General features: G+C 66.6%; 42 protein-coding genes (1 of these 42 running past the window's edge). 20 read left to right on the top strand and 22 right to left on the bottom strand.

What is annotated here, in order from left to right; genetic code table 11:
* Window positions 1-88 precede the first annotated feature (88 nt).
* Complete coding sequence (locus FZ025_RS12700; RefSeq protein ID WP_046977941.1) at window positions 89-1426, bottom strand: dicarboxylate/amino acid:cation symporter; 1338 nt, start codon at window positions 1424-1426, stop codon at window positions 89-91.
* Between the two features lie 475 nt (window positions 1427-1901).
* Here FZ025_RS12700 and FZ025_RS12695 point away from each other — a divergent pair, with 475 nt between their 5' ends.
* The 3 genes from FZ025_RS12695 (at window position 1902) to FZ025_RS12685 (ending at window position 7767) form a co-directional block, all read left to right on the top strand.
* The gene (locus FZ025_RS12695) at window positions 1902-3071 is read left to right on the top strand and encodes an OprO/OprP family phosphate-selective porin (protein ID WP_046977940.1); all 1170 of its coding nucleotides are present in this window, start codon (window positions 1902-1904) and stop codon (window positions 3069-3071) included.
* 320 nt (window positions 3072-3391) lie between these two features.
* Window positions 3392-4663 (top strand): hypothetical protein, encoded by a 1272-nt coding sequence (locus tag FZ025_RS12690; protein WP_146093509.1) that lies wholly within the window; start codon window positions 3392-3394, stop codon window positions 4661-4663.
* Between the two features lie 455 nt (window positions 4664-5118).
* Complete coding sequence (locus FZ025_RS12685) at window positions 5119-7767, top strand: PAS-domain containing protein (protein ID WP_046977938.1); 2649 nt, start codon at window positions 5119-5121, stop codon at window positions 7765-7767.
* 209 nt (window positions 7768-7976) lie between these two features.
* Here the strand turns inward: FZ025_RS12685 and FZ025_RS12680 are convergent, their stop codons facing one another.
* Entirely contained in the window at window positions 7977-8318 is a 342-nt protein-coding gene (locus FZ025_RS12680; RefSeq protein ID WP_046977937.1) for a DUF5713 family protein, read from the bottom strand.
* 94 nt (window positions 8319-8412) lie between these two features.
* Window positions 8413-9051, bottom strand: coding sequence for a LuxR C-terminal-related transcriptional regulator (locus tag FZ025_RS12675; RefSeq protein ID WP_046977955.1), 639 nt, complete (start codon window positions 9049-9051; stop codon window positions 8413-8415).
* A gap of 111 nt (window positions 9052-9162) precedes the next feature.
* Between FZ025_RS12675 and FZ025_RS12670 the strand changes: the two genes are divergently transcribed.
* Window positions 9163-12336 (top strand): ligand-binding sensor domain-containing diguanylate cyclase, encoded by a 3174-nt coding sequence (locus tag FZ025_RS12670; protein ID WP_046977936.1) that lies wholly within the window; start codon window positions 9163-9165, stop codon window positions 12334-12336.
* A gap of 24 nt (window positions 12337-12360) precedes the next feature.
* Here FZ025_RS12670 and FZ025_RS12665 read toward each other — a convergent pair whose 3' ends face one another.
* The 3 genes from FZ025_RS12665 to FZ025_RS12655 are packed head-to-tail and all read right to left on the bottom strand — an operon-like array spanning window position 12361 to window position 15534.
* Complete coding sequence (locus FZ025_RS12665; protein WP_046977935.1) at window positions 12361-13443, bottom strand: ABC transporter substrate-binding protein; 1083 nt, start codon at window positions 13441-13443, stop codon at window positions 12361-12363.
* On the bottom strand, window positions 13440-14828 hold the full coding sequence (locus FZ025_RS12660) for a sensor histidine kinase (RefSeq protein WP_046977934.1): 1389 nt from the start codon (window positions 14826-14828) through the stop codon (window positions 13440-13442). The genes FZ025_RS12665 and FZ025_RS12660 overlap by 4 nt, the downstream gene beginning before the upstream one ends.
* Complete coding sequence (locus FZ025_RS12655; RefSeq protein WP_046977933.1) at window positions 14821-15534, bottom strand: response regulator transcription factor; 714 nt, start codon at window positions 15532-15534, stop codon at window positions 14821-14823. The genes FZ025_RS12660 and FZ025_RS12655 overlap by 8 nt, the downstream gene beginning before the upstream one ends.
* A gap of 229 nt (window positions 15535-15763) precedes the next feature.
* Here FZ025_RS12655 and FZ025_RS12650 point away from each other — a divergent pair, with 229 nt between their 5' ends.
* The 4 genes from FZ025_RS12650 to FZ025_RS12635 all read left to right on the top strand — a co-directional run bounded on the left by FZ025_RS12650 (window position 15764) and on the right by FZ025_RS12635 (window position 20427).
* Window positions 15764-16963 carry an OprO/OprP family phosphate-selective porin gene (locus FZ025_RS12650; protein WP_104558142.1) on the top strand — a complete coding sequence of 400 codons (1200 nt, stop codon included), beginning with the start codon at window positions 15764-15766 and terminating at the stop codon, window positions 16961-16963.
* A gap of 140 nt (window positions 16964-17103) precedes the next feature.
* Entirely contained in the window at window positions 17104-18429 is a 1326-nt protein-coding gene (locus FZ025_RS12645; RefSeq protein ID WP_104558140.1) for a CitMHS family transporter, read from the top strand.
* A gap of 113 nt (window positions 18430-18542) precedes the next feature.
* Window positions 18543-19283, top strand: coding sequence for an acetoacetyl-CoA reductase (gene phbB, locus FZ025_RS12640; protein ID WP_104558138.1), 741 nt, complete (start codon window positions 18543-18545; stop codon window positions 19281-19283).
* A gap of 109 nt (window positions 19284-19392) precedes the next feature.
* A complete protein-coding gene (locus tag FZ025_RS12635; protein ID WP_104558127.1) occupies window positions 19393-20427 on the top strand; it encodes a LacI family DNA-binding transcriptional regulator in 1035 nt (344 codons plus the stop codon).
* A gap of 63 nt (window positions 20428-20490) precedes the next feature.
* On the opposite strand, the gene FZ025_RS12630 is transcribed toward FZ025_RS12635, so the two are convergent.
* Complete coding sequence (locus FZ025_RS12630; protein ID WP_104558125.1) at window positions 20491-21831, bottom strand: MFS transporter; 1341 nt, start codon at window positions 21829-21831, stop codon at window positions 20491-20493.
* Here FZ025_RS12630 and FZ025_RS22720 point away from each other — a divergent pair.
* The 3 genes from FZ025_RS22720 (at window position 21830) to FZ025_RS12620 (ending at window position 26553) form a co-directional block, all read left to right on the top strand.
* A complete protein-coding gene (locus FZ025_RS22720; RefSeq protein WP_280117170.1) occupies window positions 21830-21964 on the top strand; it encodes a hypothetical protein in 135 nt (44 codons plus the stop codon). The genes FZ025_RS12630 and FZ025_RS22720 overlap by 2 nt on opposite strands.
* Window positions 21965-22133: 169 nt before the next feature.
* Complete coding sequence (locus FZ025_RS12625; protein ID WP_104558123.1) at window positions 22134-24587, top strand: TonB-dependent receptor domain-containing protein; 2454 nt, start codon at window positions 22134-22136, stop codon at window positions 24585-24587.
* Between the two features lie 46 nt (window positions 24588-24633).
* Complete coding sequence (locus tag FZ025_RS12620) at window positions 24634-26553, top strand: alpha-amylase family glycosyl hydrolase (protein WP_104558121.1); 1920 nt, start codon at window positions 24634-24636, stop codon at window positions 26551-26553.
* Between the two features lie 489 nt (window positions 26554-27042).
* Here the strand turns inward: FZ025_RS12620 and FZ025_RS12615 are convergent, their stop codons facing one another.
* The 11 genes from FZ025_RS12615 to FZ025_RS12565 all read right to left on the bottom strand — a co-directional run bounded on the left by FZ025_RS12615 (window position 27043) and on the right by FZ025_RS12565 (window position 44664).
* Window positions 27043-27723, bottom strand: a complete 681-nt coding sequence (locus FZ025_RS12615; protein WP_046980191.1) for a type 1 glutamine amidotransferase domain-containing protein — start codon at window positions 27721-27723, stop codon at window positions 27043-27045.
* Window positions 27724-27826: 103 nt separating this feature from the next.
* Window positions 27827-29080 carry a flavohemoglobin expression-modulating QEGLA motif protein gene (locus tag FZ025_RS12610; RefSeq protein ID WP_046980190.1) on the bottom strand — a complete coding sequence of 418 codons (1254 nt, stop codon included), beginning with the start codon at window positions 29078-29080 and terminating at the stop codon, window positions 27827-27829.
* Between the two features lie 28 nt (window positions 29081-29108).
* A complete protein-coding gene (gene rsgA / locus FZ025_RS12605; RefSeq protein WP_046980189.1) occupies window positions 29109-30224 on the bottom strand; it encodes a ribosome small subunit-dependent GTPase A in 1116 nt (371 codons plus the stop codon).
* Between the two features lie 167 nt (window positions 30225-30391).
* On the bottom strand, window positions 30392-38206 hold the full coding sequence (locus FZ025_RS12600) for a Tle-like phospholipase domain-containing protein (protein WP_104558119.1): 7815 nt from the start codon (window positions 38204-38206) through the stop codon (window positions 30392-30394).
* Window positions 38207-38235: 29 nt separating this feature from the next.
* On the bottom strand, window positions 38236-38838 hold the full coding sequence (locus FZ025_RS12595) for a hypothetical protein (RefSeq protein ID WP_158185565.1): 603 nt from the start codon (window positions 38836-38838) through the stop codon (window positions 38236-38238).
* A 63-nt stretch (window positions 38839-38901) separates the two neighbouring features.
* A complete protein-coding gene (locus FZ025_RS12590; protein ID WP_158185564.1) occupies window positions 38902-39252 on the bottom strand; it encodes a hypothetical protein in 351 nt (116 codons plus the stop codon).
* 29 nt (window positions 39253-39281) lie between these two features.
* Window positions 39282-39884 carry a hypothetical protein gene (locus tag FZ025_RS12585; RefSeq protein WP_158185563.1) on the bottom strand — a complete coding sequence of 201 codons (603 nt, stop codon included), beginning with the start codon at window positions 39882-39884 and terminating at the stop codon, window positions 39282-39284.
* A 63-nt stretch (window positions 39885-39947) separates the two neighbouring features.
* Window positions 39948-40298 (bottom strand): hypothetical protein, encoded by a 351-nt coding sequence (locus FZ025_RS12580; protein ID WP_158185562.1) that lies wholly within the window; start codon window positions 40296-40298, stop codon window positions 39948-39950.
* Window positions 40299-40327: 29 nt separating this feature from the next.
* Window positions 40328-40933, bottom strand: a complete 606-nt coding sequence (locus FZ025_RS12575; RefSeq protein WP_046978425.1) for a hypothetical protein — start codon at window positions 40931-40933, stop codon at window positions 40328-40330.
* Between the two features lie 138 nt (window positions 40934-41071).
* On the bottom strand, window positions 41072-42493 hold the full coding sequence (locus FZ025_RS12570; RefSeq protein ID WP_046978424.1) for an HlyD family type I secretion periplasmic adaptor subunit: 1422 nt from the start codon (window positions 42491-42493) through the stop codon (window positions 41072-41074).
* Complete coding sequence (locus FZ025_RS12565) at window positions 42490-44664, bottom strand: type I secretion system permease/ATPase (protein WP_046978423.1); 2175 nt, start codon at window positions 44662-44664, stop codon at window positions 42490-42492. The genes FZ025_RS12570 and FZ025_RS12565 overlap by 4 nt, the downstream gene beginning before the upstream one ends.
* A 395-nt stretch (window positions 44665-45059) precedes the next feature.
* On the opposite strand from FZ025_RS12565, the gene FZ025_RS12560 reads away from it, so the two are divergent.
* From FZ025_RS12560 to FZ025_RS12550, 3 genes are all read left to right on the top strand, one after another.
* Window positions 45060-46343 carry a pyridoxal phosphate-dependent aminotransferase gene (locus FZ025_RS12560; protein WP_046978422.1) on the top strand — a complete coding sequence of 428 codons (1284 nt, stop codon included), beginning with the start codon at window positions 45060-45062 and terminating at the stop codon, window positions 46341-46343.
* Window positions 46344-46426: 83 nt separating this feature from the next.
* Window positions 46427-47068 (top strand): SGNH/GDSL hydrolase family protein, encoded by a 642-nt coding sequence (locus FZ025_RS12555; RefSeq protein WP_046978427.1) that lies wholly within the window; start codon window positions 46427-46429, stop codon window positions 47066-47068.
* A 60-nt stretch (window positions 47069-47128) separates the two neighbouring features.
* Window positions 47129-47800 (top strand): methyltransferase domain-containing protein, encoded by a 672-nt coding sequence (locus FZ025_RS12550; RefSeq protein ID WP_046978426.1) that lies wholly within the window; start codon window positions 47129-47131, stop codon window positions 47798-47800.
* 248 nt (window positions 47801-48048) lie between these two features.
* On the opposite strand, the gene FZ025_RS12545 is transcribed toward FZ025_RS12550, so the two are convergent.
* Window positions 48049-48840 (bottom strand): polysaccharide deacetylase family protein, encoded by a 792-nt coding sequence (locus FZ025_RS12545; protein ID WP_208803640.1) that lies wholly within the window; start codon window positions 48838-48840, stop codon window positions 48049-48051.
* A gap of 45 nt (window positions 48841-48885) precedes the next feature.
* On the opposite strand from FZ025_RS12545, the gene grxD reads away from it, so the two are divergent.
* Both grxD and FZ025_RS12535 read left to right on the top strand, forming a co-directional pair.
* Entirely contained in the window at window positions 48886-49812 is a 927-nt protein-coding gene (grxD, locus tag FZ025_RS12540; protein WP_046978420.1) for a Grx4 family monothiol glutaredoxin, read from the top strand.
* Window positions 49769-50350, top strand: coding sequence for a hypothetical protein (locus FZ025_RS12535; RefSeq protein ID WP_244292373.1), 582 nt, complete (start codon window positions 49769-49771; stop codon window positions 50348-50350). Before grxD ends, FZ025_RS12535 begins: the two co-directional genes overlap by 44 nt.
* A 136-nt stretch (window positions 50351-50486) precedes the next feature.
* Here the strand turns inward: FZ025_RS12535 and FZ025_RS12530 are convergent, their stop codons facing one another.
* Window positions 50487-51032, bottom strand: coding sequence for a DUF924 family protein (locus FZ025_RS12530; protein ID WP_046981748.1), 546 nt, complete (start codon window positions 51030-51032; stop codon window positions 50487-50489).
* Between the two features lie 174 nt (window positions 51033-51206).
* Here FZ025_RS12530 and FZ025_RS12525 point away from each other — a divergent pair, with 174 nt between their 5' ends.
* The 4 genes from FZ025_RS12525 (at window position 51207) to FZ025_RS22030 (ending at window position 54767) form a co-directional block, all read left to right on the top strand.
* Window positions 51207-52607 (top strand): amidohydrolase, encoded by a 1401-nt coding sequence (locus FZ025_RS12525; protein WP_046981749.1) that lies wholly within the window; start codon window positions 51207-51209, stop codon window positions 52605-52607.
* Window positions 52604-53908 carry an amidohydrolase family protein gene (locus FZ025_RS12520; protein WP_046981750.1) on the top strand — a complete coding sequence of 435 codons (1305 nt, stop codon included), beginning with the start codon at window positions 52604-52606 and terminating at the stop codon, window positions 53906-53908. Before FZ025_RS12525 ends, FZ025_RS12520 begins: the two co-directional genes overlap by 4 nt.
* A gap of 69 nt (window positions 53909-53977) precedes the next feature.
* On the top strand, window positions 53978-54433 hold the full coding sequence (locus FZ025_RS12515; RefSeq protein WP_146093641.1) for an SMI1/KNR4 family protein: 456 nt from the start codon (window positions 53978-53980) through the stop codon (window positions 54431-54433).
* Complete coding sequence (locus tag FZ025_RS22030; RefSeq protein ID WP_158255570.1) at window positions 54423-54767, top strand: hypothetical protein; 345 nt, start codon at window positions 54423-54425, stop codon at window positions 54765-54767. The genes FZ025_RS12515 and FZ025_RS22030 overlap by 11 nt, the downstream gene beginning before the upstream one ends.
* A 201-nt stretch (window positions 54768-54968) precedes the next feature.
* Here FZ025_RS22030 and FZ025_RS12510 read toward each other — a convergent pair whose 3' ends face one another.
* Together FZ025_RS12510 and FZ025_RS12505 are read right to left on the bottom strand one after the other, a co-directional pair.
* Window positions 54969-57014 carry a glucoamylase family protein gene (locus FZ025_RS12510; RefSeq protein ID WP_208803638.1) on the bottom strand — a complete coding sequence of 682 codons (2046 nt, stop codon included), beginning with the start codon at window positions 57012-57014 and terminating at the stop codon, window positions 54969-54971.
* A gap of 81 nt (window positions 57015-57095) precedes the next feature.
* Window positions 57096-57671: the 3' portion of an IS30 family transposase gene (locus FZ025_RS12505; protein WP_158185509.1), read on the bottom strand. Its footprint extends 441 nt past the window's final position; the window shows 576 of its 1017 coding nt (coding positions 442-1017); its start codon lies off the right edge, out of view; it ends in the stop codon at window positions 57096-57098.

The raw sequence follows: 57671 nt of genomic DNA, 5'->3' as shown, positions 1-57671 counted from the left end.
CTGAGGTCTGTCTTGCGGCCATCGCCGCGCAGGCGGCCGCCGCGGCCGCGACGCACCGGCCAGGGCCGGCGCGCGCGGCGCTGCGGACTCAGCGGGTCGCGACGGATGCGATCGCCGCCGCCGGCAGCGCATCCCCGCCGCCGTCCAGCGCCAGCCGCAGGCGCTCGCGGTCGAGCGCGTTCTCCCAGCGCGACACCACCACGGTGGCCACCGCATTGCCGATGAAGTTGGTCAGCGAGCGGCATTCGCTCATGAAGCGGTCCACCCCCAGGATCAGCGCCATACCCGCCACCGGCACTTCCGGCACCACCGCCAGCGTCGCCGCCAGGGTGATGAAACCGGCACCGGTGACGCCGGCGGCGCCCTTGGAGCTGAGCATCGCCACCAGCAGCAGCGCGATCTGGTGGCCCAGGGTCAGTTCGGTATTGGTCGCCTGGGCGATGAACAGCGCGGCCAGGGTCATATAGATGTTGGTGCCATCCAGGTTGAACGAATAGCCGGTCGGAATCACCAAGCCGACCACCGACTTCTCGCAGCCGGCCTGCTCCATCTTCTCCATCAGCGAGGGCAGCGCCGATTCGGACGAGGAGGTGCCCAGCACCAGCAGCAGTTCCGCCTTCAGGTAGCGGATCAGCTTGAAGATCGAGAAGCCGCACAGACGCGCCACCGCGCCCAGGATCACCAGCACGAACAGCAGCGCGGTCGCGTAGAACGACCCCACCAGCCAGGCCAGGTTGACCAGCGACTCCACCCCGTACTTGCCGATGGTGAAGGCGATCGCGCCGAACGCACCGATCGGCGCGGCCTTCATCAGGATGTGCACCAGCTTGAACAGCGGCGCGACCAGCGCCTCGAGCAGGTTCAGCACCGGCCTGCCGCGCTCGCCGACCAGCGCCAGCGACACGCCGAACAGCACCGCCACGAACAGTACCTGCAGGATGTTGTCGCCGACGAACGGGCTGAGCAGCGTCTTCGGGATGATGTCCATCAGGAAGCCGACCAGGGTCAGCTCGTGCGACTTCTCCACGTAGCTGTGCACCGCGCTCTGGTCCAGGTCGGCCGCATTGATGTTCATGCCGGCGCCCGGCTGCACCACGTGGGCGACGATCATGCCGATCACCAGCGCCAGCGTGGAGAAGAACAGGAAATACACCATCGCCTTGACGAACACCCGGCCCACCGTCTTCAGCTGGGTCATGCCGGCGATGCCGGTGACGATGGTCAGGAAGATCACCGGCGCGATGATCATCTTCACCAGCTTGATGAACGCGTCGCCCAGGGGCTTGAGCTGCTCGGCGAAGGCCGGTGCGAGGTGGCCGAGCAGCGCACCGAGCACGATGGCGACCACCACCTGGAAATACAGCTGCCGGTAGAACGGCAGGTGCCGATGCACGACGCCGCCGGCCGGGGAAGTTGGGATATGCATGGGTGCGCTCCGGAGCAGAGGTAGACCGGCAACCCGACGCAGGTCGCGGAATGCTGCCTTTGTACGCGGCACCGGCTTCTAAGCAGATAACCTATTGGTACTAGTCCCCTGTTCGCGACGCCGCCGACGCAGTTACAGTGTCCTGGCTCGCTCGCGGGAGGGAAGGTGCGACGCGCAGCCGGTCATGGGGATGCCCCGCCGCCGCTGCGTCGCATACCGATCCGCCGCCGGCGCTGCCGGCGCCGTATGCGTATTCAGGGGCAATGCGCCGTCGCAGGATTGCAACACCGCTGTAAAGAACCGCCGGATGCGTCCGCTATTGCATGCGGGCGGCTCGTTGTTCCGACGATGCACCCACACCACGGCCGGGGGACGGTCGCGATCGACACCACCGCTACACCGCCCGCGCAAGCCTTGCCGCCCCGTCAGTCGAGTGCCGGCGCGCTTTTTCCCTCATCAAGAAGACATCACAACCATGCGCCATACCCTTCTCTTCGCTGCGCTGTGCCTGACCGCCGCCGCTCCCGCCGCCGCCAGCAGCTTCGACGACTGGCCGACCAAGGTCGCCTTCAACGACGGCACTGAACTGGCGCTGACCGGCAACTACGGCTACGATTGGAACAACTTCTCCGACGACGATGCGCGCCTGGAGGACGACAACGCGTTCCGGCGCAAGGAATTCGGCGCCACGCTGAAAAAGAAGGGCGTGTACGACGCGATGGTGTACTTCGACTTCCAGTCCAAGCTGTGGCTGGACGTGTTCTTCCGCTTCGAGACCAAGGCGCTGTTCGGCAGCGACTACGGCAAGGTGCGGCTGGGCTACATCAAGGTGCCGGTCGGCCTGGAAGGCGTGACCAGCTCGCGCGCCGACAGCTTCCTGGAAACCGCGCTGCCGATCCAGGCGATCTACCAGGGCCGCCGCACCGGTGTGGAGTGGACCTTCGAGCGCCAGCAGTACCTGCTGCAGGCCGGCGCGTACGGCGGCAAGGACCTGCAGGGCGACAACCCCGGCACCACCCAGGCGGTGCGCGGCGTGTGGACCCCGTTCAAGGCCGAGGGCGACGTGCTGCACCTGGGCCTGGCCTACTCGCAGGAAAACCCGCGCGGCTACCACAACGGCCTGGACGTGAGCTTCAGCCCGCGCGTGCGCCTGCGTGCGCGCCCGGAAGCCGGCCTGACCGATGTGCGCCTGGTCGACTCGGGCACCCTGGTCGATGCCGATCAGGTGCGCCGTACCGGCCTGGAGGGGATCTGGATCAAGGGACCGTTCTCGCTGCAGGGCGAGGCGCTGCGTGCAGAGGTGACCCGCGACAACGGCCGCCCCGACTACAGCGCCGACGGCCAGTACGTGTTCGCCAGCTACCTGCTGACCGGCGAGTCGCGCCCGTACAGCGCCGGCAACGTGGGCAACGTCAAGCCGGCCAATGCCTACGGCGCGGTCGAGCTGCTGCTGCGCTACAGCCGCCTGGATCTGGACGACGGCAGCGTGCTCGGCGGCCGCCAGCACGACTGGACCCTGGGCGCCAACTGGTACCTGACCAGCCACTTCAAGTTCCAGGCCAACTACGTGCGCGCCGACGCCGCGCGCGCCGGCGTGCACACCAAGCCGGACTCGATCGACCTGCGCGCGCAGATCCAGTTCTGACCGGCAGCGCCCAGGCGGCATGCGCCACACGGCGTATCGCCGCGCAGGCATGCCCGCGCATGCCTTGCCCGGCCCATGGCGGTGCGCTATCGGTCGGCATGCGCGGCGATGCCACAAGCCGTGCGCGGCTTTTCCGATGCAGGCGGGATGCCTTTCCCTCCCGCATCGCAGCGGCGCGGGTGCGCCGCATGCCCGGCTCCGGACCCGCCCGCTTCTGTTGACGACAACGAACTTCGCGTGCGCGCAGTTGCGCGAAAAGCGACTGCCTATATTGGCAGCCAAGTACGTCCCTGCAATTCGTCGCGACGAGGAATGCCACCATGCGCCCCATGATTCCCAAGACGCTCAGCAATCTCATTGCAGCGAGTGCTGGCGTGTTCAAGCACTCCACATCCAAGCACTCCGCATCGGCGAAACCCAATGTCTGCGCGGACCGGGCAAGCATGCCGCAAGGCAGTACGGGCTTGTTGGGCGGGCTCTCGTCGCTGGGCGGGCTGCGTTCGAAAAAACCGCAAGTGCATCCGCAACCGATGGCTACGCCTGCGCCAGCCCAGCCACGCCAGCAGGTGCCCCAGCGCAATACCGCATTCCCAAGCAATCAGCCGCAACCCTTCGCCAGAACGTCGGCGCCGATGCCGATGCCGACGCGCGCGCCGCCGGCAGCGCCTGCGCGAAGGGGCGGGCAACCGCCAGTCAGCGCTCAGCCGTTGTCGTCCAGGGCCTATGCGCCCAGCCGTGAATCCGCACCGCCGCCGTCCCTGCAGCAGCGCAATCCAGCCGGCAGGTCGGGGGATGGCAGCAGGCCGGTGGGCGCGCCGCCGCTCAGACAGAACGTTGGCATGGCCAGCGCATTCGACCAGCAGAAAGCCGGCACGACGGCGCCGCTCCATCGGTCGCAGCGGCCCGGCGGGCCAAAGCCTGCGGTCAATTCCGAGATCAACGGACTGCGCTCCATGATGGACACGCTGAGGAACGATCATGCCGCATTGAGCAAGCGCAAATCCCAGTTCGACAAGGAGATTTTCTTAAATAGCCCAATGCCCGATCACCTGCAATCGGAATACAGGAAAGTCGTAGCCGAGCGCAACGAAGTCGGTTCGCTGCTCGCCGCGATGCAGCGGCGGCTCGACTTCATCAGCGACCCGAAGGCCAACAGCGAGGTCCAGCAGCTCATGCGGCTGGCCAAGGTACGGCCTGCCGAGCGGCCCGACAGCGGGCCAGGCCTTGCGCAAGGCAATGCGATCCGCAAGAACATCGCGGCGCTCGAGGGTTATAGAGATCTGCTGGGGAATGCCGACGAAATGCGCGCAGTGCACAAACAGCTGGGCGAGATGCTCAAGAGCGGCACGCTCGACACGTTGCCGGCAGCCGATCTCAAGCAGCTGCACGCCTTGGCCGGGATGGACATCGAGCAGAAATTCGATCACTTGCAAAAGCTCGAGCAGGTGGTCGACCAGACCCGGACGTCCCTCTCCAAGACGGGTGGCGCAGGACTGTTCGAGGGTATTCCCTACAATGCCAAGGAGCACGCCCGCGCCCAGGAACAGCAACGCCAGAACCATCAGGACTCGCTGGACATGGGCTACCTGTGACATTTCCCGCGCCTGCCCGGCCACGCCGGCAGCGCATCCGGGCCGCTAGCGAACCCTCGCACCGCACTGCCCGCCCGGGCAGCTGACGCAGGCAGCGGCGTGGCTGCGCGGGCGGGCGCAGATCGCCGCGCGGCCGCGGTCCGCGCTTGCTTCGCCTTCTGCAGCATGGTGCGCGCGACCGCACACGACCCGCCCGCAGCACTGCCGGCGGCGGCGGCCCGCGCGAGGCAGGCCGGCCAAGCGCGGCGTGCGCGGTTCCCGTGCGGCCGGCGACCACCTCCCGTATCGGGAGATGGCGAGTGACTGGCGCGGCGGCCGCTGTCTTGCGCGCACGCCCCCATGGATCGCCCCATTCCCGACAATCGCCGATTGCTGGCGGGCGGAATGGCGCCGAGCGCAGCTGCGGCGCAGACTGCCGCTAAGCTGGTGCGCCAGCGTACTGACCGCGGCCCCGCATGCATCCCGCCTCGCGCTATCGCCGCCTCGCCCTGCTGTTGATCGCCGTCGGCGGCGGCATGGCGCTGGCGATGCTGTCGGCCGGGCATTTCGCCGAACAGCGCGCGCGGCGCGCCGAGAGCCGGCAACTGCGCCAGCAGCTGGAGCTGTACGCGCAGACCCTGCAGCAGCGCATCGACCGCTACCGCACCCTGCCGCAGGTGCTGGCGCTGGATCCGGAACTGCGCAACGCACTGACCCAGCCGCTGGACGCGGCCGCGCACCAGCGGCTGAACCTGAAGCTGGAACGCGCCAACGACGTCACCCGCTCCTCGACGCTGACCCTGATCGACGCCAGCGGCATCGCCGTGGCCGCCAGCAACTGGCGCCTGGCCAGCAGCAACGTCGGCGCCGACTACAGCTTCCGCCCCTACGTGAAGCAGGCGCTGGCGCAGGGCAGCGGCCGTTTCTACGGCATCGGCATGACCACCGGCGTGCCCGGCTATTTCCTGTCGCAGGCGATCCGCAACGACGCCGGCCGCACCCTCGGCGTGATCGTGATCAAGATCGAGCTGGCCGCATTGGAACGCGAATGGCTGCGCGTGCCCGACGTGGTACTGGTCAGCGACCGCCACGGGGTGGTGTTCCTGTCCAGCCGCGACGCCTGGCGCTATCGCCAGTTGCAGCCGCTGAGCGCGCGCGAACGCGAGGAACTGCTCGCCACCCGCCAATACGCCCGGCAGACCTTGCTGCCGGCGCAGCGGCGCAGCCTGGCCACGCTGGACGACGGCGGCCAGGTGATGCGCATCGACGCACCGGCGCAGCGCGCGCCGCTGCTGTGGCAGAGCATGGCGCTGCCGGAGCGCGGCTGGCGCCTGCACCTGCTGCACGACATCGGCGGCAGCCGCGCCGCCGGCCGCGCCGCCGCGCTGGCCGCGGCCGGGATCTGGCTGGCGCTGGTGTTCCTGGGCCTGCTGTTCCAGCAGCGCCAGCGCCTGGCGCGGCTGCGCCAGCGCAGCCGGCGCGAACTGGAATCGCTGCTGCAACAGCACGCGCAGGAACTGCGTACCGCGCAGGACGGCGTGGTGCAGGCCGCGCAGCAGGCCGATACCGGCCTCAGCCGCAGCCTGGAGCATCTGCCGCAGGGCGTGGTGATCATCGATGCGCAGCTGCGCCTGGTGGCGTGGAATTCGCGCTACCTGGAGATCTTCCGCTTCCCGCCGGAGCTGATCCGCATCGGCCGCCCGATCGAGGAGGTGTTCCGCTACAACGCGCGCCGCGGCCTGCTCGGTCCCGGCCCGGTGGAGGCGGCGATCCAGCGCCGCCTGGACCACCTGCGCAGCGGCCGCCCGCACATGCGCGAGAGCGAGAAGGACGACGGCACGGTGCTGGAGATCCGCGGCAATCCGCTGCCCGACGGCGGCTTCGTCACCAGCTATGCCGACATCACCAGCTACAAGAACGCCGCGCGCGAACTGCGCTCGCTGGCCGACGCGCTGGAGCACCGCGTCGCCGAGCGCACTCGCGACCTGGCCGCTGCCAAGCGCGAGGCCGAGAACGCCAACCGCTACAAGACCCGTTTCGTCGCCTCGGCGGTGCACGATCTGCTGCAGCCGCTCAACGCCGCGCGCATGTTCGTCTCCGCGCTGCGCGGCAAGCTGCACGACGCCGACGCGCGGCAGATCGCCGACCACGTCGACAACGCGCTGGTCGCGCAGGACGCGATCCTCAACAGCCTGCTGGACATCTCGCGGCTGGAGGCAGGCACGCTGAAGACGCAGCTGCGCGACTTCGCGCTGGGCCCGCTGCTGCAGACCCTGGCGCACGAATTCGGCATCGTCGCGCAGGACCGCGGCCTGCGCCTGGACTACCTGCCCACCCGCGCCGCGGTGCGCAGCGACGAGACCCTGCTGCGGCGCATCCTGCAGAACTTCCTGTCCAACGCGGTGCGCTACACCCCGCGCGGACGCGTGCTGCTGGGCTGCCGCCGCGACGGCGACAGTCTGCGCATCGAGGTCCACGACCAGGGTCCGGGCATCCCCGAGGCGCTGCAGCAGGAGATCTTCGAGGAGTTCCGCCGCCTCGGCGACGGCGTCGCCCACGACCGCGGCGCCGGCCTGGGCCTGGCGATCGTGGAGCGGATCGGGCGCCTGCTCGGCCACCGCATCGGCCTGCGCTCGCAGCTCGGCCGCGGCAGCGTGTTCGCGGTCACCGTGGCGCTGGGCGACGCCGCCGCCGCGGCGCAGGCGCAGGCGCCGACCGCGGTGGCCAGCGACAACGGCGACGACCCGATCCTGCACGGCTGCCGGGTGTGGTGCATCGACGACGACCCGCGCGTGTGCGAGGCCAGCCGCGCGCTGCTGGAACGCTGGGCGTGCCGGGTGGAACTGGCGGCCGGCCCCGACGCGGCGCTGGCTGCGGCGCAGCCGGCGCAGGCGCCGGAGCTGCTGCTGCTGGACGTGCGCATGGGCGAGCACGAAGGGCCGTCGCTGTTCGTGCAGTTGTGCGCGCGCTGGAACGCCGAGCCGCGGGTGATCCTGGTCACCGCCGAGCCGGACCCGGCGCTGCGCGCGCTGGCCCGGGCACACGACTGGGGCTTCCTGTCCAAGCCGGTGCGCGCGCCGGCACTGCGCGCCCTGATGACGCAGATGCTGCTGCGCCGGGGTTGAGCCCTGCTCCCACCGGACCATTCACCCCTCTCCCGTCGGGAGAGGGGTTGGGGTGAGGGTCCGGCGCGAAGCGGCTCGCGGAGTTGGGTGTGCGAGGCGCGCCCGTACCCTCATCCGCCCCTGCGGGGCACCTTCCCCCGAAAAGGGGCCATGGTCCCGGAGGGAGAAGGAACAGCCGAGCTTGCATAGCCCCACCGACGCCTGTCCCTTCACCACTCGTGCGGCGCGATCAGCTCCTCGGCGTCGGCGGCGTCGAAGCCGTAGGTCTTGGCGATGTACAGGAAGTCCACGCCGATGTTGTCGCGCGCGGCGGTCTCGATCTCGCTGTCGTGCGCCTCGAACTCCAGCGCCAGGGCGTTGAATTCCTCGGTGGCGGCGTGGGTCAGCCGGTACAGCGCCGGCAGGTCGGCCGGGGCCTGCGCCTCGATCGCCTCGCACAGCCGCAACAGGATCTTCTGGCCCTTGCCGACCAGGAAGGAAGGGAAATAGTCGTCGTCCAGCATTTCCTGCAGGAACGGGTAGTAGGCGATCTGCTGGTTGCGGATGGGCATGGTCGGGGGTCCCTTTCGGCCCGCAGGAAGCGCGGGCGCCAGTGCATAGCATCGCGTATCCGGGCGCGGCGGAAAATGCTCGCGGCGCGGCGGTTCAGACCTCGCCTTCCGGCTCCAGCGCCTTGACCAGCACCGCGGCCTGGGTGCGGCTGTGGCATTCGAGCTTTTTCAGGATCGCGGTCACATGCACCTTCACCGTGTTCTCGGCCAGGCCCAGTTCGTAGGCGATCTGCTTGTTGAGCAGGCCGTCGGCCAGGCACAGCAGCACCCGGAACTGCTGCGGGGTCAGCTGCGCCAGGCGTACGGCCAGTTGCGCGTCGGCCTCCGAGCGCACCGCGGTCAGCGGCGGGAACCAGGTGCCGCCGTCGAGCACCGCCGCCACCGCGATGCCGATGGTCTCGGCCGGCGAGGACTTGGGGATGAAGCCGGCCGCGCCGAATTGCTGCGCGCGCCGGATCACCCGTGGGTGGTCGTTGGAGGAGATCACCACCACCGGCACGTCCGGGCGTTCGCCGCGCACGTGCAGCAGCGCCGAGAAACCGCGCGCGCCGGGCATCGCCAGATCCAGCAGGACCAGGTCGGCGGCGGCGTGCGCGGCCAGCGCGGCATCCAGCGTGGCGGCGCTGGCCGCCTCGGTCACCCGCGCGCGCGGCAAGGCCTGGCGCAGCGCATGCAGCACCGCGGCGCGGAACAGGGGATGGTCGTCGGCGACCAGGATCGTGGGCGCATCCATGCCGACAGTCTGGCATGCGCGGCCGCCCGCGTGCCGCTGTTGCGCCGGCATCGGCGCGACCCCGCGCAACGGCGGCATTCAAGCCGCAGCGCCCGCAGCCGATAGCGTGGCGTGATCCATACCCTTTCGACCCTGCTGCGAGGCCTGCGCCCGGCCGCGTGCCGTTGCGCGCTGCTGGCGGCGCTGCTGGCGCCGGGCACGGCCGTGGCCGTGCCGGTCGCCAGCGCCAGCGCCAGCGCCAGCGACGATGCCGAGTTGCCCGGCAGCCTGGAACATTTCGGCCTGGACGACGGCCTGTCGCAGCTCACCATCACCGCGCTGCAGAACGACGACCAGGGATTCCTGTGGATCGCCACGCAGGAGGGCCTGAATCGCTTCGACGGCCACCGTTTCCGGGTCTATCGGCACGAACTCGGCGCCAGCGACCGGCAGAGCCTGCTCAGCAGCAGCCTCGACAGCCTCGCCTTCGAGGCGCGCGCTACCCGGCTGTGGCTGGGCAGCAACGACGCCGGCCTGGAAGTGATCGAACTGACCACCTGGCGGCGGCATCGGCTGGGCGTGGCCCAAGGCCTGTCGCACAACCGGGTGATGAACATCCTGATCGATCCGCAGGGCGGCGCCTGGCTCGGCACCGAGCACGGCATCGATCACGTCGATGCGGCGCTGAGCCGGGTGCTGCCGCTGGGCGGCGATGCACCGGTGGTCGGGCTGGCCTGGATGCCCGACGGCCAGCGCGCGGTGGCGCTGGACCGGCACTGCCGGCTATGGCTGCTCAGCGCGGCCGCGCGCCAGGCGCTGCCCGCGCCGCCGGGCATCGACGAATGCGTGGGCCTGCAATCCGGAGCGGAAGGGCTGTGGCTGGCCTCGGCCAACGCCGGACTGTTCAAGCTCGATGCGCAAGGCGCGGTGCTGGCGCACTGGAGCACGCAGCAGTTGCTGACCGACGGCAGCGACGTCAGCGCGTTGATCCGGCTCGCCGACGGGCGGGTCCTGGTCGGTTCCAGCAACGCGACGGTGACGCAATTGGACAAGAAGGATGCGGCCGCGCCGCGGCGGCTGAGCTTCGATGTGCCGCCACACAGCAGCATCACCCGCTTCTACCAGGACGGCAGCGGCACCTGGTGGATCGGCACCTACACCGGCGGGCTGTACCGGGTGCGGCCACTGTCCGCGGTGATCCGCAACGACGAAGAAGGCCTCAGCGACGTCCGCGACTGGCCCAATGCCAGCGTGCGCAGCATCTGGCGCGACGGCGCGCGCATGCTGATCGGCACCGACCAGGGGCTGCTGATGCGCGACCACGGGCGCGCACCCTGGCGCGTGCCGCCGGCGCTGGCGACACGCGCGATGCGCGCCATCGCCGCCGACCGCGACGGCTGGTGGCTGGGAACCCACCACGGCCTCTGGCGCCTCCGCCGCCACGGTGCGCTGGCGCGCCTGGACGGGTTGGCCGACGCCCACGTCAACGACCTGCTGCTGGAAGGCGACACACTGTGGATCGCCACCCGCCGCGGCCTGACCCGGGTGGTCGGCGGGCGCGTGCAGGACGACCCGCGCTGGGCGCCGCTGGCCGGGCGCGCACTGACCCGGCTGTACCGCGACGAGGAAGGTACGCTGTGGATCGGCTGCAACGACTGCGGCCTGTGGCGCATGCGCGGCGATCGCGCGGCCGAACCCTACCGGCCGGGCGGTGCCGGCGTGTACGCATCAGTGTGGTCGCTGTACGAGAAGGACGGCGTGCTGTGGGTGGGCACGTTCTCCGGCGGGCTGTACCGGGTGGACCTGAAGCACGACCTCGCCGAGCGCTACACCGACCGCGAAGGCCTGAGCAGCAACGTCGTCTACACCATCCTGCCGGATCCGCGGGGACGGCTGTGGCTGAGCACCAACAACGGCCTGAGCGTGCTCGATCCGGCCACCCGCATCGTGCAGAACCTGGGCAGCCGCGACGGCCTGCAGAACCAGGAATACAACAGCGGCCAAGGCTACCGCGACAGCCGCGGCCTGCTGTATTTCGGCGGCACGCAAGGCGTCGACGTGATCGACCCGCGCAAGCTGCCGCTGCGCAGCACGCCGGCGCGCGCGGTGCTGACCGACCTGCGCGTGCTCGACGCCGGCGAAGGCGGCCACGGCGGCCACGGCGGCAAGCGCCAGACCGAGACCGACGTGGTGTATGCGCAGGACATCGCGCTGGACTATCGCGACAACGTGTTCGCCCTGGGCATGACCGCGATCGACTTCACCGCGCCGGGCACGGCGCGCCTGCGCTACCGGGTCGACGGCCTGCACAAGGGCTGGATCTATCCGCAGACGGCGCACAGCGAGTTCTCGGTCAGCCATCTGCCGCCGGACCGCTACACGCTGCATGTGCAGGCGGCCGGACGCGACGGCCAATTCGGCGCCGCGCGCACGCTGCGGATCCAGGTGCGGCCGCCGCCATGGCGGCATCCGCTGGCCTATGCCGGCTATGTGCTGCTGGGCCTGCTGCTGCTCGGCCTGATCGCGCAGCGCGTGCGCCGCACGGTCAATCGCGAGCGCGACATGGTGGAACTGCTGAACCTCACCGTCGCCGAGCGCACGCGGCAGCTGGAGCGCGCCAACCAGCAGCTGCTGCAGAGCAATGCGCGGCTGGAGGCGGCCACCCGCCTGGATCCGCTGACCCTGGTCCCCAACCGCCGCGAACTGCAGGACTGGCTGGCCCGCGAATGCCCGGCGCTGCGCGCCCAGCTCGACGCCGGCAGCAGCGCCGACGCACTGTATTTTTTCATGATCGACATCGACAACTTCAAGCGCATCAACGACGGCTATGGCCACCAGGCCGGCGACGTCGCGCTGGTGCACTGCGCCGACAGCCTGCGCGCACTGTGCGGCGAACGCGACCTGCTGGTGCGCTGGGGTGGCGAGGAATTCCTGCTGGTCGCCCGCCTGCATCGCGATGGCGCGGCCGAGGCCCTGGCCGAGCGCCTGCGCACGGCGGTGGCCGCGCACCGGTTCGCCCTGGAACAGCGCGAACTGCTACTGACCTGCTCGATCGGCTTCGCGCCGTGGCCGCTGCTGGCGGCGTGGCCGGCGCTGGGCGATTGGGAGCAGAGCGTGGGCCTGGCCGATCGTTGCCTGTACGCGGCCAAGGGCGCCGGCAAGAACGCCTGGGTCGGGCTGGGCGCCGGCGCGGCGCCGGACCGGCCGCGGGTGCAGGCCTTGCTGGCCGGCGGCGCACCCGAACACCTCGGCGACAGCGTGCGCATCCTGCACTCCACCGCGCGGCCGCCGCGCTTCGTGCGCTGAGCGCCGGCCCTCGCCTCAGCGCGTTCAGCGCGGCGGATGGCGGCGCATGCTGCTGCGCCAGGCGTCCAGGAACTGGCGGCGCTTGAGCGCGTCCAGGTACACCAGCAAGCCCGGCCCCAGCGCGATCGGACGCAGCGCCGGCGCCGGCGCCGGCGCTGCGGCGCCCGTGCCGCCGGCCCCCGGCAGGATCGGCTTGAGCCGCGCCTCGCGCGACAGCACCTGCTGGCCGCGCGGCGACAGCAGGTAATCGAGAAAACGGCGCGCCTCGGCCGCGTGCGGCGTATCGCGCGGAATCACCGCGGTGCGCAGCGCGACCAGGGTGTAGTCCTCCGGCTGCACGATCGCCAGCGGCGCGCCGGCGTCGATCCGCGCCTGCGCGTAGGAACCGAGCACGTTGTAGGCCAATAGCAATTCGCCGCGGCTGACCCGGTCCAGCAGCACCCCGGTGCGTTCCTCCAGCAGCACCTGGTTGTCGCCCATCGCCGCCAGCAACGCGCCGGCCATGCTGCCGATCTGCCCGTCCTGGGTCGCGAACAGATAGCCCACGCCACTGCGCTCCACATCGTAGGTGCCGATCCTGCCGCGCAGCGGCAGGCCCGGCGCGCGCAGCAGTTCCAGCAACTGGCGGCGCGTGCGCGGCACCTGCGCCGCCGGCAGCCGCGCCTTGTTGTAGACGATCGCCACCGGCTCGTAGCTGATCGCGAACGCTTCGTGCCGCCATTGCGCCCACGCCGGCAGCGCCTCGGTCTGCGGCGAACGGTGCGCGAGCGCGTGGCCGTCGTTCACCAGCTTGGTCTGCAGGTCCATGCTGACGCTGATCAGCAGGTCGGCACAGCGCGCGCCGGGCCGCGGATGCAGGTAGCGCTGGTACATGTCCCAGGCGATCACGTCCTGGTACACCACCTCGGTGCGCGGGTGCAGCCGCTGGTAGTCGCCGATCAGCGCGGCGAACACCTCGATGTCGGTCGAGCCCTGGATGCACAGCTGCGCTTCGGCGCCGCCCTGCGCAGGAAAGCGGCGGATGTCGCCGGGCGCGGCCACCGCGTGATGGGCCAAGACGCAGCCCAGCACCAGGACGGCGGCGCGAAACCAGGGGAGCCGAATCATGGATGCAACCTGGGCAGGCGCAGGCTGGCGATCAGGCCACCGCCGACGCGGTTGGACAGATCGATGCGCCCGCCGTGGCTGTCGACCACGCGCTTGACGATCGCCAGACCGAGTCCGGCGCCGCCGGCGGCCGCGCCCTCGCCGCGCGCGAAGCGCTCGAACACGCGCTCGGCATCGGCGGCGGCGATGCCGGGGCCGTGGTCGGCCACGGTCACCACGCAATCGCGCGCCGCGCAGGTCAGCGCCACCTGCAGCGCGCCGTCGCCGCCGTACTTGCAGGCGTTGTCGATCAGGTTCTTGATCGCCTCGCGCAGCAGCAGCGCATCGCCGCGCACCAGCGCCGGCGCGCTGGCGATGGCCAGCTGCACGCGCGGACGCGGGTGCGAGTGCGGCAGCGCCTCGTGCAGCGCCTGATGCACGACTTCGGCCAGATCCACGCTGGCGTAGCGCTGCAGGTTGGCGCGGTGGATCACGCTGGCATCGCTGAGCAACTGGTTGAGCAGCCGGCTCATGTGCGTGGCGTTGCGCTCGATCGCCTCCAGGCTGCGGCGCATCTCGCGCGGATCGTCGTCGTCCAGCGCCAGCTGCGCCTGCGCGCGCAACGCGGCCAGCGGCGTGCGCATCTGGTGCGCGGCCTCGGCCATGAACGCGCGCAAGGTCTCGTTGCTGCCGGCCAGGCGCGCCATGAAGCGGTTCAACGCCGCCACCATCTGGTGCATTTCCTGCGGCGCGGCCACCGCCAGCGGCTTCAGCTCCGACGGCTCGCGCCGCGACAGGTCGCGCTCGATCCGCTGCAGCGGGCGCAACGCGCGATACACCCCCAGCCACACCAGCGCCAGCGCCAGCAGCGACAGCACCGCGATCGCGACCAGCGCGTGCAGCACCACATCCTGCGCCAGCGCTTCGCGCGCGCGCCGGGTCTGCCCGACCTGCACCCACACCTCGTCCTGCGCCGCCGCCGAGGACACCCGCCGCGCCACCACCGCAAAGCGCACCCGCTCGCCGCTGTAGTGCGCATCGAACAGCCGCGGCGGCGCGCTGGCGCGCGGCAGCGACGGCGCCTTCGGCAGGTCGCCATAGCCGGTGATGGTGCGCCCGTGCACATCGAACACGCGGTAGAACACCCGGTCTTCCGGCGCCATCGCCAGCAGGTCCAGCGCCGCGTACGGCAGGTCCACCTGCCACTGCCCGCCGGCCAGCGCCACCGAATCGACGATCGACAGCGCCGAGGACACCAGCAGGTGATCGTAGGAACGGTTGGCCGCGCGCTGGCCGTAGCCGCGCGCGGCGAAGAACAGCGCCACCGCGCCGAGCAGCGACAGCGCGCCCAGGTACAGCAGCAGCGTGCGCCGGATCGACGGCGCCGGTAGCGCGGCCTCAGCCATCGCCGCCCGTCTGCTGCGACGCCGGCGCCGGCGTTTCGGGCTCGGCCGCTTCCAGCTTGTAGCCGACCCCGCGCACGGTGACGATGCGCAGCGGCGCGCCGGCCAGTTTCTTGCGCAGGCGCCCGACGTACAGCTCGATCGCGTTCGGCCCGGCCTCGTCGTCGAAGCCGAACAGGCCGTTGCCGATCTCGTCCTTGCCCAGCACCTGGCCGAGCCGCCCGATCAGGATCTCCAGCAGGCGGTATTCGCGATTGGGCAGCTCGATCGGCGCCCCGTCCAGGCTGACGGTGTGCGCGGCGTTGTCGAAGGCGAAACCGCCCAACTGCAGCACCTCGCTGGCGTTGCCGCGGTTGCGCCGCAGCAGCACCCGGCAGCGCGCCTCGAACTCGCGGAAATCGAACGGCTTGCCCAGGTAATCGTCCGCGCCCACGTCCAGCGCCTGCACGCGGTCCTCGATGCCGTCGCGCGCGGTCAGCATCAGCACCGGCGTGGTGTCGCCGCGTGCGCGCAAGCCGGCCAGCACACGCAAGCCATCCAGCCCGGGCAGGCCGATGTCCAGCACCACCAGATCGAAGCTCTGGTAGCGCAGCACGCTGGCCGCGCCCAACCCATCGCTCTGCCAGTCCACCGCATGCCCGCTGCGGCGCATGCGCCGCACGATCGCATCGGCCAGATCGGCGTTGTCCTCGACCAGTAAAAGGCGCATTGGTGCCGGGAATCGGGAATGGAGAATCGGGAATGGTAAGAGCAATTGCCGAAGCCTAGCGCATCCGGAGAGCAACGCTCTTCCTATTCCCCATTCCCGATTCTCCATTCCCGCCTCCCCCACCGACAGGTCGATGACAGCTCCGCCGCACTAGGCTGCCGCCACGCTGGCCTGCGCCTTCCACTGCGGGCTACCGACTCATCGACGCTGCGCACACCTGGGAGGGGCCGTGGACCTGAAGAAATCGAGCCTGTGCGGCGCCTGCGCCTGCGCCCTGCTGTCCCTGCCCGCGCTGGCGCACGCCGCCGACGGCGACGACGCAGGCCCGGTCACCGCCGAGATCGGCGGCCGCCTGCACTGGGACTTCGCCCGGTTCGACAACGACCACCGCGGCACGCCCAATCCCGACGACACCGAGATCCGCCGGCTGTGGATCGACGTGTCCGGCAAGTTCTTCGGCTTCGGCTACAAGGTCGAAGGCGATTTCGCCGGCTTACAGGACGCGTTCAACGGCAAGGGCATCGAGGCCAAGGACGTCTACCTGACCCGCACCTTCGAGGCCGGCACGCTGGGCGTCGGCCAGTTCAAACAGTATTTCTCGCTGGACGACCGCACCGGCTCCAACTTCGGCCAGTTCCTGGAGCGCAGCGGCGCGGCCAGCACGCTGGCGCCGCTGTACCGCAAGGCGGTGGCGTGGCAGGCGGCCGGCAAGGACACCACCTGGGCCGCCAGCGTCTACAGCCTGGAAAGCATCGACGTGTCCAACATCAAGGGCGATGCGTTCGGCGGCCGCGGCACCTGGGCGCCGGGCGCGCGCGATGGCGACGTGCTGCACCTGGGCCTGTCGCTGGCGCACGAGCGCTACGACCATCCCGGCGCCAACGGCGCGCCGGCCTTGAGCATCCGCCCGCGCCCGGCCGGGCATCTGTCCGACGACAGCCGCATCACCCTGGCGCGCTTCGCCGACGGCCGCGATACCGACGTGGACAAGTGGTCGCTGGAATACGCGCAGGTGCGCGGCCCGCTATCGTGGCAGGGCGAGTTCAGCGGCGGCCTGTTCGACGACGGCGCGCAGCGTGCGCAGGTGCTGTCCGCGTACGGCTTCGTCAGCTGGTTCGCGACCGGTGAATCGCGCCGCTACGACAGCAAGAGCGGGCGCTTCACCCGCATCAAGCAGGTCAACACCCCGCGCGGCGCGTTCGAACTGGCGCTGCGCTACGACCGCATGTGGGGCACGCAGCACCTGGACGGGCAAGCGGATTTCCTCGACGCCTCCACCGCGTCGTGGACGCTGGCCGGCAACTGGTACCTCAAGCCGAACCTGCGCTTGATGCTGAACCTGATCGACAGCCGCAACCGCGACCACCTGACCGGCACCACCCTCGACCACACCCGCGCGATCACCGGCCGCTTCCAGTACGACTTTTGAAAGCCGGGATTCGGGAATCGGGATTCGGGAATCGCAAAAGCGGGATTACGCGATTTGATGCGTTGTCGGCTTGCGGTCTACGGCTGCCCTGTCCTGCTGTCGGGTTCGATTTTTTCCACGTACCACCCTGAGGAACTCCCATGCTGACCGCGCTCGGTTTCGGAATGGTCATCACCTTCATGTACCTGATCATGAGCAAGCGGCTGTCGCCGCTGGTCGCGCTGATCATCGTGCCGATCGGGTTCGCGCTGGCCGGCGGCTTCGGCACCGGCATCAACGAGATGATGCTGGAAGGGATCAAGAAGATCGCGCCCACCGGGGTGATGCTGATGTTCGCGATCCTGTACTTCGGGGTGATGATCGATGCCGGCCTGTTCGATCCGCTGGTGCGGCGCATCCTGCGCCTGGTCAAGGGCGACCCGATGAAGATCGTGGTCGGCACCGCGGTGCTGGCGCTGCTGATCTCGCTCGACGGCGACGGCTCCACCACCTACATGATCACCGTGTCGGCGATGCTGCCGCTGTACCGGCGCATCGGCATGAACGCGCTGAACCTGACCTGCGTGACCATCCTCGCCGGCGGGGTGATGAACCTGAGCCCGTGGGGCGGGCCGACCGCGCGCGCGGCCACCGCGCTGCACCTGGATCCGACCGTGGTGTTCGTACCGCTGGTACCGGCGATGGCGCTGGCGATCGCCGGCATCCTGGCCCTGGCCTGGTACCTGGGCATGCGCGAGCGGCGCCGCCTCGGCGTCGCCACGCTGCCCGGCAACGCCTGGCTGGACAGCAGCCTGGCCGACGATGGCGACGCATTGCCGACCGTGGAAGACGCCGAAGACACCAAGCGGCCGAAACTGCTGTGGGTGAACCTGGCGTTGACCCTGGCGCTGATGGCGGCGCTGGTGATCGACGTGCTGCCGATGCCGGTGCTGTTCATGATCGGCTTCGCGCTGGCGCTGCTGATCAACTATCCGGACCTGGCCGAGCAGCGCCGGCGCCTGGTCAACCATGCCGGCAACGTGCTGTCGGTGGTGTCGCTGATCTTCGCCGCCGGCGTATTCACCGGCATCCTCTCCAACACCGGCATGGTCGAAGCGATGTCGCGCAGCTTCCTGGCGGTGATTCCCGATGCCTGGGGTCCGCACCTGGCGGCGATCACCGCGATCGCCAGCATGCCGTTCACCTTCTTCATGTCCAACGACGCGTTCTATTTCGGCGTGCTGCCGATCCTGTCCGAGGCCGCCAGCCACTACGGCATCACCCCGGTGGAAATGGCCCGCGCCTCGCTGGCCGGACAGCCGGTGCACCTGCTCAGCCCGCTGGTGCCATCGACCTACCTGCTGGTCGGCCTGGCCAAGGTCGATTTCGCCGACCACCAGCGCTTCACGTTGAAGTGGGCGGTGCTGGTGTCGTTGCTATTGATGGGCGGCGGATTGTTGTTCGGCCTCTTTCCGCTGGCGAGTTGACCGCCGCCCGGGATTGGAAATTCGGGATTCGGGATTCGTAACAGCCCAGGCCCGCTCCGCTTGTCCAATCCCGAATCCCTATTCCCGAATCCCAACTCCGAAGGAGTTCTTCCATGACCCTAAGAATCGCCTACGTCACCAGCGGCATGGGCAGCATCGGTACCGCGATCTGCCAGAAGCTGGCCCGCAACGGGCATACCGTGGTCGCCGGCTGCGGCCCCAATTCGCCGCGCAAGTCGGCGTGGCTGCGCGAGCAGCGCGAGCTGGGTTTCGACTTCGTCGCTTCCGAAGGCAATGCCACCGACTGGGATTCCACCGTCGCCGCGTTCGCCAAGGTCAAGGCCGAAGTCGGCGAGATCGACGTGCTGGTCAACAACGCCGGCGGCAGCCGCGACACGCTGTTCCGGCAGATGAGCCGCCAGGACTGGCAGGCGGTGATCGCCAGCAACCTCGACTCGCTGTTCAACATCACCAAGCAGGTGGTGGACGGCATGACCGCGCGCGGCTGGGGACGCATCGTCAACATCGGCGCGGTCAGCGCGCAGAAGGGCCAGATCGGGCAGATCAACTACGCCACCGCCAAGGCGGCGATGCAGGGCTTCAGCCGCGCGCTGGCGCAGGAAGTGGCCGCGCGCGGGGTCACCGTCAACACCGTCTCGCCCGGCTACATCGCCAGCGCCGCGATCAGCAGTTTCCCGCCGGACGTGCTCGACCGCCTGGCGACCGCGGTGCCGCTGCGCCGGCTCGGCAAGCCCGAGGAAGTGGCCGCGCTGTGCGGCTGGCTGAGCTCCGATGAAGCGGCCTACGTCACCGGCGCCGACTACGCGGTCAACGGCGGCCTGCACATGGGGTAGCCGAAGCGGCGCGCGATGCGGCGCGCCTGCACGGCAGTGCGTGGACGCTGCCATCGCCTGGGCTGGCATACACTGCCGGTTCCGTTCCACGCGCCGCCACGGATCCCGCATGCCCGACAAACCCGACCGCAGCGCGCCAGGCGCGCGCCTGCAGATGGCCGATATCGCGCGCATGGCCGGCGTGTCCGAGTCCACCGTCTCGCGTGCGCTGGCCGACAGCCCGGTGGTCGCCGAACGCACCCGCGCCTACATCAAGCAGCTGGCCAGCGAGTCCGGCTACCGCGTCGATCCGGTCGCGCGCAGCCTGCGCTCGCGGCGCTCCAACATCGTCTGCGTCGCGGTGCCGCTGATGCACGCGCACGAACAGCCGCTGTCGGACCCGTTCATGATGACCATGCTGGCGCTGCTCGCCGACGCGCTGACCGCGCGCGGCTACAGCATGCTGCTGTCCAAGCTGGACCGGCACCAGGACCACTGGGTCGAGGACCTGGCGCGCGGCAGCCGCGCCGACGGCGTGATCATGCTCGGGCAGAGTTCCGAGCACGCCGCACTGGACGCCGCCGCGCGCGGCGGCCTGCCGATGGTGGTGTGGGGCAGCCGCATCGACGGCCAGGCCTACGCCAGCATCGGCAGCGACAACCTGCGCGGCGGCGAACTGGCCACCGCGCACCTGATCGAGATCGGCCGCCGCCGCATCGCCTTCCTCGGCGACGAGCAGCTGCCGGAGGTGGCGCCGCGCTTCACCGGCTATCGGCGCATGCTCGAGCGCCACGGCCTGGAGTTCGATCCGCGGCTGCACGCGCGCAGCCACTTCCTCAGCGAGGACGCCTATCGGCTGACGCGGGCGATGCTGAAGAAAGCCGATCCGCCGGATGCGGTGTTCGCCGCCTCCGACGTGATCGCGCTGGGTGCGATCCGCGCGCTGACCGAAGCCGGCCACCGCGTGCCGCAGGACATCGCGCTGGTGGGCTTCGACGACATCCCGCTGCTGGCCGCCTACAGCCAGCCGCCGCTGACCACGGTGCGCCAGGACCTGGCGCAGGCAGCCACGCTGCTGGTGGATGGCGTGCTCGGCCTGATCGCCGGGGCGCCGCTGCACTCGGTGGAGCTGGCGGTGAGTCTGGTGGTGCGCGATTCGGCGTGAAAAGCCGGGAATGGGGAATCGGGAGTAGGGAATCGGAAAAACGCGGCGGCGCGAACTGAAGCCTTATCGACTTCCCTTCTTCGATTCCCCATTCCCTATTCCCGATTCCCGGCCTTTGACCAACAGCATCGCCCCCGCCGCCATCAGCATCAGCACGCCGGCCAGGCGGATCACGTTGCGCGGGTCGCCGTGCAGCAATGACGCGAAGTACAGCGGCAGGGTCACGATCTGGATCAGCATCGGCAGCACGATGAACAGGTTGAACAGGCCCATGTACACGCCGGTGCGCTCGGGCGGGATGCTGTCGGCCAGCATCAGGTACGGATTGCCCATCATGCTCGCCCAGGCCAGGCCGATGCCGAGCATCGGCAACAGCAGCAGCCAGCGGTCGTGGATCGCCGGCAGCAGGCACATGCCGATGCCGGCGGCCAGCAGGCACGCCGCGTGCGTGGCCTTGGGGCCGACCCGGCGCGCCACCGGCACCATCGCGAACGCGGCGATGAAGGCGACGAAGTTGTAGAAACCGCCGATCTGGCCGTTGACCAGCCCGGCTTCGCGGAAGCCGTGCGAATCCGGCTCGGTGGTGCCGAACAGCGTGGTCGACAGCGACAGCACGATGTACTGCCAGTAGCAGAACATCGCATACCACTGGAACAGCATCACCGGCGCCATCTGCTTCATCGTCGGCGGCATCTGCCGCACCGCATCGGCGATCTCGCGCAGCGTGGCCAACGGCCCGGCCGGCGCGCCACGCAAGCGCTCCAGTTCCAGCGGCGGCAGCACCGGCTCGCGCACGCTGCGCGCGGTGAGCAGGATCGAGGCCGCGGAGAATCCCGCGCCGATCGCGAACGCGGCGATGGTGACGTAGGGGATGCGGTGCGCATTGGCCGCGTCCTGGTTCATGCCGAACCACACCAGCAGCGGCGGGGTCACGTAGGCCAGGGTCTGGCCCAGGCCGGTGAAGGCGCTCTGGGTGAGGTAGCCCAGCGGCCGCTGGCGCGGCGCCAGCACGTCGCTGACCAGGGCGCGATACGGCTCCATCGCGATGTTGTTGGCGGCGTCCAGCATCCACAGCAGGCTCACCGCCATCCACAGCGCCACGCTGAAGGGCATCAGCAGCAGGCACAGGCTGCACAGCAGTGCGCCGACCACGATGTATGGCATGCGCCGGCCCCAGCGGGTGACCGTGCGATCGCTCAGCACGCCGATGATCGGCTGCAGCACCAGCCCGGTGATCGGTCCGGCCAGCCACAGGTACGGCAGGCTGGCGTGATCGGCGCCCAGGTAGTTGTAGATCGGACTCATGTTGCTCTGCTGCAGGCCGAAGCTGTATTGCACGCCGAAAAAACCGGCGTTGAGCGCCAACACGCGCGAGAGCGGAAGCAAGGGGCGATCGAAGCGCATGGACATCAGCCTGACAGGAAGCCAAGAGCGCCGCAGACGGCGCGCCACGGCGGCGGCGCGGATGATGCAGTTTATGCAATCGTTTGTAACGCTGCAATGCACCATGTCTTCACTGATCCAAGTGCAGATTTAGACCACGGGTTCGGCTTCCGCCCAGTCATGCTGCACTGCAAATTGCAATCGATTGCAGAAACCCGTATCACTGCACCGCCCCACCGTCCTGTGGCATGCGCGTGGCGCCGATCCCGGCCTACGCCGCATGCCACTCAACCCGCACCACCTTCGCTTCGGGAGAGACAGCGATGCACCACCCTTCGATCCGCCTGCATGCCCTGGCCTGGGCCGTCGCCGCCGCGCTGGCCGCCCCGGCCGCATTCGCGCAACAGGCGGCCGCGCCCGCAGCCGAACCCGCGCAGGGCGATGTGGTCAGCCTGGACTCGGTGTTCGTCACCGGTACCGCCACCGCCAAGAGCAAGCTCAAATCCAGCGTCTCGGTCAGCACCGTCGGTGCCGAAGCGATCGAGCAATCGGCGCCGCGCACGACTGCCGAGATCTTCCGCAACATCCCCGGCATCCGCTCCGAGTCCAGCGGCGGCGAAGGCAACGCCAACATCGCGGTGCGCGGCCTGCCGGTGGCCTCCGGCGGCGCCAAGTTCCTGCAGCTGCAGGAAGACGGGCTGCCGGTGCTGGAATTCGGCGACATCGCCTTCGGCAATGCCGACATCTTCCTGCGCGCCGACGACAGCCTGGAGCGCATCGAGGCGATCCGCGGCGGCTCGGCCTCGACCTTCGCCAGCAATTCGCCCGGCGGCATCATCAACTTCATCAGCAAGACCGGCGAGATCGCCGGCGGCAGCGTCGGCCTGAGCCGGGGCGTGGGCGGCTACGACAACACCCGCCTGGACTTCGACTACGGCGCGCCGTTCGCCGAGCACTGGCAGTTCAACGTCGGCGGCTACTACCGCCGCGGCGACGGCGTGCGCGACGCCGGCTACGCCACCGACAAGGGCGGCCAGCTCAAGGCCAACCTGACCCGGCTGTTCGACAACGGCTACGTGCGCGTCTACGCCAAGTACCTCAACGACCGCGCCGCGGGTTACCTGCCGGCGCCCACGCGCGTCAGCGGGCGCGACGGCTCGCCCGATTTCGGCAGCGTCAATGGCTTCGACCCCGCTACCGACACCCTGTACAGCCGCTACTTCCGCAGCAGCGCCAGCCTCGATGGCGACAACCGGCCGTCGCGGGTGAACCTCGGCGACGGCATGCATCCGCTCTCGCGCGCGATCGGCGCCGAAGCGCAGTTCGACATCGGCGGCGGCTGGACGCTGAGCGACAAGTTCCGCATCGCCGACACCTCCGGCCGCTTCGTCTCGCCGTTTCCTGCCGAGATCGCCGATGCCGCCGCGCTGGCCGGCTCGATCGGCGGCAACGGCGCGGGCCTGCGCTATGCCGACGGCCCCGCCGCCGGCCAGGCCTACACCGGGCTGGCGGTGCGCACGCATCTGTTCAACGTCCACCTCAACGACCTCGGCAACGCGGTCAACGACCTCAGCCTGGCGCGCGACTTCGGCAATGGCGACGGCGGCAACTTCAACCTGAAGGCGGGCTGGTACACCTCGCGGCAGAAGATCGACGCGGACTGGACCTGGAATTCGTACGTGCAATCGCTGTCGCAGCGGTCGCGGCTACTGGACGTGATCGCCGCCGATGGCAGCGCGCTCTCGCAGAACGGCCTGTACGCCTATGGCGTGCCTTACTGGGGTGGCGACAACACCCGCCACTACGACGTGCGCTACGACATCAATGCGCCGTACTTGGCGCTGGGCTGGGACCAGGGCGCGCTGAACGTGGACGCCAGCCTGCGCTACGACATGGGCAAGGCGCGCGGCAACTACGCCGGCACCGCGCTGGTGCAAAATCTCGATGTCGATGGCGACGGCGCGATCGAGGCGCCGGAGCGCAGCGTGGCGACGATCGACTATTCCAATCCGCGGCCGGTGCACTACGACTGGAACTACCTGTCCTACTCGTTCGGCGGCAACTACATGCTCAGCGACGACCTGGCCGCCTTCGCCCGCTACAGCCGCGGCGCGCGCGCCAACGCCGACCGCCTGCTGTTCGGCGTGGTCCGCGACGACGGCTCGGTGTCCTCCAGCGAGGCGGTCAATTTCGTCAAGCAGGCCGAAGCCGGCCTGAAGTGGCGCCACGAGGGCCTGAGCCTGTTCGCCACCGCCTTCTCCGCGCGCACCGAGGAGCAGAACTACGAGGCCACCAGCCAGCGCTTCCTCAACCGCAGCTACAAGGCGCACGGCATCGAGCTGGAAGCAGGCTACCGCTATGCCGGCTTCTCGCTCAACGGCGGCGTGACCTGGACCGATGCGGAAATCGCCAAGGACCAGATCACACCCGCGAACGCGGGCAACCGGCCGCGCCGGCAGGCCGATTTCGTCTGGCAGCTGACCCCGTCCTACCGCGGTGAGCGCTACACCGCCGGACTCAACCTGATCGGCACCAGCGACGCCTACACGCAGGATACGAACCAGCTGAAGATGCCGGGCTACACCCAGGTGAACCTGTTCGCCGACTACCGTCTCAGCGATGCGCTGACCGTCTCGCTCAACATCAACAACCTGTTCGATACCTTCGGCCTGACCGAGGTCGAGGAAGCCTCGATCGCCGACGCCGCCTCCGGCGTCATCCGCGCGCGCTCGATCCCGGGCCGCACCTCGAGCATCAGCCTGCGCTACGACTTCTGACAAGGAACGCCACGTCCGCGCCCCCCGGGGCGCGGCCATTGCCGCCATGACCGCCCCCGCCTCCCCTCTCGATCTTTCCGCCCACGCGCACGCGCAGCTGCAGGCGCTGCTGCACGCGGACGCCGCCGCCGCGGTGCTGCCGCGCCTGCAGCAGCACGGCACGCGCCTGCTGGCGCCGCTGCAGCAGCTGTACGGCACCCATCCCGACTTCGCGCAGTGGCTGCCGCAATGGCTGCCGCAGCTCGCCGCCGCCGCCAACGCACGCCCGGCCGAGCTGCGTCGGCTGGATGCGGAGCGCGCCCCGGACTGGTTCGCCGCGCCGGCCATGCTCGGCTACAGCGCCTACGCCGACCGCTTCGCCGGCACCCTGGCCGGGGTCGGCGAGCGCGTGCCCTACCTGCAGGAACTGGGCGTGCGCTACCTGCACCTGCTGCCGTTCCTGCGCGCGCGTGCCGGCGACAACGATGGCGGCTTCGCGGTCAGCGACTACGGCCAGGTCGAGCCGCGGCTCGGCGACAACGCCGACCTGGTCGCCCTGACCGCGCGCCTGCGCGGCGCCGGCATCAGCCTGTGCGCCGACTTCGTGCTCAACCACACCGCCGACGATCACCCGTGGGCGCTGGCCGCCAGGCAGGGCGACGCGCGCTACCTGGGCTACTACCACCACTTCGCCGACCGGCGCCTGCCCGATCGCTATGCGCGCACGCTGGGCGAAGTGTTCCCGCACACCGCGCCGGGCAACTTCACCTGGGTCGAGGACGCCCAGGCCTGGCTATGGACCACGTTCTACCCCTATCAATGGGACCTGGACTGGAGCAACCCGGCGGTGTTCGGCGAGATGGCATTGGCGCTGCTGCACCTGGCCAACCTGGGCGTGGAAGTGTTCCGGCTGGATTCCACCGCCTACCTGTGGAAGCGCGAAGGCAGCGACTGCATGAACCAGCCCGAGGCGCACACGATCCTGCAGGCGCTGCGCGCGCTCACCGACATCCTCGCGCCGGCGGTGCTGCTGAAGGCCGAGGCGATCGTGCCGATGGCGCAGCTGCCGCCCTACTTCGGCAGCGGCGACGCACGCGGCCACGAATGCCATCTGGCCTACCACAGCACGCTGATGGCGGCCGCCTGGGTGGCGCTGGCCGAACAGCGCGGCGACATCGTGCAGGGCGTGATCGCGCAGACGCCCGCGTTGCCGCCGGCCTGCGCGTGGCTGAGCTACGTGCGCTGCCACGACGACATCGGCTGGAACGTGCTGCAGCGCGAAGCGGCCGGCGGCGACGGCGCCGCGCCGTTCTCGCTGGCGCACGCAGCGCAGTTCTACGCCGGCCGCGTGCCCGGCAGCTACGCGCGCGGCGAAGCGTTCCAGAGCAGCGGCGACGGCGTGCACGGCAGCAACGGCATGAGCGCCGCCCTGGTCGGCATCGAAGCGGCGCTGGCCGCGGGCGATGCCGCCGCCCTGGAGCTGGCGATCCGGCGCCTGCTGCTGCTGTATGCGGTGGCGCTGGCGATGCCCGGCATCCCGCTGCTGTACATGGGCGACGAACTGGCGCTGGGCAACGACGAGGGCTATCGCAGCGACCCGCTGCGCCGCCACGAAGGCCGTTGGCTGCACCGCCCGGCGATGGACTGGGAACGCGCGGCGCGGCGCGGCGAGGGCGACAGCCTTCCCGGCCAGGTCTACGCCCGCCTGCGGACGCTCATCGCCGCGCGCGCGGCGACTGCCGCGTTGGCCGCCGAGCAACCGCTGCGCGCGTTGCCGCTGGGCGATCCGGCCTTGCTCGGGATCGCCCGCGGCGCAGACTTCGTCGCGGCCTACAATTTCAGCGCGCACCCGGTGGCGGTGGATCGCGCCGCATTGGGCGCTGGCCACTGGCAGGCCATCGCCGACGGCGGAATCGACGCGGCCACGCTGCAGGAATGGGATGGCATATTGCCGGCCTACGGCCTGCGCTGGTGGCGGCGCGGCTGAGCACAGAGCCTGCCATGCCGACGCAGCGGGCTGGCGAAAGATCCGTATAGGAGCGACGCGCGAGGATCAAGCCGCGGCTCACAAGGCCACAGGCTTGATCCAGCTCCGCTGCAGTCGGGACTGAAGTCCCTCCCACAGAAAGCAGCGATGCCTGCACGGCTAAAGTCTCCCTGTGGGAGTGGCTTCAGCCGCGACAAACGAAGCGACAGACTCTCCGGACCCGGACACAGTCGGGACTGCCCCCCCACAGAAAAAACAGCGATGCCTGCACACCAAAGTCCCCCTGTGGAAGCGACTTCAGTCGCGACGAACGAAGCGGCAGACTCTCCGAACCCGGACACGGTCGGGACTGAAGTCCCTCCTACAGCAAGCCCTTCCTACCGAAGGCATGCTGACTCTCGTTGCTTCGCCAGGCGCCGGTAGAAGGCCCTCAAGCCAACATCGCGACGCGCGTCCAGCATCGGCCGACAAACGCGCGCCGCCAACCGCTCACTCGCCCAGCAACCCCAACAAGGCCTTGGCTGCCGCCTCCGACGAGGCCGGGTTCTGGCCGGTGACCAGGCGGCCGTCCACCACCACGTGCACGCTCCAATCGGCGCCCTTTTCGTACAGGCCGCCGAGCCGCTGGAATTCGTCCTCGATCAGGAACGGCACCACCTCGGTGAGCCCGACCGCGGCTTCCTCGCCGTTGGTGAAGCCGGTGACGCGGCGGCCCTCGACCAGCGGCGCGCCATCGGCGGCAGTGACCCGGCGCAGCGCGCCCGGCGCATGGCAGACGAAGCCGATCGGCTTGCCGGCACGCTCGAACGCCTCGATCAGCGCGATGGAATCGCGGTCCTCGGCCAGATCCCACAGCGGGCCGTGGCCGCCGGGATAGAACACGCTGTCGTAGTCGGCCATCTGCACTTCGGCCAGCGGCCGCGTGCTCGCCAGTTGCTGCTGCGCCGCCGGATCGGCCTTGAAGCGCTGCGTGGCGGCGGTCTGCGCGTCGGCCGCGTCGCTGTTCGGGTCCAGCGGCGGTTGCCCGCCCTTGGGCGAGGCCAGGGTGACCTCGGCGCCGGCATCCTTGAACACGTAGTACGGCGCGGCGAATTCCTCCAGCCAGAAACCGGTCTTGTGGCCGCTGTCGCCGAGGCGGTCGTGCGAGGTCAGCACCATCAGGATCTTCATGCGGGTGTCCTTTTGCGTGGGAACGGTGGCCATGCGCATGCAGGCCGGGCGCGCAGTATCGGCACGCGCACATTCGCGGCGGGTGAGCGCGCCGCGGCAGCGTTCAGGCGCCTTCGGCGCTGTCCAGTTGATCCATGCGGATGCGGTTGGCGAACAGCGAGAACGCCAGCATTCCGGCCAAACCGCTCGCGCGCGCGACCCAGTTCGGCAGCCAGCGCGGCGGCGCCAGCACCCCGCTCTCGAACAGCGGCGCGAACGCGGCCACATCCTCCAGCGCCATCTTGCCGGCGAACAGCCAGCGGCACAGCGGCAGGCGATCGCGCTGCAAGGCCTGGCGGAAGAAGGTGTGCACCGATACCAGCCCGCGCAGATACACCGTGTCCTTGGTGAACGCGGCGCCGCCGCTGGTCGGCACGCCGCGGAACACGCGCTGCGCCGAGGAAAAACTCTCCGCCGGCGATTGCCCCGCCGCATCGAAATAGCGGAACACCTCGATGAAATCGGCGCCGCCGCGTGCCAGCGCGATCGCCTCGATGCGCAGGCTGATCCGCTTCATCCGCTCGATGTCGATGCTGCCGGTGATCTGTTCGGCGAAGGTGGCCAGTCCTTCCTGGGTCGCGGTGACCCGCGGCGAGGACAGCGCCAGGCTCGGCAGCTGTACCTGCTCGCGGCCGTTGAGCGCGGTCAGCGAATGCACCAGCGCCTCATGATGGAACAGCTGCGCGCGGTCGTAGTCGCTGAACGAGGCGCCGGAGCGCAGGCGGATGCGCTGCGCACCGGCCGCGGCCTTGGCCAGCAGCTCCGGATCCAGTTCGACCGCGATCACCCGCGCGCCGAAGAATTGGTCCAGGTCGCGCTGCAGCAGCAGGCGCAGCGCGCTGGCCGACACCGGCACCTGCTCTTCCGCAGACAACAGCTCGCGATCCAGGTCCTGCGCGATATGGATGAAATGGCGCGCGGCATCGCGGGTGGTCGGGCCATGCCCGGGCATCGGGTCCTCGGGCACCCCGAACAGCTGCGCCGAATAGGTGCCGACCGCCGGCGTACCCAGCGACTCCAGCAAGGCCGCGGCCAGGTCCCAGCTATGCACCGAGGCCTGCAGATAGGCGCCGAGCGGATGCGCCGGATCGGCGGCCTGCGCGATCGCCGCCAGCTCACGGCGCGTGTCGGCGAAATCCAGCCGCGGGTACTGCACCTGCGGCAACTGCGGCTGGCCGCGTGCCACGCTGTCCAGGAACGGCGCCTGCACCGCCGCCGGCCAACTCGCCAGCGCCAGCAGGCGGATGCCGCGCACCGCCTTGACCAGCCGCGCATCCAACGCGGCGTGGTGCAGGATCTCGGCAGGCAGCGCGGTCATCGCAAGTGTGGCGGGCGAACGCGACCGCTCAGCGGCGCTGGTTGCGCGGCGTCGGCCGCTTGCCGCCCGGCTTGCCCGAGCTGGGCCTGCCCGACCTGGCGGCGTCCGCGTTCTGCGCCTGGCGCTGCGCCAGCTTGCTGGCGGCGCCGGCGACCTCGTCGCGCAGCTTCATGTAGTTGGCCAGCCGCGCCTCGTCGATGTCGCCGTGCTCGATCGCCGCCTGCACCGCACAGCCGGGCTCGGCCTGGTGCGCGCAATCGTTGAAGCGGCACTGCGCGGCCAGCGCCTCGATGTCGGCGAAACCGCCTTCGGCCAGGTCCTCCTCGCCGGTGGGCTTGAGTTCGCGCATGCCCGGCGTGTCGATCAGGCAGGCGCCGGACGGCAGCGGCAGCAGCGCCCGGTGCGTGGTGGTGTGGCGACCGCGCGAATCGTTCTCGCGCACCGCCGCGGTGCGCATCTTCTGCACCCCGAGCAAGGTGTTGGTGAGGGTGGACTTGCCGGCGCCGGACGACCCGACCAGCACCGCGGTGCGCCCTGCCCCCAGCCACGGCCGCAGCGCCGCCACGCTATCGGCGTCCTTGGCGTTGACGGTCAGCAGCGGGATCGACTGCGCGGCCAACTCCTCCAGCACCGCCAGCGCATCGTCGGCGTACTCGGTGAGATCGGCCTTGGTCAGGATCACCACCGGCTCGGCGCCACCGCCGCCGACCAGCAGCAGGTAGCGCTCGATGCGCCGCGGATTGAAGTCCGCATCCAGGCCGCAGACGATGAACACCGTATCGATGTTGGCCGCGATCACCTGCTGGTGATAGTGCTCCCCGGCCGCGCCGCGCTTGATCGCGGTGCGCCGCGGCAGCAGCGCCACGATGCGCTTGTCGTCCTCCAGCAGCACCCAGTCGCCGACCGCGGCGCGCTCGTGGCTGGGGAAGCGCGGCCGCTGCCATTCCGGCAGCGACTCGACCTTGAAGCCGGTGTCCACCGCATCGGCCACCACATAGCCGGTGCGGTGCTGCTCGCTGACCCGCGCCGGCCGCGCCAGCGGGTGCGCGGCCATCGCCGCGAGCCAGGCCGGTTCTTCCGGCATGCCGGGCCAGGGCCAGCCGATCGCCTGGAGCGAGAGAAACGGATTTTTGGAATCGACCATATGCCGATTCTAAAGGCACGGGAAGGCTGCGATGTAAATTGGCGAAATTACGCTTGATGAGTAGCCGGGGCCAGCAGTGCTCGCTGCGAAGATACATATGATAAATACGGAAGTTCTACTGCGCGAACGCGGCGGTCGGAGACTGTCCGACCGCCGCCCCACACCGATCACCGCATCAGAATATCCGGCTGCAACCCATGATCTGCCCTATGGAATACTCCAGACTCAAAACTATCGGCGATGGCCATCGCATGAATGAGCCTGCGGCTCTCTGATATCGGCACCGACATCATCCCATTGTACTGATAGTCCGATACACTTCGCAGCCCCGACCCGCCGGCCATGACCGATTTCCAGGAATCAACGTCGTATTTGCCAGATGAGTCGATTTTCAGACTTCCCTGTCGGTAGCGCCGCCCCTGGCCTGCATCCGTGGACAAGCCCTGCATTGACCCGCCTTCCATTGCGATGGCGGATGCATGATGCGCGACGACTCCCGTATCAAGGCTCGAACTGAGCGTCTGCGCAACCGTGGATTGCTCGCGCCAAGTCTGTGAAAAGACCGGATCAAGCGCTGCACGTTGCTTGGCCGAAAGCGTAGTCTGCCCCTGAGAAGGTGCTGTCGTCCCAGCCATGGCGTTGACAAGTGCCTGAACGTCGGCGGCATACAACACTTTCCCGCCATCCTGGGTCCGGATACTTTCTACACGGTATTGCTCGCCAAGATACCAATCCTTGATCGTCAGCTTGTCCGATGTACCGATGATGGATATCTCAAGATTATTGCTGCTGGAGGGCCGCCTGAACCATAGCTGGTCATACGCGACGCCCGTAACGAAGCTGGCGACGTCAGCATTCCCAGCCGAGGAATCGTTCTCGACCACCGTGTCGGCTCCGTATGTCCGTCCAAACAGATAGACATCATCGCCGACCCCGCCCGTCAGCGTATCCGTGCCGGACCTGCCGTCCAAGGTGTCGTTTCCGCCGAGCGCCGATAGCGCGTTGTTGCCACTGTTTCCGACCAGAAGATTGACAATGGCATTGCCAGTGCCGTTGATCGCCGAAGTCCCGGACAGACTGAGATTCTCGACATTGGAGCCCAACGTGTAGCTTATGGCGGACAGCACGGTATCCATGCCTTCGTCAACGCGTTCGGTGACGATGTCTCCGGTCGCTCCGACCATGTAGGTATCGTCGCCCACGCCGCCCAGCATAGTGTCGTTCCCGGCTCCGCCATCGAGGGTGTCGTTGCCCTCGTATCCGGTGAGGGTGTTGGCGCCGCTGTTGCCGGTCAGGACGTTGTCACCGCCGTTTCCAGAGCCAGCCAAACCGCTGCTGCCGGTCAACGTCAGGTTTTCCACATTGTCGGCCAGCGTATAGCCGATCGAGGACTGGACGGTATCGACACCCTGCGACGCCCATTCCTCGACGACATCGCCTGCGCTTGCGACCACGTAGGTGTCGTTGCCTTCCCCGCCACGCATGTAATCGGAACCGGCCCCACCATTCAACGTGTCGTTGCCTGACCCGCCTTCGATGTCGTCATCGCCGTTGTTGCCGAGCAAGGTATCGTTGCCGTCGCCTCCCGTCAGGACATTGGCGGAGGCGTTGCCGGTGATGACGTTATCGAGGTCGTTACCGTTGCCGTACTCGGCGGATCCCAGCAAAGTCAGCCGCTCCACGTTGGCTGTCAGGTCGTAATCGATGTACGCATTCACGAGATCGTTGCCTTCGGCCGCGAACTCAATGACCCGATCCCGGTAGGCATCCACCGTATAGACATCGTCGCCGATTCCGCCGTACATCTCGTCGGCCGACAGGCCACCATTCAAGGTGTCGTTGCCGGCCAGCCCATACATGATATCCGGTGCATCCGTGCCGACCAGGGCGTCGGCGGCCGAGGTCCCGTTGATCTGGTTCATGACATCGATCGACACCAGTACCTGGGCGGACTGCCCCAGTGGATCGGTCGCGGTGAGTGTCAATGTCGAGCTCCACTGCGAAGCGGAATCGGGTGTTCCCGAGAATGTCGCAGTGGCGGAGTCGAACGCCAGCCATCCCGGCAGATTGCTCACCGAATACGTGAGCGGCTGGTCATCGACAAAGGTATCGGCGGGCAATGTATACGCGAACTGGGAGCCGATCACCGCCGAGCTCCAGAGCATGCTGACGTTCACAACCGGAGGCGCGTTACGCAACTGCTCGAGCGTCGTGCCTTTGCGGGTGGTTCGATCGCTATGGAAATAGAACTCATCGATCACGCCCGTCGCTACGTCGCCCGCATCGCTCTGTGCCCAGTAATTGCGGACCGTGATCGAATCCGATGCCGCACCCTGGAAGGAGAGGATCAGATCGTTCTCCTGGCGCGACCAGATCACATCCTGCGAACGTATCTCGCTGGAGAACAGGATGGTGCCAGAACCGCTTTCCGTACTCGCATCCGCCAATCGGATCAGATCGCGCCCGTCACCGCTACCGTAGTAGAAACTGTCTTTCCCCATAGCCAGCACTATTTCGTCGTCGCCCCTGCCCCCAGACAAGCCGGTGAGCCCGGAACCCGAGACAAGCAGGTCGTCCCCCTCATCGCCGGACAAAAAATCGGTGTAGCCGGATCCCGAATTTCCGCCGGAACGCAGCTCGTCGTTGCCCGCCCCACCATAGAGGTAATTTCCCGACGAGTTTCCGATGAGTATATTCGCTTCACTGCTCCCCCTCAGGGTATTGTTTCCATAAAGAGCCTCGCCAACCCGATAGATCTCTACATTCCGTCCTTCCGCCACAGTGAAACTGCGCGACTCCATGCGCATCACGATCGCGGTATCCACACCGCCCGTCGCGTCCTCGACGATCGTATCGAGATAGTCGATCGCATAGGCATCGTCCCCGCCGCCGCCGATCAAGGTGTTGGCGCCATACGCCATCGCGCCATCCAGCCTGTTGTTGCCCGCGTCGCCCGTGGCGCTCGTGCCATCCGCGGTCAACTCGATGTTCTCGATGCCCTGAAGACCTTCGAGGGAGTAGGAAATGGAGGCGCGGACCGTATCGATGGAGTTGTACCCGGGAACGGTGGGCTCGACGATGACATCGCCCAGGCTGTCCACCACGTAGATCTCGTTTGCGTCGCTTCCCTTCAGCACATCGTCCCCGCCCTTTCCATCCAGCAGATAGGACAGCCCGCGATGGCTGTAGATACCGGTCGGAGCAGCGATGCTGATCGTGTTGGCCAGATCGTTTCCGATCAGATTGCGTGGAATGTACTGCCCGTTCTGCAAAAACGAGAACCGGCTGTGCTCGGCCACCAGATTCTCGACGTTGGCCGCAAGCGTGATGTCGTAGAAAATACTGTAGATGGTATCCACGCCCCCGTCGGCCGACTCTTCGACCTGGAAGGTCGGCGCGGAAGACACCCCCGGCATGTAGGAAAAGTTATGCCGGAAGTAATAGGCGTCGTCTCCGGCACCGCCGATAAACCTGTCCGCGCTCTCATCCACCTCTACCTGGAAGACATCGTTGCCGTCGTCCCCATACACGACATCCAGCCCCTTGCCATCGACCAGAATGTCGTTTCCGGCATTTCCGTGCAGGATGTCGTCTCCGTCGCCGCCATTGACCTGGTCGTCGCCCATCCCGCCTGACAGTACGTCATTTCCGGCATACCCCACGATCTGGTCGGGAGCCGCAGTGCCCTCGTAGGTATCGTCGCCCTGCGTTCCCTGCCACGATTGCCTGTTGAAATTGGCCGCGGCCATGGTGACCGCATCTGAGAACTCGAGCGTATGCGCGGGCGCCCCCTGGGCCAGGAAGCCCTCGAGCCGCAGCATGTTTTCCATGCCTTGCTGGCCAACCATGACGTACAGATCGTCCCCGGCGATGATGAAGTTGTTCACCATCGTGCTGGCGATATTGTCCAGCACGATGCGGTCGCTGCCCGAGCCTGGCGCTCCCAGGCCCTTGATGGTATCGGCGCCCGAGTACCAGGCGACATGGTAGATGTCGTTGCCGGCGCCGCCATCGGCAATATCCACCTCGTCGGCGGGACCTTGCGCACCGAAATGGATGACGTCGTTGCCGGTACCGCCCAGCATCACGTCGTTGCCGATCCCATCGGTCAACGTGTCGTTGCCGCTGCCGCCATCCAGCAGATCGCCTCCACTGCCCGCACGCAGCGTGTCGTCCCCGGCCATGCCGTAGATCCGCCCCGCCTGGCTCGCGCCTTGCAGGCTATCGCTTCCGGAACCGCCACGCGTCGGTCCGCCCAGCATGTAATCCGATGCGAACGAGGACGCGGTGTAGACCTGGCCGTCGGCGCTGTAGACGGCCGCCTGACTGCCCGCGACGAAGAACCCGGCGACCGTGAGGCGATCCGGCTGGCCGACGACCTCGACGAGCAGATCGTCCCCGGATCTGGCGAACGCCAGTTCCTCCGCCCCCAATCCATCCTGGAAGGTGATCCGCTCGATCGCGCCGGCGGTCACCGTGACGACGTCGACGCCGAAACCGCGGTCGAACAGATAGCGGTTGTTGCCGACACCGCCGGACAGGCTGTCGTTACCCGCACCGCCGACCAAGGTGTCGTTGCCCGTGCCACCGGACAAGGTGTCGTTGCCGTCGCCGCCATCCAGGGCGTCATCGCCACCGTCGCCATACAGTTGATCGTTCTTCGTTCCGCCGGAAACGGTGTCGTTGCCGTCGCCTCCTGACAGAATATCGGCGCCATCGCCGCCGCTGAGGGTATCGGCGTCGCCACCACCGGAAAGCGTGTCGGCGCCGTTTCCGCCGACGAGCACATCGGCACCGTCCTCGCCGGAGAGGGTGTCGTCGCCATCGCCGCCATCGAGCGAATCGCCACCCAGGCCGCCCCACAGGACGTCGTTGTCCGCCCCGCCAGCCAGCACGTCGTTGCCCTCGCCGCCGAACAGTTCGTCCGCTCCCGCGCCGCCCAGCAACCGGTCGTCGCCGGTCTCGCCGGACAACATGTCGGCGCCGGTCCCGCCATCGAGCAGGTCGTTACCGCCGCCGCCCCAGAGCTTGTCCGCGCCGGCGCCGCCATAGAGCGCATCGTCGCCATGGTATTGCAGCGCAATCTCGGAGGGATTGGCGTCGCCGATCAGTTGATCGTCGCCGTCGTCGCCATAGATGACATCGCTGCCTCCCATGCCGGCGGCGATGTCGTCGCCGGCGCCGCCCTTGAGGATGTCGTCGCCATGCGCCGCGGCGTCGATGGCCAGGCTGTCGCCCAGCAGGGTGTCCACGCCGTCTCCGCCCAGCAAGGTATCGTTGCCGCCGAATCCTTCGAGAAGATCGTCGCCGGCGCCACCGTCCATCAGGTCGTCGCCATGATTGGCCAGCGGCACCTTGGCATCGTCGCCGGCCATCACATCGTTTCCCGAACCGCCGAACAGCGTGTCGTTGCCGTCGCCACCGCCGATCGTATCGTTGCCATCGCCGCCATCGATGTAGTCGGCATCCGGGTCGTCGGCGTCCTTGGTTTCGCCATAGGCGAATCCTTGGAGGTTGTCGTTGCCAAGGCCGCCGTGGATGATGTCGTTGCCACCGGATCCGATCACGACATCGTCGCCGTCCCCGGCGTCGATGATGTCGTTCCCGTTTATCTCCGCCGCGGCGGAGACGGTGAACGTCAACAAGCCTCTGGAAGACGCCACGCCGCGCGGATCGCCGACGATCGTGTCGTTCCCGTCGCCGCCGTAGAGGATGTCGTGACCATGCCCACCGTTGATGGCGTCGGCCCCCGCACCACCGACGACGATGTCGTCGCCTTCGCCGGCGAGCACATAGTCGTCGCCATCGCCCGCATCGATGACGTCATTGCCGCTGGGACGCGCATCGGGATCCAGGTAGTTCCATTTCAGTCCGTTCACGCCATCGAGCGCGCCGCCCTGCACGATGTACCATCCAGCGCCGCGCGCCACGATCGTTCCGTCGCCCAGGGACTGCTGTATCTCATTGTCCACCGCGGCCTGCTCCTGACTGGTCCACGGCCGCATGTCCGCTTGTTCCGATCCGTCGACGATGAAGTCGTTGCCCGCCCCGCCATAGAGATGATCGTCGCCGGAACCGCCCAGGATGAGATCGTCGCCGGCGCCGCCATCTAAGCGGTCATCGCCAGCGCCGCCCTCGATACCGTCGTTGCCCGCAAGGCCAATGACGACATCATTGGCATCGTTCGCACCGAACTCGCCGTAGGCGTCGGCATTGTCTGTCAAGTTGATCACTGCAGGAGACGTCACTACAGGCACTTCGCCGGACAAGGTGATGCCAAATTGCGTGTTGGACCATTTCTCGACGTAGATGGTGTCGCCGGTAACGAGGTTCTTGACGATCAAGCTACCGACCGGCTCTGGCACCCAGGTCAGCGTCAGGTTACCGGTAGCGTCCTGCCAAGTCGTTTCGGATAGCCGGGCACCGGCCGTCACCGCCACGTCATCGACATAGAGAACGCCATCGCCGCCGCTGTCGTAGATGCGGTCGATGGTCGCCAACACCGAATCGTTGCTGTAGAAACGATAGTGGTCGGTCCCCGCACCGCCGTACAGGCGGTCGTTGCCCGATCCCCCGCTGATGTCGTCGTTGCCCTTGCCGCCCAGTACCAGATCGTCGCCGCCGCCGGTGGCGATGGTATTGTTGCCGCTCAACGCGATCACCACGTCCGAGCGCGCATCCAGTTCGGAGCCGACATAGTGCATGGCGCCGCCGTCCTGCACGCCCCAACGTGCTTTTTCCAGCAGGGATGCATCGAAGGCCATGTCCTTTGTTTTTGCGGAGACGTATTGGCTCAGTGATTGGATGCCTGGATTCGCCTGTTTGCCAAGTGCTTTCGCATCGAAGCCGACATAGCCGTCGGCGCGGGTCAGGACTTCAGCAAGCAAGCCGGTGAATCCTTTCTGCGGCGTTCTGCCATTGGCCTGCTGATAGAGCCCGGCAAGCACCACGTCGATGAGCGCGGCGGCCAGATTGATCTGCTTGTCGTCTCCGTTTTCATGGACGGAGAACGAACCATCCGCCCCGCGCAGATCGGTGCCTACGATCTTCGCCAAGTCGGCCGCGAGCGCATCGAGCGAAGCTTCTCCTGCGATTTGGCGCTGGACCAACAACTCAAGCAAAGTACTAATAACACGACTTGTTGGCGCTATATTTTTGTATGCACCATCAAAAATTCTTGGCAGCAGTTCCTTGAAATTCTTGGCGGCTTCAATAAACACCTCTGATTTCATGAACCCCGCGAGCAGTGTCATCGAATGCAGGTCGACGGCCTTGGTGAAATCGGCACCTACGCTTCCGCCCCACCCGAAGAGACTTTCCGCCTCCGGATCGATCAAAAGTGGATTTCCGTCATTGATCTTGAATCCATTTCCCGTCACGTAGCTGAGCACCTCGCCCGCCACCACGACCTGCTGCACATTCGATTTTCGCTCGCTATAATCGAGCTGATCGTAGTCGTAGAACTCCTGGGGGATGGTATAGCCTGCAAGTTCCAAAGCCGCCTGATAAGCGACGTACGTAAACGTCGCCGCCGACAGCTCGAAGGGCGCCTGATCGAAGACGACCGCTTTTTTGTCGAAATAGACCGCCATCAGCGAAGCGAGGCCGCCGCCCAGCGAATGACCGGTGAAACTTGTCTTTGCCGGATCCACGCCCGGCAACTTCAGTACTTCCAGGTAGAAGGCTATCGCCTCGTAGGCCTGGGAGAATGCGCCTACGCCTGCCGGGATATTGCCCGTAACCCAGTCGTTAAGGGCAGCACCGTCCTCTCCAGTCGTCCCGGCGTAAGCGATCACCACTTCGCCCGTGGCCGCATTGCGATAGGCCTTGGCCATGAAGCCCGTCGGCGAGATTCTCTCCCCGATCATATTCCATCCATTGGGGAGCTGAAGTGTATTCAGTTCCGACCTCACGCTGGACTTCGCCCCATAGACATTCGCCGAAAGCTGTGCGTAATCAAGCTGCGTTTTACTGAAATCCATTTCTAACCATCCTCTATCGATTGAAGAATTTATTGGCAAACTGCATATTCTCGATCTTTATAAAACTCGGAAATCAATTCCGGAGGCCCTGCCCTGGATTGTCTCGTCACATAAGCAATGTCATCCCATGACAGATAGGTCACCGGCTTGTCCGCATGACGGAATCCCCAGTTCCCGGTTCCAGATAAATTGATCCCCATGCGTGCGATTGGCGCGTCATGCTGATCGATCTTCTGCATTAACCCTTTGCGCCAGCGATAAACATCAATCAAATAAGACCCAATAGGCTTGCCAACACAAAAATCCTTGAAGTCATCGCCAGGAACGATAATTAAATATGCGTCGCCATCTATAACGTCAAATGACAACATCTCCGGAACTGCCCCCCCCTTTCTTGTAGACCAATGGACCCCTAAAGGGGCATAACTGATTTCCTGATAGACAGGAGGCCCGTCTGTCGTATTGGGAAACCCGCTCTTCAACGCCACCGAATACCGCTCTACGTCGATCCGGCGCCCATCGCTGAGCCAGACCTGCTCCTTCCAGCGCATCTCGTCCTTGTTGCTGCATCCCGGCGTCGAGACGACTGCGCCGAGCAGCACGCCGATGACACTCCATCTGACTTTCATCATTTCATCTTCTCCATCGCGCATCCCATTCAAAGATCGATCCAGCGGTCCCAGGCAATTTCCATTTCAAATGAATTCAAGCAATGACCAGTCTTCATTGCTTGAATGCACTTGCCCTACGAGATTACCGTCTTGCTCGGCCATGTGCGCGCTCTGGCAGACTTCGTTTTGCCGCACCCCATCGTGACGCTCAGCACCGTCCTCTGCAGTCGTCTCTGCGTAAGCGACCACCACTTCGCCCGTGGCCGCATTGCGATAGGCCTTGGCCATGAACCCCGTCGGCGAGATCCTCTCCCCGATCATATTCCATCCATTTGGCAGTTGAAGTGTATTCAGCTCCGACCTAACGCCGGATTTCGCTCCATACACATTTGCTGCCAGCTGCGCATAATCGAACTGCGTTTTACTGAAATCCATTTCCACTCACCCTTTAGTGATTGACAAATTTATTGGCAAACCGCATATTCCCGCTTTTTAAAAAAATCGGAAACCAACTTCGGAGGTCCCGCGCTGGGCTGTCCTGTCACGTAAGCGATGTCATCCCATGACAGGTAGGTCACCGGCTTGTCCGCATGGCGGAATCCCCAGTTCCCGGTTCCAGATAAATTGATCCCCATGCGTACGATTGGCGCGTCATGCTGATCGATCTTCTGCATTAACCCTTTGCGCCAGCGATAAACATCAATCAAATAAGACCCAATAGGCTTGCCAACACAAAAATCCTTGAAGTCATCGCCAGGAACGATAATTAAATATGCGTCGCCATCCATAACGTCAAATGACAACATCTCCGGAACTGCCCCCCCCTTTCTTGTAGACCAATGGACCCCTAAAGGGGCATAACTGATTTCCTGATAGACAGGAGGCCCGTCTGTCGTATTGGGAAACCCGCTCTTCAACGCCACCGAATACCGCTCTACGTCGATCCGGCGCCCATCGCTGAGCCAGACCTGCTCCTTCCAGCGCATCTCGTCCTTGTTGCTGCATCCCGGCGTCGAGACGACTGCGCCGAGCAGCACGCCGATGACACTCCATCTGACTTTCATCATTTCATCTTCTCCATCGCGCATCCCATTCAAAGATCGATCCAGCGGTCCCAGGCAATTTCCATTTCAAATGAATTCAAGCAATGACCAGTCTTCATTGCTTGAATGCACTTGCCCTACGAGATTACCGTCTTGCTCGGCCATGTGCGCGCTCTGGCAGACTTCGTTTTGCCGCACCCCATCGTGACGCTCAGCACCGTCCTCTGCAGTCGTCTCTGCGTAAGCGACCACCACTTCGCCCGTGGCCGCATTGCGATAGGCCTTGGCCATGAACCCCGTCGGCGAGATCCTCTCCCCGATCGGATTCCATCCATTGGGGAGCTGAACTGTATTCAGTTCCGACCTCCCGCTGGACTTCGCCCCATAGACATTCGCCGAAAGCTGCGCGTAATCAAGCTGCGTTTTACTGAAATCCATTTCCATCCATCCCCTATCGATTGAAGAATTTATTGGCAAACCGCATATTCTCTATCTTTATAAAACTCGGAAATCAATTCCGGAGGCCCTGCCCTGGATTGTCTCGTCACATAAGCAATGTCATCCCATGACAGATAGGTCACCGGCTTGTCCGCATGACGGAATCCCCAGTTCCCGGTTCCAGATAGATTGATCCCCATGCGTGCGATTGGCGCGTCGTGTTGATCAATCTTCTGCATCGCACCTTTATGCCATCGATAGACATTAATCAAATAAGAACCCTTGGGCTTGCCAATACAAAATCTCTCCAGTTTATCGTTGTCATGAACCACGAGATACGCATCACCTTCGATAATGTCGAAGGTATTCATACTACTTGAGCCATTCACACCTGCATCCTTGGTAGACCAATGCACGCCCAAAGGCGCATAGTTGATCTCCTGATAGACAGGAGGCCCGTCGGTGGTATTGGGGAAACCGCTCTTCAACGCCACCGAATAACGGTCCACGTCGATACGCCGCCCATCGCTGAGCCAGACCTGCTCCTTCCAGCGCATCTCCTGCTTGTTGCTGCATCCCGCCAATGCGACGGCCACAGTCAGCAAGCCTGACGTTGCCCATCTGTACGTCACCATCTCGCTACCCCTCGTAGGTTTTCTACAGACTCAGGAATCCTGGGCACCACGCATTCGAGTTGACTGAGCAATGAAGGAAATCCCTTGCTTAAACCTCTTTGCCTCGCAGGTTGCCGCATTGCCGATCATTGTCCGCCGTCAGCGCTCCCGCAGCGCTTCATGTCCGTGCTGGTGCAGGGGACTGAGCAGGTAGTCGATCACCCGGCGTCTCCCGGTCTTGATCTCTATGCTCAAGTTCATCCCCGGAGTAAGCGCCACCTTGACCCCATCGATCATCAAGGTTGGATCGCTCAGCTTCACCCTTGTCGGAAATACCAGCCCCATCTTCTCGTCCTGCGCCGCATCGTGGGACACAGATTGCACCGTCCCCTCCAGGTAGCCATAGCGCGTATACGGGAAACTCTCCACCTTGACCGTGGCCCGTTGACCCGGCCGCACGAAACCGATGTCCTTGTTAAGCACCGTAGCTTCCACTTCCAGCGCCTCCTCGCTGGGCACCACCGCCAGCAGCGCTTGTGCCGGCGTCACGACGCCGCCGACGGTGTGCATCGCCAACTGCTGCACCGTGCCGTCCACTGGCGCCCGCAGCTGCATGAGCCGGTCGCGTTGTTCGGTCTTCGCGACTTCCGGGGCGAACTGCTGCACCTGTTCGTGGGCCTGGCGCAACCCATCCAGGGTCTGCTGTAGAGTGTCGGCAGTCAGCATGAGCAGTTCTTCCTGTGCTCCCTTCAACGCCGACGTGGTTTCCTGCAAGCGGCTGCGCTGCGATGCCAGATCGCGCTCTGCGGCAATCCGCTCCTGTTCGCGCAACAGATAATCGTGCCGACCTACGTAACGGCCTTCCACCAACTTGGCGTAGTCCTGAGAACGACTTGTCGCGATCTTGGCCGATTCGGCCAACGGGCCAATGAGCGATTGCACGGTCTGAATTTCCGCGCGCCGTTGGCTGATCGCCGCTTGCAGGTTGTGGCGCTTGGCCTGATAGGCTTCGAATTGGCTGAGGGCCAGTTGTTGCTCCGTCCGGAACCGATCTACTGGGAGCGAGGCATCCGTCTGCATGGAAGGAGGCTTACCGGCTTGCAAGGCCTCGGCCACGGCGGCCAACCGCAGCATCGCCATTCGGGCATTGACCAGGGCATCACCTGCTTTCGCATAGTCCGCTCCGGTGCCAGTGGCGTCCAATTCGATCAACAGCTGACCGCGCTTTACGATTTGTCCGTCCTGGACCAGGATGCGCTTCACCACGGCTGTCTCGGCCGGTTGAATGACTTTTGTCCGGCTGCCCACCACCGTCTTGCCTGGTGCCACCGCCACGATATCGAGCTGGCCAAAAACCGCCCACAGCAGCGCCACGCAGAAAAACGCGATGATCAGGCGCATTGTCCAGCGCGCGGTTGGCGAGACCGGGGTATCGGTCAACTCAAGATGGGCAGGCAGGAAAGCCAGTTCATCTTCGGTGCGCCGGGGAGGGTCCAGCGTATCGCGAACCGACCAGGCCACCTTGAACACTTGACCATAGCGGCCAAGGAACTCGCGCGCAGCTTCGACGGCCTGCTTCATACCGCACCCTCCTGCAGCTTGTGCAGCCTGGCATAGTGGCCGTTGGGGCGATTGACCAGCTGCTCATGGGTACCGGTTTCCACCATCTGACCCTTTTCGATCACGACAATGCGATTGGCATGGCGCACCGTCGACAGGCGGTGGGCAATGATCAGCACCGTACGGCCTTGGCAGATGGTGCGCATATTGCGCATCACCGCATGTTCCGACTCGTAATCCAACGCACTGGTGGCTTCATCCAGAATCAGAATGCGCGGGTTGGTGATGAGCGCCCGGGCGATGGCCAGGCGCTGACGCTGACCACCGGAGAGCGAAGCGCCTTGTTCCCCGACCACGGTGTCGTAACCTTCGGGCAATTCCAGAATGAAGTCATGGGCGCCGGCCAGCTTGGCTGCCTGGATCACGCGCTGCAGCGGGATGCCTGGATCGCTGAGCGCAATGTTTTCGCGCACACTACGATTGAAAAGAAAGTTTTCTTGAAGCACCACACCCAGTTGGCGGCGCAGCCAGGCCGGATCGGCCAAGGCCAGATCGTGGCCGTCGATCAGCACCCGCCCGCGTTCCGGCACGTACAGCCGCTGGACCAATTTTGTCAAGGTGCTCTTGCCCGAGCCTGAGCGGCCGACGATGCCGATGATTTCTCCCGGAGCGATGTCCAGGACGATGCCGCTCAGCACCTCGGCAGTCTCGGGTCGATAGCGGAAACTCACCTTGTCGAAGGTCACGCGCCCCTGAATGGGCGGCAAGGTCATGCGGCTACCAGGTAGCTCGGCCCTGGTGTTGAGGATGTCGCCCATGCGCTCGACCGAGATGCCGACCTGCTGGAACTCCTGCCACAGCTGCGCCAGACGCACGATCGGAGTGGCCACTTGGCCGGAAAGCATGTTGAAGGCGATCAACTGGCCGACCGACAGTTTGCCATCGATTACCAGCTTGGCACCGAAAAAAAGGATGCCAATGCTGACCAACTTCTGTACCAACTGGATGCCTTGCTGGCCGATACTTGCCAAGCGCATGACCCGGAACGAGGCCCCGACATAGCCAGCCAATTGATTGTCCCAAGTGCGGGTGACACGCGGATCCACGGCGGTAGCCTTGACCGTCCCGATGCCGTTGATCGTTTCCACCAAGAAGGACTGGTTGTCGGCGCCACGGGCGAACTTCTCATCCAGGCACTTGCGCAGCGCCGGAGTAATCGAGGCCGACCACAAGGCATAGATCGGCAGGGAAATCACTACGATCAAGGTCAGCCAGACGCTGTAATAGAACATCACCGCCAGAAACACCACGGTGAACAGCAAATCGAGAACCGAGGTCAGGGCCTGACCGGTCAAGAAGTTGCGTATGTTCTCGAGCTCGCGAACCCGGGCGATGGTATCGCCGACCCGTCGCGACTCGAAATAACTCAGCGGCAAGGCCAGGATGTGGCGGAACAGGCGAGCGCCCAGTTCGACATCGATTTTACTGGTGGTGTGAAAGAAAACGTAGCTGCGCAGGCCCGATAGAATCACGTCGAAGACGGCAATAGATACCAGCCCGATAGCAATCACTTCCAGCGTGGTGATGCTGTGGTGCACCAGCACCTTGTCCATGACCACCTGGTAGAACAGGGGCGTGACCAGCGCGAATAGCTGGATGAACAACGAGACCACCAACACTTCAATCAGTAACTTGCGGTACTTCACCACGGCCGGTACGAACCAGCGGAAGTCGAACTTGGCCAGTTGACCCAAGACCGAGGCGCGTGAGGTCACCAGCAACAAGCGGCCGGCATAACGGGCGTCGAATTCGGCACGAGGCAGCACTTGAGGCCGTTGTCGAGTCAGGTCATGGATCAGAACACTGTCATCGCTGACCTTGGCAACCAGAAAATGCTGACCATCCGGTTGCCAGGACAGGGCGGGGAGAGCCACCTTGTTCAATCGATCGGCCGGCTGCAAGACGAAGCGGGCCTTCAGGCTCAGCCGCTTGGCGGACAGCAGGAGCGCAGTCTCGTCGAAAATCTCGCCCGAGCTACCGAACTGATGGGCTAGCTGCGCCGGGTCGGCTGCAATTCCATGGAATTGAGCCAACAACACCAGCCCCATCAGCCCCTCATCCCTGGGTTGTGACGCTTCCTCGGACGCTCCTGACGTCAGAGCCACCGCTAATTTGGCCGTTCCTGGTGCCATGGATCCTCCTGATCCAAACGCTGTTCCGTAGCAAAGCGATAGTCCTTCACAAACCAAACCAAGAAAAATAGCTTGATGTGCGTCACTTTTTACGTCTTCTTCACATCATTGTCAAGTGATCGCCCGCGTCGGGCCGCAGATCAGGGCGTGCCAAACGCCAACAGTAATGTGCATGGCACAGAGTTGATAAACGCTTCGCCAGAAGTGCCGAGGCATTTCTATCGCCTCGACACGTCGGCCACTTCGTGCCGGCCCCTCATGCCTCTCTCGGGATCAAGCGGATAGGCTTCTGGCTATTCTCATCAGCACCGCTTGGCGGGAGGGTTGGGTTTCTGCAGTACCCGCACCATTTCCGTTACCATGCCAAGTCCAACGCCTGCCACCGGCTCACCGCAATGCCCACGCCCCCGATAAAGCCGCTCGCGATCCGCGAACGCCTGTCCGAAGTCCGCTACGAAATCCGCGGCGAACTGGCGCGGCGAGCCCGGGAGCTGGAGGCGCAGGGGCGCAAGCTGATCAAGCTCAACATCGGCAATCCCGGTGCGTTCGGGTTCCGCGCGCCGGAGCACCTGCAGCGCGCGATCGCCGACGACATGGGCCGCACCGATCCCTATACCCACCAGCAGGGCCTGCCGGAGGCGCGCGAGGCGATCGCCGCGGCCTATGCGCGGCGCCAGCACCCGGACGCGCACCCGGACCGAATCTTCATCGGCAACGGCGTCAGCGAGCTGATCGACCTGTCGCTGCGCGCCCTGCTCAATCCCGGCGACGAAGTGCTGGTGCCTTCGCCCGACTACCCGCTGTGGTCGGCCGCCACCATCCTCAACGACGGCCGCCCGGTGTACTACCGCTGCGCGCCGGAGAACGGCTTCCAGCCCGACCCGGTGGAGATCGAGACGCTGGTGTCCTCGCGCACCCGCGCCATCGTGCTGATCAACCCGAACAATCCCAGCGGCGCCAGCTATTCGCGCGAGTTGCTGGAGAAGATCGTGGCGATCGCGGCCAAGCACAACCTGCTGCTGATGGTCGACGAGATCTACGACCAGGTGCTGTACGACGGCGCCGCGTTCGTGCCGGTCGCGCCGCTGGCCGGCGAGCATCCGTGCCTGACCTTCGGCGGGCTGAGCAAGGTGCACCGCGCCTGCGGCTGGCGGGTGGGCTGGGCGCTGCTGTCCGGCGCCGCCGAGCGCATCACCGAGTTCCGCAACGCCATGGATCTGCTCGGCGCGCTGCGCCTGTGCGCGAACGTGCCGGGCCAGTACGCGATCGACGCGGCGGTCAACGGCCCGGACACGATCTCGCCGCTGTGCGCGCCGGGCGGGCGCCTGTACGAGACCCGCCGCGCGGTGATCGAGGCCTGTGCCGCCAGCGAACATCTGTCGCTGGTGCAGCCGGCCGGCGCGCTGTACGCGTTTCCGGCGGTGGTCGGCGCGGCGGCGCGCAGCTTCGACGACCATGATTTCGCGCTGGAGCTGATGAACGACGAGGGCGTGCTGGTGGTGCCGGGTTCCAGCTTCAACGTGCCCTACCGCCACCATTTCCGGGTGACCCTGTTGCCGGAAGCGGCGGTAATGCGCGAGGTGTTCGCACGCATCGACCGGGTGCTGGCGCGCCGCGCCGAGGCGGCGACCAAGGTGGTGGCGCTGAAGCCGCGCAACGCGGTGGCTGGGGGGCGGTGAATCGGGAATCGGAAATGGTTAAAGCATGAGCCGTTCCTGCTATTTCCGGTCCCGGTGACGTGGCTGCCTTCGGTGCTGCGCGGATGAGTCAGGCCAGTTCCGCCCCGCTCCGGCACGCGCCGCTGCGCTATCTGGCGCTGGGCGATTCCTACACGATCGGCGAAGGCGTCGCCGACAGCGCGCGCTGGCCGCTGCAACTGGCCGCGGCGCTGCGCCACGACGGCATCGCCATCGCCGATCCGCAGATCGTCGCCAGCACCGGCTGGACCACCGACGAACTCGCCGCCGGCATCGATGCCGCCGCGCCGCAAGGCCCGTTCGCGCTGGTGACGCTGCTGATCGGGGTCAACAACCAGTACCGCGGGCGTGCGCTCGACGAGTACCGCGCGCAGTTCGCCGCGCTGCTGCAACGCGCGCTCGGCTTTGCCGACGGCCAGCCGCGGCGGGTGCTGGCGGTATCGATCCCGGACTGGGGCGTGACCGCGTTCGCGCAAGCACCCACGCACGATCCGGCGCGCATCGGCGCGCAGATCGATGCGTTCAATGCCACCGCACAGGCCTACTGCCAGGCGCATGCGGTGCGCTTCGTCGACATCACCGCGGCCAGCCGCGATGGCGGCGGCAGCGCGGCGATGCTCGCCGCCGATGGCCTGCATCCGTCCGCGGCGATGTATGCGCGCTGGAGCGGCCTGCTGTTGCCTGCGGCGCGCGATGCGTTAGCCTAGCGGAGTACGACGCCCCGCTGCCAAGGACCGACATTGCGCGACGCCAGCATCATCCAGCCCATGACCCGCCCGCAGGCCCTGGCCATCGCCCGCGCCTTCCTGCCGACGCATCCGCTCGGCAACCGCTACGACTACTACTACACCCGTACCAAGCTGCGCACCGATCCGCTCTACCCCGGCGTGCTCGCCGCGCTGCGCGGCACCGAGGCGCCGGTGCTGGACCTGGGCTGCGGCCTGGGCCTGCTCGCGCATGCGCTGCGCGCCGACGGCCAGCAGCAGCGCTACCGCGGCGTGGACATCGATGCGGCGAAGATCCGCCGCGCCATCCACATCGCCGCGCGCAACGATCTGCACGGCACCCGCTTCGACGTGGTCGACCTGCGCCAATCGTGGCCCGAGCACCGCGGCAGCGTCGCGCTCCTGGACGTGCTGCAGTACCTCGACGACGGTATGCAGGCCAGCCTGATCCGCAGCGTGGCGAAGATGCTCAGCCCCGGCGCCAAGCTGGTGATCCGCAGCAGCCTGGGCGAGGCCAGCGGCCGCGGCCGCACCAGCCGCATCGCCGACGTGCTCGCGCACCTGGCCGGCTGGATGCAGGAAGTGCCGAAGTGCTATCCCACCCGCGACAGCCTGCAAGCCCAGCTCGACACAGCTGGGCTGCGCGCCAGCTTCGCGCCGCTGTACGGCAACACCCCGTTCAACAACTGGCTGATCGTGGCCGCGCCGAACTGAGCCGGCGCGCCGCGGCTGCAGCGCCGGCACGCGCGTTCACCATCCCTCCTTCGCTTGCATTGCCGCGCGCAGCCGCGCGTGCCGCATCACGTCCATTGGAACCGCAGCATGCGGACCGCTTCGGAAAAAAAGTCCTCGGGCCTGGGGAACGGCGTGCTCGGACTGGTGTTCTCGGTAACCGGCCTGCTCGGCATCCTGGCGCTGATCGTGTTCGGCCTGAGCCAAGGCATGCAAGGCGGACGCCTGCGTCAGTGCGGCAGTGTCGCCGCCAGGCTCCGCTCCTCCATCACCCGCAACACCCCTTCCACGATCGCCAGGTTGTGCCCGTGCGCCGCGCCTTCGTGCAGCAGCACGATCGCGCCGGGCTGCAGGTCGCGCGCGATGCGCGCCACGGTCGCGCCGGGATCGCACGTCACGCCGTCGAAGCCGCGCGCGCTCCAGGCGACCCGGGTCAGGCCATGCGCGCGCAGCGACGCGGCGACGAAGGGGTTGGTCATGCCCACCACCGAGCGGTACCAGCGCGGCGCGGTGCCGGCGATGGCGACCAGCGCCTGCTGCGCCTGGCCGATCTCGCGCGCCATGCGCCGCGGGCCCAGCGCCCAGAACCAGGCCTGCGGGTGGGTATGGCTGTGGTTGCCGATGCCGTGGCCGCGGCGCAGGATCTCGCGCACCAGCTCCGGGCGCGCAGCGGCGCGGGCGCCGACCAGGAAGAAGGTGGCCCTGGCCTGGTGGCGGTCGAGCAGGTCCAGGAGCGGCGCGGTGTCGTCGGAGGGGCCGTCGTCGATGGTCAGCCACACCTGCGGCGCGGTGCCGGGCAGGCGGCTGAGCACCGGGGCGTACAGGCGCGCCCGCGGCAGGAACACCGGCAGCACCAGGGCGGCATGCGAGGCCAGCAGCGCCGGCAGCCCGATCCGCCAGCCCCAGCTCCACCAGATCGCCGCGACCAGCACCTGCGAGGCCAGCGCCAAAGGCAGCCAGCGGTAGGGATGGCGGGGGATGCGATGCAGCGTTTCCGGAACTGTCATGTCCCATGATGCCATGCGGCGTAGAATGGCCGGTCCGACTCAGCGACCGAAATCACTGCCATGTCCCTCGATCCCGCCCTGCGTTCCCGCATCGAAACGCTGCTCAGTTCCAACCGCGTCGTGCTGTTCATGAAAGGCCAGCCGAGCATGCCGCAGTGCGGTTTCTCGGCCAAGGCGGTGGGCGCGCTGAACGAGCTGGGCGTCGACTTCGCCCACGTCAACGTGCTGGCCGACCAGGACATCCGCGAAGGCATCAAGGCCTACGGCGACTGGCCGACGATCCCGCAGTTGTACGTGGACGGCGAGCTGGTCGGCGGCAGCGACATCATCCTGCAGATGGCCGGCAGCGGCGAGCTGAGCGCGCTGCTCGGGGTGCAGGCGCCGGACCGCACGCCGCCGTCGATCACCATCACCGACGCCGCCGCCGAGATGCTGCGCGGCGCGCTGGCCGATGCCCCGGACGCGACCCTGGCGCTGGCGATCGACGCGCAGTTCCAGCCGAATTTCCAGCTGGCGCCGACCGACCCCAACGCCATCGCCGCCGAGTCCAACGGCCTGCGCGTGCAGTTCGACCTGGCCAGCGCGCGCCGCGCCGAGGGCATCACCATCGACTGGGTCGACGATCTGCGCGGCCGCGGCCTGGCGATCGACAACCCGAACGCGCCCAAGCCGGTGCCGGACCTCGGCGTGCGCGACGCCGACGACCAGGTGCGCGCCGGTGGCCTGATCCTGGTGGACGTGCGCCCGCCGGAAGAGCGTGCGATCGCGTCGGTGAACGTGCCGTTCCGCACCCTGGACGGTGACCAGCGCGCGCAGCTGGAAGCGTTGCCGAAGGACACCGCGCTGGCGTTCCTGTGCCACCACGGCGGGCGCAGCGCGCAGGCCGCCGAACAGTTCCGTGCGCTCGGCTTCAGCCGCGTGCACAACGTGGCCGGCGGCATCGATGCCTGGGCCGACGACGTGGACAGCAGCGTGGCGAAATACTGAGCCGGCGGCGCACGACCCCGGCCAGCGCTTCACCCGCCACGAGCTCGATGCCACGCAGCGGCGTGCGCTGCTGCAGGTCATCGGCGACGATGCGTCAGTGCGCAAGCGCCTGCCTGCCGCGGCGCTGAAGCGGCGGGCGGCGCACCTGGCCGCCCCGCCCGCCGGCGAGGAACCGGCGCTGACCGTGATCGGCGACGCCAGGCGCCCGGATCACGCCGTGGCCCTGGTCACCGCCAGCGTCTACGACCCTGCGCCGGCGGCGAACGCGGACGCGGCCTCGCCCAAGCTGAGCACCCTGCTGGCGGTGCTGCAACGCAGCGACAGCGGTTGGCGCATGCGCAAGGCCTTCGCCGACTACGGCTGCGACGATTGCGAAGGACGCAAGAACACCTATGCGCTGCTGCAGTTCGCCGACATCGATGCCGACGGCACGGCCGATTTCCTGTTACCGCGCAGCGGCTACGAGACCGACGGATTCTGGCTGCTGCACCTGGCCGATGGCCAATGGCGCAGCGACGATCTGGTCGGCGGCTGCTGAGCGGCTCCCGCAAAAACGGCTGGCCGCGCACTGTAGGAGCGGCTTCAGCCGCGACAGGGTCTACGGATAGACCCTGTCGCGGCTGAAGCCGCTCCTACAAGAGCGCTGCGCCGTCGGGTCCAACCCCGCTCACCACTCAACCGGCAAAATCGCCCTCGTCCATAAAGCGCTGCTCTTCCGGCGTGGTCTCCCGCCCCAGTGCCGCATTGCGATGCGGGAAGCGGCCGAAGCGCTGGATGATGTCCTCGTGCTGCGTGGCCCACTGCAGGCTGTCGGCATCGCCGAGCGCACTGAGCAGCTCCACCGCCTCGCGCTGCAGGGCCGGATCCTCGGCGTGCTGGTACGGCAGGTAGAAGAACATGCGCAGTTCCGGCTCCACCTGCTGGTCGTGGCCGGCCGCCAGCGCCCGGTGCGCGTAGCGCCGGGCCAGGCCATCGGTGGCGTAGGCGTGCGCGCTGCCGCGGAAGGCGTTGCGCGGCACCTGGTCGAGCAACAGCAGCAGGGCCAAGGCGCCCTCGGCGCTGTGCATCCACGCTGCGTACTCGTCGCGCGCCGCGGCGTGATGCGCGTCCAGGAAATGCTGGCGCACGTTCGCATCGAACGATTCGTTGGCGGCGAACCAGCGCTCGCGGCCGGCGCTGCGCCAGAACTCCACGACATCGCGGGGCAGGGTCTCGGTCATTGCACTTCCATCGGTCGGCAATCGGCCTCTATACCCGATCCGGCGTCGGCATACGGTATGCGGTGCGGCGGCGCCGGCGCGCACCTGCCGCCGCCCGCACTTGGCAAGCGCGCCGGCTCGGGCTAGCGTGCGCAGGCGGCGCCAACGCTGCAGCCAACATCCGGGGAAAATCCGATGCGTCATCTGTTGCTCGCCTGCCTGGGCGTGGCGCTGTGCGGCCCTGCCGCGGCGGCCTCGCGCTTCGTCGAAGATCCTTACCCCAGCACCTATCGGGCGCTGGCGTCCACGCCGGTGCTGATCGAGCACGCCACCGTGCTCACCGGCACCGGCGAGCGCCTGGACGATGCCGACGTGCTGCTGCAGGACGGCCGCGTGCAGGCGGTGGGCCGCGCGCTCGCCGCCCCGGCCAACGTCACCCGCATCGACGGCCACGGCAAGTGGGTCACGCCCGGCATCATCGACGTGCACTCGCACCTGGGCGTGTACGCCAGCCCCGGCGTCAGCGCGCACAGCGACGGCAACGAGATGACCGCACCGGTGACGCCCAATGTCTGGGCCGAGCATTCGATCTGGCCGCAGGATCCGGGCTTCGGCACCGCGCTGGCCGGCGGCGTCACCTCGCTGCAGGTGCTGCCCGGATCGGCCAACCTGGTCGGCGGCCGCGGCGTGACCCTGAAGAACGTGCCGGCCACCACCTACCAGGCGATGAAGTTCCCCGGCGCGCCGTGGGGCCTGAAGATGGCCTGCGGCGAGAACCCCAAGCGCGTGTACGGCGAGAAGGGCGGCCCGGCCACGCGCATGGGCAACGTCGCCGGCTACCGCGCCGCGTTCATCGATGCCAGCGAATACCTGCGCAAGAACGCGCCGAAGAAGAAGGCGCCGGAAAAGCGCCACTGGTGGAGCCGCGGCGCCGGCGACAAGGACAGCTCCGGCGACAGCGGCGGCAAACGCGACCTGAAGCTGGACACGCTGGCCGGCGCGATCAACGGCGACATCCGCGTGCACATCCACTGCTACCGCGCCGACGAGATGACCACCATGCTCGACCTGGCCAAGGAATTCGGCTTCAAGGTCGCCGCCTTCCACCATGGCGTGGAGGCCTACAAGATCGCCGACCGGCTGGCCCAGGACAACGTCTGCGGCGCGCTGTGGGCGGACTGGTGGGGCTTCAAGATGGAGGCCTTCGACGGCATCCAGGAGAATATCGCGCTGGTCGACCGCCCGGCCAACGGCTGCGCCATCGTGCATTCGGATTCGGAGGAAGGCATCCAGCGGCTCAACCAGGAAGCGGCCAAGGCGATGGCCGCCGGGCGCCGCGCCGGCATCGCCATCGCGCCGGAGCGCGCGATCCGCTGGCTGACCAGCAACCCGGCCAAGGCGCTGGGCATCGAGCAGCAGACCGGCTCGCTGGAGCCGGGCAAGATGGCCGACGTGGTGGTGTGGAACGGCAGCCCGTTCAGTTCCTACGCGCTGGCCGAGAAGGTCTACATCGACGGCGCGCAGGTCTACGACCGCGCCGATCGCCGCCTGCAACCCACATCCGACTTCATGCTCGGCCAGGAGGCTGCCCCATGAGCCGCTCCGCTCCGCAGCCGCGCCGCCAGCTGGCGCAGCGCCTGGCGCAATGCCTGGCGCTGGCCGCCGGCCTGGCCCTGGGCAACGCGCCCGCCTGCGCCCAGGACGTGCTGATCCGCGGCGCCACCGTGCATACCGTGAGCGCCCGCGGCACGCTGCGCAACGCCGACGTGCTGGTTCAGGGCGGCACCATCCGCGCGGTCGGCAGCGGCTTGTCGGCGCCGGCCGGGGTCGCGGTGATCGAGGCCAAGGGCCGCCCGCTGACCCCGGCGCTGTTCGGCGGCATCACCGAGATCGGCATCGAGGAAGTGTCCGGCGAGTCCTCCACCGTGGACAGCGCCGTGACCTTGCCGCGCGACCAGCCGATGCGCCCGGAATTCGACGTGACCCTGGCCTACAACCCCGACTCGGTGCTGATCCCGGTCGCGCGCGTGGAGGGCATCGGCTTCACCGCGCTCGGCGCCAACAGCGGCGGCGCCTTCATCGCCGGCCAGGGCGCGGTGATGCGCCTGGACGGCAGCGCCGACCCGATCGGCCCGCGCGCGCTGTACGTGCGCCTGGGCAGCGACGCGCTGGAACTGAGCGGCAAGTCGCGCGCCGCGCAGTGGATGCTGCTCGACCAGCTGGTGGCCGAGGCGCGCGGGCGCCTGCCGGTGGATTCGCCGCATGCGCTGCTGACCCCGGCCGGGCGCGCCGTGCTGGCCAGGTACCTGGCCGGCCAGGGCCGCATCGTGGTGGCGGTGAACCGCGCCGCCGACATCCGCCAGTTGCTGCGCTGGGCGCAACGCGAGAAGCTGCGCATCGCCATCGCCGGCGGCGGCGAGGCGTGGAAGCTGGCGCCGGAGCTGGCCAGGGCGCAGGTGCCGGTGTTCGTCAACGCGCTGGACGACCTGCCCGCCAGCTTCGACCAGATCGGCGCCACCCTGGAGAACGCCGCGCGCCTGCACGCGGCCGGCGTCGCGATGAGCTTCACCCAGGGCGGCGACGGCTCGCACAACGCGCGCAAGCAGCGCCAGCTGGCCGGTAACGCCGTGGCCCACGGCCTACCCTGGGACGACGGCCTCGCCGGCCTGACCCGAGTGCCGGCCGAAGCGCTGGGCGTGGGCGACAAGCTGGGCAGCATCGCCCCCGGCAAACTCGCCGACCTGGTGCTGTGGGAAGGCGATCCGCTGGACGTGGCGCACTACGCCGAGCAGGTCTGGCTGGGCGGCCGCGCGATGCCGATGCGCTCGCGCCAGACCGAGCTGCGCGACCGCTACATGAAGCAGGCCGGCGCGCTGCCGCGGGCGTACACGCAGTAGCGCGTGGGCCAACACCAAGATCGCCGTTCGATGATGTTGCCGCCAGAAGCTCATACCGACATAGGTGTCATGGAAGATCTCATTGCCGAATTGAAGGGACGAAAGGCAAATGGAACCCTCTGTGCGGACGATCCGCTGGTTGGCGGCTGCGCTGCTCCTCTTCGTCAAAGTGAAATCGAATCGGCGGAGGCGATACTGGGATTCAAGATCCCCGTTTTACTGCGACGCATCTATGCCGAGGTCGCAAATGGCGGCTTCGGTTATGCGTATGGACTTCTGGGGTTGCGTGGCGGCCCGCGAAACGAGGATGGATTGGATTCAGTAGGGCTCTACCAAACGTTCCGTGAGCTCGATCCTGAAAATCCTGCATGGCATTGGCCTCACGGACTGCTCCCCATCGGACATCTGGGCTGCGCAATGTTTCATTTCCCCAGCGCACGCGGTTGTCAAATGCCGAAGCCACGAACGCGGCTGGCTACTGAACTGGTAGTTGAACTCCAGCACGTCACTCGCCATGCCCGTTGATGCCCGCTGCGACATCGCCTGGATGAGCTGGCGGGTTTCATCCATGGGATCCATCGATACCGCCCCGGCAAAAGCACGACGGTCCTGCAACGCCACACCCGTCGCAGTGACCGTCGCCGTCGACGCGCGCTCCGTGGCCGCCAAGCCTCGCGTGCGAATCCCAGGCGCTGGCGGAGGTCGTGAGAACAGGCACTTCGTTGTCGTTAGCCTGAGCAACAATGAGCGCACCGTTGTCGATATCCAGCGCCAGCGCGAGGAGATTAGCCATCCCAATGCGACTGACCCGCTGGCGTACTACGCGCGCCTTGAGCCCAAGCCGCGTTGCGGGCGATGACAAGGTCGACTTCTGTGATCTGCACGCTATCGCCATGCGCGTGCAGCAACTGCGACTAGTCAGCTGCGAGCCCGTGGAACTGGTCCAGCATCACCAGTCCACGCAACACAAGGTTCTCCTGCGCTTCGCCGCCGCCGATGTCCGCAACAACGGACAACGTCACTGTCCTTCCAGCCCTGCACAGCGTACCCAAGGCCGCGGTCATTCAGGAGAGCTGCATACCTCGACCTCTTCCGGAAACACCTCGCACAGCAGAATTGATGCAGCCCTCATATCGTCGTCAGCTTCCATGAGCCTCACGACAACACCGCTTAAGAAGTTGCTGATTGCGGCGATTATCATCCCCTGATGATGCGCATAATGTCTTCTGAGGATACCTATGCCCGCACTGGCACCAAAGTTGACTGACTCATAAAAACCGTGGCTGCAGTAAGCCCCCAGCCTTCGCAGCTCGCGCATATTTCGTACGGCCGCTTCAATCTCAAACCCAACGGCCAGGATGCTGGCGTAGGACGCAATGGAATCTACGGGCGGACCTGCTTCACCAAGGGCAATCGATCGCTCTCCATGCGGGCCGTAGCTGGGCTCCAGGCTGTCGCCATAGCCACATTCCGCGCGCCCCCAAACATCGCCGACGCCATTAGCTTGGTGGGCACGAATAGCGTTCCTGCATGAAATTTCCAGGAGACTACCTGCAGGAGCACCGAAGAATATCTCGGGCATAAGATGTTCAAATAGGGATCCAGACCAAGACAGAAGGCAAGGCGGCCCTCCCACCTTGGCGCGACCAAGCCGAAGCCATGCTGCCGAGTCAAAATCGCCTCTCCCAACACCGAGAAGCACCGCCAGCCGCGACTCTGACGCCAGAAGATCGTACAGCGCCCCGCTTGCCTCATGCGATCCATCCAGGAGCGAAACTTTCAAAAGTCCCGATCCTACATCGCAGAAGTCTGAAAGATCGCACTCCAGCAACCCGTTCACCAGCCTGATGGCCTCGTCCTTCTCGGACTCGTAGGACGCGGCACTCCCGGCATTCACATATTCTAGAATTACCGAGGAAAGATCACGGACAACTTCATTTTCTGAAGAAAGGATCAGACGCTCCGCTGCGCGGACGTATTGCACGGAGTCAATATCAGGATCGGTAGCCATTCTCGCAAAAATGGAACCTATTGTGCGCAGGCAGGCCGCGTCATCACCCTGAAAATCATCAACCAGCGCATTACTGAGAAGCGCGCCAGCCCTTGCGATCAGGATCTGCCCACCCTCACCCATAGCCTTGTTAAGCCAGGCACGGATCACTGTGAGCGACGCGATGAAGTTTGCACAATCTACGCTGGAAACATTCTGTGCGATGGCCTGGCCCGTACTGGCATCGTACCAGTTCAAGAGGTGCCCGCGCCGGCGTTCCAGACGATTGGATGACCTCAGTATGCCAAGCACCAGGCCTAAAGCGCTCTTCCGACTAATGAAGCCAAGACCCTCCGCGGAGACCACCGATACCAGGCTCATCCCAATGTTGGTTGGCGAAGTCCTGAGGTCAATATGCCCATCACCGATACTATCCGCGATCAAGCTCATGGGAGATCTTCTGAGCATGTCCCTGACGCATCGCCACGTTGTCCATGCAATGGCCGTCAGCTCGGCGTCTGGAGCACATGATTCCGTGCGCCTCAGCCCCATAATGAATAAACGCAGCGGAGTAATGATCCAGATAGTGGCAACGCATATCGCTGCCCACATATTCCCTTGCAGCCAGATGCAAAGAAGGACCGCAGCAATTGAACCGCCCCCGTTTGCGGCGATCAGCGCTAACGGAGGGTCTCGATGTGTACGCACCTGCTCCTGGCGGAAGGTACGCCACTCAAGAAGCAGTTGACGGCTCCACAGGAACCGGTAGGCCCCGGTGAGAATTCCCCAAAAGATCGAAATGGCCCTTCCCGGGAGAGTCCCGAATCTCAGAATTCCCAGCTGAACATCGTTGGTAATTCCGATCCAGCCAAAATCGTGGGAGAAGCCACGACCGAGATAGGCCATTTTGAAGAGTCGCCTCAACGTACGGAATACGATCCCGCCAAAAGCAACGCCCATGGCCACACAAAACAGCAGCCCGCCTTCGGCCACTGCGCAAAGCGTGACGGACAGAAAGAAGAGTGCAACATCAGCAATATGGTTGGATAGAGATCCAAGCAATTTGAACTTCGAGACGAAATCAAGCTGCCCGGCCGGACGTTTGCGCATCAGCATCCAAAGAACGCTCTGCATGTCACCGCGGGCCCAGCGGGATTGCCGCGCGACTTCATCAGCGTAGGTACGGGGTGGGCGGTCTCAAGAATCAAGTGCAACACGTGATTTGAAGGCGAGGATTTCCTTCTCCATGGCCGCTGCCGGCGTGGCCCAGCCTAATGTCTGGCGAGGACGCCCATTCATCAGCTTGGCGACGTGATTGAGGTACTCCTGGCTCGCTTGCGACAAGTCCACGCCCTTGGGCAGGAACTGGCGCAGCAGGCCATTGGTGTTCTCGTTGCTGCCCCGCTGCCACGGCGCATACGGATCGGCGAACCACACGTCGATGTTCAACCGTCGCATCAGCTCCTCGTAACAGGTCAGTTCCGTTCCGCGGTCGTAGGTCAGGCTCTCGCGCAGGAAGGCCGGCAGCTTCTTCATCTGGCGAGTGAAGCCTTCCAGCGCGGCGTCCGCGGTGCAGCCATCCATCCTGCACAGCACCACGAAGCGTGTCTTGCGCTCGACCAGCGTGCCCACGCAGGACCGGTTGAACGCGCCCTTGATCAGGTCGCCCTCCCAATGCCCCGGCAGCAGGCGCTGTTCCACCGCTTCGGGCCGATGCACGATGCGCAGCTCCTCCGGTACCCAGGTGCGCGCCGCTGCTGTGGTGCGCCTGCG

The organism is Xanthomonas hyacinthi, from assembly GCF_009769165.1.
GTDB lineage: Bacteria > Pseudomonadota > Gammaproteobacteria > Xanthomonadales > Xanthomonadaceae > Xanthomonas_A > Xanthomonas_A hyacinthi.
Note: the sequence above shows the minus strand (reverse complement) of the source record. Positions and strands in the feature narration are given on the sequence as shown.

Excerpts from the sequence above, each read along its gene's own strand:
- FZ025_RS12645 (WP_104558140.1), top strand. The coding sequence starts at position 17,104 with ATGCTGACCGCGCTCGGTTTCGGAATGGTCATCACCTTCATGTACCTG.
- FZ025_RS12590 (WP_158185564.1), bottom strand. The coding sequence starts at position 39,252 with ATGGATTTCAGTAAAACGCAGTTCGATTATGCGCAGCTGGCAGCAAAT.
- FZ025_RS12545 (WP_208803640.1), bottom strand. The coding sequence starts at position 48,840 with ATGGCATCATGGGACATGACAGTTCCGGAAACGCTGCATCGCATCCCC.
- FZ025_RS12595 (WP_158185565.1), bottom strand. The coding sequence starts at position 38,838 with ATGATGAAAGTCAGATGGAGTGTCATCGGCGTGCTGCTCGGCGCAGTC.
- FZ025_RS12530 (WP_046981748.1), bottom strand. The coding sequence starts at position 51,032 with ATGACCGAGACCCTGCCCCGCGATGTCGTGGAGTTCTGGCGCAGCGCC.
- FZ025_RS12680 (WP_046977937.1), bottom strand. The coding sequence starts at position 8,318 with ATGCCCATCCGCAACCAGCAGATCGCCTACTACCCGTTCCTGCAGGAA.
- phbB (WP_104558138.1), top strand. The coding sequence starts at position 18,543 with ATGACCCTAAGAATCGCCTACGTCACCAGCGGCATGGGCAGCATCGGT.
- FZ025_RS22030 (WP_158255570.1), top strand. The coding sequence starts at position 54,423 with ATGCCCGTTGATGCCCGCTGCGACATCGCCTGGATGAGCTGGCGGGTT.
- FZ025_RS12510 (WP_208803638.1), bottom strand. The coding sequence starts at position 57,014 with ATGCTGATGCGCAAACGTCCGGCCGGGCAGCTTGATTTCGTCTCGAAG.
- FZ025_RS12520 (WP_046981750.1), top strand. The coding sequence starts at position 52,604 with ATGAGCCGCTCCGCTCCGCAGCCGCGCCGCCAGCTGGCGCAGCGCCTG.
- FZ025_RS12570 (WP_046978424.1), bottom strand. The coding sequence starts at position 42,493 with ATGAAGCAGGCCGTCGAAGCTGCGCGCGAGTTCCTTGGCCGCTATGGT.
- FZ025_RS12625 (WP_104558123.1), top strand. The coding sequence starts at position 22,134 with ATGCACCACCCTTCGATCCGCCTGCATGCCCTGGCCTGGGCCGTCGCC.
- FZ025_RS12515 (WP_146093641.1), top strand. The coding sequence starts at position 53,978 with ATGGAAGATCTCATTGCCGAATTGAAGGGACGAAAGGCAAATGGAACC.
- FZ025_RS12615 (WP_046980191.1), bottom strand. The coding sequence starts at position 27,723 with ATGAAGATCCTGATGGTGCTGACCTCGCACGACCGCCTCGGCGACAGC.
- FZ025_RS12700 (WP_046977941.1), bottom strand. The coding sequence starts at position 1,426 with ATGCATATCCCAACTTCCCCGGCCGGCGGCGTCGTGCATCGGCACCTG.
- FZ025_RS12635 (WP_104558127.1), top strand. The coding sequence starts at position 19,393 with ATGCCCGACAAACCCGACCGCAGCGCGCCAGGCGCGCGCCTGCAGATG.
- FZ025_RS12685 (WP_046977938.1), top strand. The coding sequence starts at position 5,119 with ATGCATCCCGCCTCGCGCTATCGCCGCCTCGCCCTGCTGTTGATCGCC.
- FZ025_RS12555 (WP_046978427.1), top strand. The coding sequence starts at position 46,427 with ATGAGTCAGGCCAGTTCCGCCCCGCTCCGGCACGCGCCGCTGCGCTAT.
- FZ025_RS12525 (WP_046981749.1), top strand. The coding sequence starts at position 51,207 with ATGCGTCATCTGTTGCTCGCCTGCCTGGGCGTGGCGCTGTGCGGCCCT.
- FZ025_RS12610 (WP_046980190.1), bottom strand. The coding sequence starts at position 29,080 with ATGACCGCGCTGCCTGCCGAGATCCTGCACCACGCCGCGTTGGATGCG.
- FZ025_RS12535 (WP_244292373.1), top strand. The coding sequence starts at position 49,769 with ATGCCTGGGCCGACGACGTGGACAGCAGCGTGGCGAAATACTGAGCCG.
- FZ025_RS12655 (WP_046977933.1), bottom strand. The coding sequence starts at position 15,534 with ATGCGCCTTTTACTGGTCGAGGACAACGCCGATCTGGCCGATGCGATC.
- grxD (WP_046978420.1), top strand. The coding sequence starts at position 48,886 with ATGTCCCTCGATCCCGCCCTGCGTTCCCGCATCGAAACGCTGCTCAGT.
- FZ025_RS12675 (WP_046977955.1), bottom strand. The coding sequence starts at position 9,051 with ATGGATGCGCCCACGATCCTGGTCGCCGACGACCATCCCCTGTTCCGC.
- FZ025_RS12560 (WP_046978422.1), top strand. The coding sequence starts at position 45,060 with ATGCCCACGCCCCCGATAAAGCCGCTCGCGATCCGCGAACGCCTGTCC.
- FZ025_RS12660 (WP_046977934.1), bottom strand. The coding sequence starts at position 14,828 with ATGGCTGAGGCCGCGCTACCGGCGCCGTCGATCCGGCGCACGCTGCTG.
- FZ025_RS12620 (WP_104558121.1), top strand. The coding sequence starts at position 24,634 with ATGACCGCCCCCGCCTCCCCTCTCGATCTTTCCGCCCACGCGCACGCG.
- FZ025_RS12630 (WP_104558125.1), bottom strand. The coding sequence starts at position 21,831 with ATGCGCTTCGATCGCCCCTTGCTTCCGCTCTCGCGCGTGTTGGCGCTC.
- FZ025_RS12695 (WP_046977940.1), top strand. The coding sequence starts at position 1,902 with ATGCGCCATACCCTTCTCTTCGCTGCGCTGTGCCTGACCGCCGCCGCT.
- FZ025_RS12585 (WP_158185563.1), bottom strand. The coding sequence starts at position 39,884 with ATGATGAAAGTCAGATGGAGTGTCATCGGCGTGCTGCTCGGCGCAGTC.
- FZ025_RS12575 (WP_046978425.1), bottom strand. The coding sequence starts at position 40,933 with ATGGTGACGTACAGATGGGCAACGTCAGGCTTGCTGACTGTGGCCGTC.
- FZ025_RS12580 (WP_158185562.1), bottom strand. The coding sequence starts at position 40,298 with ATGGATTTCAGTAAAACGCAGCTTGATTACGCGCAGCTTTCGGCGAAT.
- FZ025_RS12690 (WP_146093509.1), top strand. The coding sequence starts at position 3,392 with ATGCGCCCCATGATTCCCAAGACGCTCAGCAATCTCATTGCAGCGAGT.
- FZ025_RS12550 (WP_046978426.1), top strand. The coding sequence starts at position 47,129 with ATGACCCGCCCGCAGGCCCTGGCCATCGCCCGCGCCTTCCTGCCGACG.
- FZ025_RS12600 (WP_104558119.1), bottom strand. The coding sequence starts at position 38,206 with ATGGATTTCAGTAAAACGCAGCTTGATTACGCACAGCTTTCGGCGAAT.
- FZ025_RS22720 (WP_280117170.1), top strand. The coding sequence starts at position 21,830 with ATGGACATCAGCCTGACAGGAAGCCAAGAGCGCCGCAGACGGCGCGCC.
- FZ025_RS12665 (WP_046977935.1), bottom strand. The coding sequence starts at position 13,443 with ATGATTCGGCTCCCCTGGTTTCGCGCCGCCGTCCTGGTGCTGGGCTGC.
- rsgA (WP_046980189.1), bottom strand. The coding sequence starts at position 30,224 with ATGGTCGATTCCAAAAATCCGTTTCTCTCGCTCCAGGCGATCGGCTGG.
- FZ025_RS12565 (WP_046978423.1), bottom strand. The coding sequence starts at position 44,664 with ATGGCACCAGGAACGGCCAAATTAGCGGTGGCTCTGACGTCAGGAGCG.